Below are 57,671 nucleotides of genomic sequence, written 5' to 3' on the forward strand. Positions count from 1 at the left end.
TGAAAATTCTTTTTTACTGATGAGTGATTACTATATGAATCTTTTAACCTTGCTCACTTCCAATTATACAGTAGAATAAGCTTTTTACACTTTATTAAGCAGGAAAAATATTAAGTAGGGTAAATAAATCAAAGAAAGGTGGTTATATGTTCAAGCTCTCATTAAAATCGGAGTATTTACCGGAGAGTGATAATGAGGACTATTTAATAGAGGGTATATTGCAACGAGCCTATATAGATGAGAAGTTGGAGTATCAGGAGCCTAAATTGGAGAAGGATTATACGAATATTGTATCGAAGAGTAGGGGGATGTAGATGTATCGGAGTACAAAGAGTATTTTAAGAAGCTTCGTAAGAAAAGAGATAGGAAGACTTAATTAAAAAAAGAGTTAGAAATGACTATTTGTAAAAATCCCTATAACCTTTAAAGATTATAGGGATTTAAGTTTGTTGTGAAATATTTTGTTCTTCTATTTTTTGTAACGCAGTTTTCCAGTTTCTATTCCAATAGCCGTTTTAGCTAAAACAGTAAATATAAGCGCTCCTAAAGCCCAAATACCTAAGGTTACTCCAATCTCTATTCCAGTTGGTGTGTATTCAGCTATCTTTCCATATGGACCTGGTATAAATCCAGGAACAATTAAACCAAATCCTTTTTCAATCCATATTGTTATAAATAATATAAAACAAGCAAAATATAAAACTTTTAAGTTGTTACGGAGCTTATGAAATGTTAAGATAACTGTAGCTAATACATTTAAAGAAATAGCTGTCCAAATCCAAGGTAATAAAGCTGTTTTTCCATCTAAACCAAAAAATAGATAATAAGCACTTTCACTATGATGCGTAGGAGCATAGAACTCTTTAAACAACTCAGAGACTAGCATAATAATGTTTATTTGAGCAGCAACAGTAACTACCATAGCTATTTTTTTGATGGTTTTATCTTCAATTTTAAAAGCTGTAAAGGTTCTAATAATAGCTAATACTAAAATGATTAAAGCAGGACCAGCAGCAAATGCAGATGCTAAAAATCGAGGCCCTAATAAAGCATTGTTCCAGAAAGGACGTGCTTGTAATCCTTGGTATAAAAAAGCGGTTACTAAGTGAATTCCTACAGCCCAAAAGACAGATAATAGAGCACCTGGAACGTAAATACTTTTCTTAGATTCTTTTCCTTGATAGTGTCTAAACAATATATAAAAAGGTATACTAATGTTTAAGAATAAGTAGCCATTTAATACAATAACATCCCAAGTTAACATTGAGTTAGGGAAGTTAAAAACACCTATACCTGGTATCATGTGCCATAAAACAGATGGTCCTCCCATATCTGCAATCACAAAAGCTAAACACATGATAAGAGCAGCTACGGCAAGTCCTTCTCCTATTAATACGGCTTGTTTAAAATCAATATCTTTTAGTACATATGTTGGCATTACCAACATAACAGCGGCTGCGGCTACCCCTACTAAAAAGGTAAAATTAGATATATATAATCCCCAGCTGACTCTATCTGTCATACCAGTAACACTTAGTCCATGTTCTAATTGAATAGAATAGCAATACATTCCTATTAATATAATTAAGGTTAAGAAAGCCATCCATAGGTGGTATTTTTTAGAGCCTTTAGTGATGATATCTAAACTATCTTTAACTAAGCTCCCAAAAACTTTAAGTTGTTTCATTGTGTTTATTTTAGTCCATGAAATACCAAAACTTTGGTTCGGTACCTAAATCTTCTTTTAATCTGAATACTTTTTTATTTTCTAACACCCAACGAATGGTGCTATTAGGATCTAATAGGTTTCCAAAAATACGTGCACCTGTAGGGCAAGCCTCTACACAAGCTGGATTTTTACCTGCTCTGGAGCGTTGTACACAGAAAGTACATTTTTCCATTACTCCTTTTTTACGCATTCGGTTTCCTAAGTAATGTTGGTTATGGTTTATCTCTTCTTCTGGAACTTCTGGTTTACTCCAATTGAATCTACGACCATCGTATGGACATGCAGCCATACAATAGCGACAACCTACACACCAATCGTAATCAACAACTACTAATCCGTCTTTTTCTCTCCAAGTAGCTTGTACAGGACATACTTCTACACACGGTGGGTTATCACAGTGAAAACATTGAGTTCCCATATAAAAGTGACCTTCAGCAGGAACTTCATGGTAATAATTATCATCAGCTTCATTAAAGTTAAAACCTTTACCGTCTTTCATTTCATGAATTCTTATGTATTGCATTTGTGAATTTCTGTCTTGATTATTTTCTTTTACACAAGCACTCACACAGTCCATATACCCTTGACATTTAGAGATGTTAAAAGCATAACCAAATAGCACATCTTCTTCAGCATTTTTAGAAGACATGTTTATAGTTTTTCCAGTACGTAATTGATACGAACGGACTAAACGGTTTACGGTTGCTTCTTTTTCTTCATCGGTCATGAGTTTATAGTTTCCTTTAAACTGCTCTTCCCAATCAATCTGTGCTTTTTCTTTAGATTCGTCACTTGAAGTAATACTTGTACAAGAAGACATTGCTCCAGCTCCAATAAGTAAACTTGCTGTTAGTTTTTTAAAGGCAGACCTACGATCCATTTTTACATCAAATACTTGATCAAAACCATCTTTATATTTTTCTTCGCCAATTGATGCATCTACAGCAGCTTCAAAAAACTCATTTTCGGATAATTCATTCTTAGGTTTATGAGAGTCACACCTACCAGAAGTTTTGCCACATCCACAAGAACTGGATGTTTGTTTATGCTTACTGTTTAAATTGAGTTTAAACCACTTTTTATTGTTGTTATTCATGCCTGATTATTTTCGTTCTTTAACTTTTTGGGTATTAAATCGTGCTGGCCACTTAGTATGAAAACTAGGAGAATGTGGGTTGTGACAATTAACACATGTCATCGAAGCTCTTGGTGAAGCCCAACTTTTAATACGTTTACCATGTGCACCTCCTGTCCAATCTTTATACTGTTTTTGGTGGCATTGACTACATAATTTATAGCTCATGTTAAAATCTATAGAATTATTAGTTAAGCTTCTTAAATTATCAGGATTTTCACCATCATGACAGGTTGTACAATTCATAGTATTCTCATCAGCATGATTTATTTTGATATTCCAATGTGCTTTTTTTTTGTCATCACTTTGCATTTGATGTAGTGGTTTGTTATGACATTCGGTACAGGCATAGGATTTTATTTCTCCTTTTCTTTCAGGAATTAAAAAAGTTTGACCATTTTCGGTAACTTCAATAGTTTTTATCCCTTCAATATATTTTTCTGAAGAAATTGAAATACCATGGTAGTTTTTACTTTCTGCTTCTATTTTATCTGTTATACTATGATATTCATTTTCTTTATGTTTACAAGAAACAATTAAAAGAGAGATAAAAAAGAAGTAACTTATTAGTTTTATATGCTGATTGTAGTTCATTAGTTTTCAAATTTTCTGATAAAAGTTCCAATATCTTCCGTTACTTTATTATTAGGAACATGGCACTGACGACAGTTTACTCGCTCTGGATGTGTAACTCTAATTTCTTTTGGAGCACTTGGTCCGGCATGACATGCTAAACAATTTTCACGTAATTGTAATTGATGAGGAATTACAGGAGGGCTTCCTGCCAAAGCATTGTTAGTTCCTACTGTTGGAATAGTACCTCTTTTAAAATTAGTGCCTTTAAACAATGTTTGGGTTTTTTGAGGTACATGACATTGGCGGCAGTTTACCATTTCTGGATGTGGTGTTACTGGAGCAAAAGCTTCAAACTTATCTACATAACCACCATTTTCATGACACTTTAAGCAAGTGTTTTCTCCCATACTACGTTCACTAGAAACTTCATGAGGAATGCTAGGTGGGGCACCGTGAAAAGCTCTATTATCGTAATACGTTTTCATACTTCTTTGATGATTTTCGTCTACGGGCATGTTAGCATAATCTAATGCAAACTCTGAACGTTGAAAAACACCAGTTTCTGATGGAATAATAGGTATAGGCCTGTCGTTTTCTATTGGTATATAGGCTTCTTCTTGACCCTGGTAGTAGCTATAATTCCATATAGTAATGAAAGCTATAAATAGAATGATAAAAAGAGATATGATTCCTAAACGTTTTCTCATAATTTTAAGCTTTATCTACTTTAGCGGCACACTTTTTATAATCTGGCTCTTTAGAAATAGGACAGAAAGAATCTAATGTAATGTTGTTAATTAACATGTTTTCATCAAAGAATGGAACAAATACTTGCATTGGAGCAGGTACTCCTCTTTGATTTACAGATGCTGGTAAAACTATTTCACCTCTACGTGTTGTTAATTTTACGTTATCACCATTTTTTATTTGCATTCGTTTAGCGTCATCTGGGTTTAACTCTACATACGAATGAGGCATAGCTTTGTGTAATACAGGAATACGTCTGGTCATAGAACCTGTATGCCAATGTTCAATCACACGACCTGTATTTAACCAGAATGGGTATTCTGCATCTGGTTCTTCAGCAGCTGGTTCATAAGGACGTTGCCAAATAACTGCTTTTCCGTCTGGTTTTCCATAGAAATGAAAATCTTCTCCATTACTACAGGCTGGATCGTATTTAGAATTAAAACGCCATTGAGTAGACTTTCCATCAACATAAGGCCATTGCATTCCAGGGGTTTCTTTAAGCACTTCTAATGGAGCCATATTATGCTTTTTATTATCGTGATGCTTACGATATTCAGCATAAATTTCTTCAATATGGGTTTCTTCATCGTAGTAAAACTGTTTTTCGTACCCTAAGCGTTTTGCTACTTCTACTAATTGCCAAGTATCACTCATAGCTTCACCAGGTGGTTGTACCATTTGCTCAAAATATTGAGTTCTACGCTCAGAGTTTCCATACATACCTTCACGTTCAACCCACATAGCAGAAGGTAAGATTACATCAGCAATATCAGTAGTTGGTGTAGGGTAGATGTCTGAAACGACAATGAAGCGTCCTTCTTTTTTAGCACCATCTCTATAACGCTTTAATTTAGGCATGGTTACCATAGGGTTTGTTACTTGGATCCACATGAAACGAATATCACCTCTATCTAATGCTCTAAACATTTCAACGGTATGATACGTTGGCTTAGGATCGATGTTTTCTACAGGAACATCCCATATTTTAGCAGCAAATTCACGGTGTTCTTTATTCATTACCACACCATGAGGTAACTTATGTGTTAAGGTTCCTACCTCTCTTACAGTACCACAAGCTGATGGTTGCCCTGTTAATGAGAATGGGCTATTACCAGGAGTAGAAATTTTTCCTGTTAATAAATGGATGTTATAAATTAAGTTATTCATCCAAGTACCTCTACTGTGCTGGTTTGGTCCCATACACCAAAGCGACATCACTTTTTTATTTGGGTCACCATAATATGCAGCCATATATTTAATGTCTTTAGCAGACACTCCTGATATTTTTTCTACTTTTTCAGGTGTGTAGTCTTCTAAAAACTTTCTGTATTCTTCAAAACTGATTTTTTCTGGTTTATCTTTAAACTTATAGTTGTCTTCTAAACCGTACCCCATATTGGTTAATCCCTTACTGAAGTTGCAATGTTTTTCAACAAAAGATTTATTAACCCAACCATTTTTTATTATTTCATAACATATTGCATTGGCAACTGCTAAATCGGTTTGAGGTAAAAACAGAATAGATTTATCAGCCGCCATACTTGTACGAGTGGTACGTGTAGCAAAGTCGATAATTTTTACACCTCTCTTTAATCGTTGATCTAGTAATCTAGAAAATAAAACAGGATGCATTTCTGCCATATTATTTCCCCAAAGAATAAACACATCAGCATGGTCAATATCTTCGTAACAGCCCATAGGTTCGTCAATTCCAAAAGAAGTTAAGAAACCAGTTACAGCACTAGCCATACATAAACGAGCATTGGCTTCAACATTATTAGTACCGATACAGCCTTTAAAAAGTTTAGAGGCTACATATCCATCAGGAATAGTCCATTGTCCTGAACCATAAATAGAAACAGCATCTTTACCATAATCTTTAATGGTTTCCTTCATTTTAGAGGCGATTAAGTCTAAGGCTTCTTTCATTGAAGTTTCCACATACCTTCCATTTTTCTTAACTAAAGGTTTTGTTAAGCGGTCTTTACCGTACATAGCCATTACCGAATGGTATCCTTTAACACAACATAAACCTTTATTTACAGGCGATTTCGGGTCTCCTTTTACAGCAACTGCTTTTCCGTTTTCAACACCAACCATTACCCCGCATCCAACACCACAAAATCGGCAAGGAGCCTTTTTCCAATCTAAATTTCCTCCTTTAGGTAATTGTTTCTCTTGTTCTCCAGCAAACATAATTCCTGGAAACATGGTAGCAGCAGCTGTCATTGCAGATAATACCGCCATCTTTTTTATAAAACTTCTTCTATTTGTTGTTGAAGTATACATAGGGCTAATTGTTTTTAGGTGTATTGAATCCAGAAACCATTGCAAGTAATTTTAAACTACTAATAGCTTCTAATTTTTGTTTTAAAATATCTTCTTCTGCTTTAGTTTCTGTTTCTGTTACTAAAACCAAAACATCTTTGTTTTCTGCAGGAAGAACATCACATTCTTTTAAAGTAGAAAGTGCTTTAATAAGCTCTTCTTTTTTACCATCATGAGGATGGGCTAAATAACTTTTTATAGGCATAAAAAATAGCTGTTTATTGTCCTTAACAAATTAATAAATATACAGATAGGAAAAACATGATATTTATCATAATGTGTAGTTATTCAGTACGTTATGTTTTTTAGGGAATAACGAATAGGCTTGAAAGTGAAGTGATTAAAGACTTTTTTGTCTTTTTTATAATAAAACAAAAATATAATTTATAATTATTTTAAATAATTTACTGTTTATGATTAGCCTCATAATCTAAAAATGAGTTTGCCTTTAATTTTGTGATCTAGTTGAAGTAAAGCTTATGACTTATAAAATTAAAAGTAGAATATGGATAGAAGTAGATGATGCTACTTTTTTAGGAGAGGGAAGAATAAGGTTATTGAAGTCTATTAAGGAAACTAAATCATTATCAAAATCAGCAAGAGAATTGGGAATGTCTTATAAAAAAGCATGGAACTTAATTGACTCAGTAAATAAAAAATCAATGAAACCAGTTGTCGTAAAAATATCAGGAGGTTCTGGAGGTGGTGGAACTACATTAACAGAGTATGGTTTTAAACTTATAGAAATGTATGAGAATATTAATACCAACTGTTGGAAGTATTTAGATAAACAGCTAAAAAAATACTCATTAGACTAATTTAAATAGCAAAAAATAAGAAGTAGAAAGCATGACTAATATCATATTTTAAATTTTGCTGTCCAACTACTTTCGCAACCAGAATTATTTATAAATATGACATTAAAAGATAAAATTACGCGTTTAAAGTCAGAAAAAAATGCGGTTATATTAGCTCACTATTACCAAGAAACTGAAATACAAGATGTGGCTGACTACGTAGGTGATAGTTTAGGTTTGTCACAAAAAGCAGCGGAAACAGATGCAGATTTAATTGTGTTTGCAGGAGTACATTTTATGGCTGAAACAGCTAAGATTTTGAACCCTACAAAAACTGTTGTTTTACCTGATTTAGAAGCAGGTTGTTCTTTAGCAGAATCATGCCCGTCTAAGGAGTTTGAAAAATTTATAAAAGAACACCCAGATCATAAGGTAGTGACTTATGTAAACTGTAGTGCAGAAGTTAAAGCGTTAACTGATATTGTTTGTACTTCTTCTAATGCACTCAAAATAGTAGAATCTATACCTAAAAGTACTCCAATTATTTTTGCTCCTGATAGAAATTTAGGAAAATATATTATAAAACAAACTGGTAGAGATATGCTCCTATGGGATGGTAGTTGTGTAGTTCACGAAGCTTTTTCTATAGATAAACTGATAGAGTTACATAAAAAATATCCTGACTATAAAATAATTGCACATCCTGAATCTGAAGAGCATATTTTAAAAACAGCTACGTATGTTGGTTCAACCGCAGGAATGATTAATTATGTTAAAGATCATTCTAATCAAAAGTTTATTGTGGCAACAGAGGTTGGAATTTTACATAAAATGCAAGAGGAAGTTCCAAATACAGAGTTAATTCCTGCCCCAGCTAAAGAAGATAATACATGTGCATGTAGTGAATGTGCTTATATGAAAGTAAATACTATGCAAAAGTTATATGATTGCTTATTGCATGAAAATCCAAAAATAGAAGTACCAAAAAGAATTAGAGAAAAAGCATTGGTTCCAATTCAACGTATGTTAGAACTTTCAAAATAGATGATAATAACCGATTATTTAGTAATAGGATCAGGGGTTGCAGGACTTACTTTTGCGGTTAAGATAGCAGAAAAGTTTCCTAATAAAGCAGTAACTATTATAACTAAAGGAAGCGAAGATGAGTCTAATACTAAGTACGCTCAAGGAGGAGTAGCAGTTGTTTTGGATAAGGAGAAAGATTCTTTTCAAAAACATATTCAAGATACATTAATAGCGGGTGATGGTTTGTGTGATAGAGGCATTGTTGAAATGGTAGTGAATGAAGGACCAAAACGGTTTAAAGAACTCATTACTTGGGGAGCTAATTTTGATATAAACACAGAAGGTAGTTTTGATTTAGGTAAAGAGGGAGGGCATTCAGAGTATCGGGTGGTACATCATAAAGATATAACAGGATATGAGATTGAAAGAGCTTTGTTACAACGTATTCACCAGTTAAAAAACACTAAACTTTTACCACATCATTTTTCTATCGATTTAATTACAGAGCATCAATTAAAGTCAAAAGAAAGGGAGCAAACAAGGTGTTATGGTGCCTATGTGCTAAATGAAAAAACAGAGAAAGTTCTTACAATAAAAGCGAATAATACAATACTAGCTTCTGGAGGAATTGGTAATGTTTACGGACATACTACAAATCCTATAATTGCTACTGGAGATGGTGTAGCAATGGCATACAGAGCAAAAGCGGTTATAAAAGATATGGAGTTTGTTCAATTTCATCCAACAGTATTGTATAACAAAGAAGGAGGTTCTTCTTTTTTAATTTCAGAGGCAGTGAGAGGGTTTGGAGCTTATTTAAGAGATAAAAAAGGAAATCGTTTTATGCTAAATTACGACGTTAGAGTAGAATTAGCATCGCGAGATATCGTTTCCCAATCTATAGACAAAGAACTAAAGGAGTCAGGAGACCCTTGTGTGTTTTTAGATTGTACACATCTAGATATGATAGCCTTTCAAAAGCATTTTCCTACCATTTATCAAAAATGTAAAAGTTTAGGTATTGATGTGGCTAAAGATTGGATTCCAGTAGTACCTGCTTCTCACTATTTATGTGGGGGAATTGTAGTTGATAAAGAAGGAAAAACAACTATTCAAAATTTATTTTGTTGCGGAGAAACTTCAAGAACAGGATTACATGGAGCCAATAGGCTAGCTTCTAATTCTTTGTTAGAAGCATTGGTGTATGCTCACAATATTTTTAAGTATTTATCAAAAAACAACTTTACTTCCTCATATGTAGAAATACCAGAATGGAATGCTGATGGTGTACTTTTAAATGGAGAAGAATTAGTAATTAATCTATATTTAAAAGAATTACAAACTTTAATGAGAGATTATGTAGGAATTGTTAGAAGTAATACACGATTAACAATAGCTAAAACAAAGCTTGAAATAATTTATAATAAAGTTGAAAACTTATATAAAATAGCAAAAGTTACAACTGCTCTTTGTGAGTTAAGAAATATGATTAATGTAGCGCATTTAATTATTAATCAATCTATAGAAAGAAAAGAAAACAAAGGAGGCTTTTTTAACATTGACAATACCATTAAAGAGGTTCATAAATTAGTCTAATCCCATGACTTTTATCATTAATTAAACAGTACTTTCTTGTGACATTTGTAGTTATAAAAAATGAATAAAATGTCAGATAATTTAAAGATTGTTACAGCTGAAGAAGCAGTAGCTATTGTAAAATCAAATAATAAAATATTTTTCCAAGGAGCAGCAATGACTCCTAATTTATTAATAGATACTTTGTGTGAACGTTATCAAGAGGTAACCAATGTAGAAATAATCCAAATTCATACCCATGGTAAAGCTAAGTATTTAGAAGAACCTTATAGTAAATCATTTAAATTGATAAGTTGCTTTGTAGGTGATAACGTTAGGAAAGGAGTGAATATGAATAACGGAGACTACATTCCTATTTTTTTAAGTGAAATACATTGGTTATTCCGTCGAAATATTTATCCATTAGATGTAGCATTTATCCAAGTTTCTCCACCTGATAAACACGGGTATTGTTCTTTAGGAACTTCAGTAGATATTACATTACCAGCTATACAAACAGCTAAAACGGTTATAGCTCAGGTAAACCCGAATGTTCCTAGAACACATGGAGATGGTATTATCCATATAAGTAATATTGATTATGCAGTAAAAGTTGACTCACCAATTCATACTTCTATAACAGGAACACCTTCAGAAATAGAAACAAGAATAGGAGAAAATGTAGCAGGGTTAATTGAAGATGGAGCAACACTACAAATGGGAATAGGGAACATTCCTAACGCAGTATTACATAACTTAACAAATCATCAACGTTTAGGTATTCATACAGAGATGTTTTCTGACGGTGTATTACCATTAATAGAGAAGGGTGTAATTACTGGGGAAGAAAAAGAAATTAAAACAGGAAAAATTGTTACTTGTTTTGCTGTAGGCTCTCAAAAACTATATGATTTTATAGATGACAATCCTTTGGTACACTTTAAAGAAGCTGGATATACAAACGATACCTCTATTATAAAATTAAATCCAAAAGTTACCGCAATTAATAGTGCTATTGAAATAGATTTAACAGGACAAGTTTGTGCAGATACAATTGGAAAATATCAATATTCAGGAGTTGGAGGACAAATGGATTTTATTAGAGGAGCATCCTTATCAAAAGGAGGAAAAGCAATTATAGCAATGCCTTCAATAACAGCAAAAGGAGTTTCTAAAATTACACCATTTTTAAAAGAAGGAGCAGGGGTTACAACTACAAGAGCCCATGTACATTATGTAGCAACAGAATATGGAGTTGGTAATTTGTTTGGAAAGAGTTTAAAAGAACGAGCAAAAGCATTAATTTCTATAGCTCACCCTAATTTTAGAGAAGAATTAGAAAGAGAAGCTTTTAATAGATTTACCAAGTTATAAATAAAAAAGGAGCAGTAAATAAACTGCTCCTTTTTTATTAAGATATTTTCTTTTCTAAAAGAATTGCCTTCGGATGCAAAATATTATTTTCGAGATGTATATGTTTATGTAAATCTTGTTCAAACTCTTCTAGCTTAGCATATAAAGCTCTAAAAGTATTACAGGCTCCTTCTGGAGGAGTATAATTATTAGACAGCCTAGATATTTCTTTAAAAATATTTCCAGCACTTTCATGTTCATGTTCCATCATTTGTATTGGATTGTTTACAGTCCCAAAAGGAGGTGTTGTGTTTTTTCTTCCTTCTTTTTCAGCTTGTACTAATTGTTTTATAAAAGGAAATAATACCTGTTCTTCTTTTTGCATGTGTGATAGTAACTCATTAGCAACCTCATGAAATAACTGATTTATTTCAACTACTTCAATATAATGGTGCCCATGAACTTTAGCTACTTTGTTAACATATTGAGAAATGATAGGTAGGCTTTCTCTTACGTAGGTATGATGTACATTTTCAATATAAATCATTAAAAAATCTAACTCCCATTTATCATAATCTTCAATAACATCTTTTATTACATCAACCTCTGCTAATTCTTTTTCAAGAGTTGCTTGATCTACATTGTTTTTTGCGCAAGCTTTTTCAACAGATATACCTCCACCACAGCAAAAATCAATTCCGTATTTCTTAAAAATATGTGCTGTTTTTATATTTTCAGTCACATAGTCAGCTACTGTTTTTTTACTTGATACTACCATAATTTCTAGTTTTTAGATGTGAATAAAGTTGGTTTAATAGTTACCATAACCCAAGCCCAATTATTTGTGTTACTATCTGAATTTCCTTTTAAAACCTCCATTCCTTCAGAAGGAAATAAGTGAGAATAGCCAGCTTTAAAACCAATATCTTTCGTAAACTTATATCCGTATACAATATCTACTTCAGTACCTAGTTGGTTAGAAACTGAGTTATTAATATCTGCAGCAGCAGAAAAATTATGAACAAAAGCTGTTAAACCAGATTTTGAGTTTAATTTAAAATTAGCTTTTGCATAGAGGTCTAATAAACCAACACTGTTTATATGATTTCCTACGTAGAAATAATCCATAAAACCATTAAACTTATGATTGGTTCCATAAAAAGGAGTAAAAGCATTGTTTTCATCAGCAGGAGTATTGTAATCATTACCACTTTGTAATTCAACTCCTAAACCAATCTTTGCTTTTTCTGAAGCTTTAAACATGGCCTCTAAACCAAGTAAATAAGCATTTAAATCTCTATCTAAAACATCATTACCAAATTGATAATATAAGTTAGCAGCAATAGTAAACTTATTTTTCTTTGCAGTTAAGTGTGTTCCTATAGTTTGACTATACTTAAGCCCGTTAGGAGATTGCATACCGTTGTTTAAGAACAAGAAACTACCAGAAAAGTCACTCCAATCTTTATGTAACCACGCATATTGCATAGCTTTATACGTATTTGGTGTAGTTAAATTTGTTCCTGTTAGGTTTTCTTTTGATTGATTAAATGCCAGACCAACATCAAACTTAAAACTATCTTTTTTATACTTCAGCATTGCCATATCATGGCTACGAGCTTGTTGTGCCCAACCAACATTACCAAAAATTCTACTATCGTCATAAATAACCTCTTGTCGTCCTAGTTTTACAGAAAAGTTTGGGTCTAAAAGTATTTCCCCCCAAGCTTGGTGTACACTCAAACCACTATTATCAGCAGTATTTAATTGAGGAACATCTCCCCAAACTCTAACATCTTGAAAACTAACATAAAAATTTAATTTTTCAGTTTTATAGGTAGTGTTCAATCGAGTTCTTTGAGAAACAAAAAGAGCAGGATTGGCATTATCAGGAAATAAAGTTTTAAATCCATGCCTATATTCAGCACGCGGACGTAGTTCTGCATCAATTGTTAATTGAGCAAATGTTGTAGTGGTAGCAAAAAAGAGCAATGCTATTATAATTTTTGATGTTTTCATAATTTTTTAATTAACATTAGCCCAAATTTCTAGATAAATGCTAGGATAAAACATGATAAAAATCAGGTAGAACTAAAAAAGATGAAAATATCTTTTATAGATAATGAAAATTAAAATGAGTATAGTTAATAATGAATCGTAGCTTTGTAAGTAACAAAGAAAAGAAACTACTAATAAGTTAAATAAAACGAAAGAGCAGGATGAACGACAAAATTTTAACTTGGAAAGATGTAATTAATTTTGCAGTTAATGGTAATCCAACACCTGATAAAAGAGTGGAAAAAACAGCAGCAGAATGGCAAGAACTTTTAACCCCAGAACAGTTTAGAGTTACTAGGCAAAAGGGAACAGAAAGACCAAATTCAGGAGCATTGTGTAGTGTGTATGATGAGGGAAAATATAAGTGTGTATGTTGTGGTACACCTTTGTTCGATTCAACGATTAAATTTAGTTCAGGTACTGGTTGGCCTAGTTTTACGCAGCCTATAAAAGAAAATGCTATTAAGTATGAAAAAGACACTACTTTTGGAATGGTACGAGTAGAAGTTATGTGTAATACATGTGATGCGCATTTGGGACATGTTTTTCCTGACGGACCAGAACCTAGCGGATTACGTTATTGCATTAACTCGGCTTCAATGATTTTAGATACAGAATAAAGAAAGGAGAGAAATGACAAATAATAAGTTAGAAGTAATAACCGTTGGTGGCGGTTGCTTTTGGTGTGTAGAAGCTGTTTTAAATCAAATAAAAGGAGTAGAAGAAGTAGTATCTGGTTACATGGGCGGTACTGTACCAGGAACACCAACCTATAGAGAAATTTGTTCAGGTTTAACAGGACATGCAGAAGTAGTACAAGCAACGTTTAACCCAGATATTATAAGTTATGAAGAGTTATTGGTAATGTTCATGACAAGTCACGATCCAACAACGTTAAACAGGCAAGGAGCTGATGTAGGAACTCAATACCGTTCTGTAATTTTTTATCATACACAAGAACAACAACAAATTGCTAAAAAAGTAGTAGAAAAGCTGGCACCTTATTATGAAGATGAAATTGTAACAGAAATAAGCCAAGCATCCATATTTCATAAAGCAGATGAGAGTCATCAAGATTTTTATGAAAAGAATAAAGATCAAATGTATTGTGTAGTTGTTATTTCGCCTAAACTGGCAAAATTGAAAAAACTGTACGCAAGCAAACTAAAAGAACAATAGAACGTGTTGAAATTCAATATACAAAATACCTTTACTCAAGAATTACCTGCTGACCCAATTCAAGAAAATACTCGAAGACAGGTTACAAAAGCTTGTTTTTCGTATGTAACACCTAAAAAAACGTCCAATCCAAAAATAATTCATGTTTCAGATGACATGGCTAAAGAATTAGGGCTTTCAGAAACAGGAATAGCTTCAGATGAATTCAAGAACATTTTTACAGGGAATGATGTATATAAAAATACACAACCGTATGCCATGTGCTACGGCGGACATCAATTTGGGCATTGGGCAGGACAATTAGGAGACGGTAGAGCGATTAATTTGTTTGAAGCAGTTCATGATAACAAAAAATGGGCATTACAGTTAAAAGGAGCAGGAGAGACACCATATTCGAGAAATGCAGATGGATTAGCAGTGTTACGTTCCTCTATTCGTGAGTATTTGTGTAGCGAAGCTATGTATCATTTAGGAGTACCTACAACAAGAGCATTATCATTGGCACTATCAGGAGATCAAGTTCTAAGAGATGTACTATATGACGGAAACGCTGCGTATGAAAAAGGAGCAATTGTCTGTAGAACAGCCGAGTCTTTTTTACGTTTTGGTAGTTACCAAATATTTCCTGCCAGAGGAGATGTAAAAACATTAAAAACACTAGTTGATTATACCATTAAACATCATTATTCTCATTTAGGTAAACTTTCAAAAGAAACATATGTTTCCTTTTTTAAAGAGGTGGCAGAGCGTAGTTTAGAAATGGTAATTCATTGGCAACGTGTTGGTTTTGTTCATGGAGTAATGAATACTGATAACATGTCTATTTTAGGTTTAACAATAGATTATGGACCTTACGGATGGTTAGAAGGTTACGATCACGGATGGACGCCAAATACAACTGATAATACCCATAAACGTTATCGATATGGTGCGCAACCAGAGGTGGTTTTATGGAATTTATATCAGTTGGCAAATGCTCTATATCCTTTAATTGAAGAAGCTGAACCTTTAGAGGCTGTTCTAGAAAACTATCAAGAAAAATTTCCTGAAAAGTATATGCAAATGATGCGAGAAAAATTAGGACTTTTTTCTTCAAAAGAATTAGATGGAATATTAGTTTCAAATCTTGAAGAAGTACTTCAAAAAACAGAAACAGACATGACTATTTTTTTCCGATTGTTGTCAAGCATTTCAAAAGATGATACCATAGAGGAGGCACTCAAAAAAACAGAAAAAGCATTTTATATGTCTTCAGAAGTTGTAGGCGAAATAAAAAAATCGTGGAAAAACTGGTTTCAAAATTATATAGATAGATTACAAAATGAAACTGTTTCAGATGAAGAAAGAAAAACAAAAATGAATGCTGTAAACCCTAAATATGTACTCAGAAATTATATGGCGCAATTAGCCATTGATGATGCAAATAAAAATGATTTTGTATTGTTAAATGAGTTATATTTACTGCTCAAAAATCCTTACGATGAGCAGCCAAAATATGAAAAATGGTTTGCAAAACGACCTGAATGGGCTCGAAATAAAGTAGGATGTTCTATGTTATCTTGTAGTTCTTAAGATAAAAACAAGTGCTATATTTTAGTTTAAATAAAACTATTTAAAATGCTGGTTGTTAGTGTTTTAATATTTTGTTTTGAAAATAATTCAAAACATTTTTTTAAATAAAAATCAAAATAAATTTGGAAAATCCATTTTTATAATTGAATATTTGTGCTCGTAAAAGTTCAAACACTTATTGACGATGTTATCAAGAAAGGTGGAGGGATTAGACCCTATGAAACCTTAGCAACCCTTTGTGCAAACAAAGAAGGTGCTAAATTCTACCAGAGCGTAAAAACTCGTGGATAGATAACCCAAAGAAGTTTCTTTATTTCTACAAGAATCTTCTTATAATTTCTTAATAACATTTTTCTAGTAAGCAACATCTAAAAGTAGATGTGTTTTGGCTTTTGGTTTAATTTTTTATTAACTCAAAAAACAAGAAAAATGAGTACACAAAAATTCGCAACAAATGCGTTGCACGCAGGACATGATGTAACACAAAATGGAGGAACAAGAGCAGTTCCTATTTATCAAACTACTTCGTATGTTTTTAATGATTCAGAACATGCAGCAAACCTGTTTTCATTAAAAGAATTAGGATTTATTTACACCCGATTAAACAATCCAACCAATCAAATTTTACAAGATCGTTTAGCAGCTTTAGAAGGCGGTATTGGGGCTGTAGTGTTTGCTTCGGGTACGGCAGCTATTTCAACAGGGTTGTTAACCTTACTAAAAGCAGGAGATCATATTGTAGCTTCGAGTAGTTTGTATGGAGGAACTTACAATTTGCTGAATGTTACCTTACCGAGATTAGGCATTACCACTACGTTTGTTGATGCATCAAACCCAGATAGTTTTGCAGAAGCTGTACAAGAAAATACAAGAGCTTTCTTTGTAGAGTCTTTAGGAAATCCGAAGTTAGATGTTTTAGACTTACAAGCGATATCAGCACATGCAAAAAAGGCTGAAGTTCCTTTTATTGTGGATAATACAGTGGCAACTCCTGCTTTATTAAACCCAATAGAACACGGAGCAAATATTGTAATTCACTCGTTAACAAAATATATTGGAGGACAAGGAAACTCGTTAGGAGGAGCTATTATTGATGCTGGAACTTTTAACTGGGCAAATGGTAAGTTCCCAGAGTTTACAGAACCTTCAGCAGGATATCACGGATTAGTATATCACGAAGCCTTAGGAGCTGCATCATACACATTTAAGTTAATTTTAGAGGGCTTACGTGACTTTGGAGGTGCCTTGAGTCCTACCAATGCTTTTAATATCATTCAAGGATTAGAAACCTTAGAAGTAAGAATTCAAAAACACAGTGAAAATGCCTTGTCTATTGCTAAATGGTTGCAAGAACAAGAAGAAGTTGCTTGGGTAAACTATCCAGGATTAGAAGGTAATAAATACAAAACTTTAGCCGATAAATACTTACCAAAAGGGCAAAGCGGATTGGTAACTTTTGGTGTAAAAGGAGGTTATGAAGCCGCTAAAACCATTGCAGACAATACTAAACTCTTTTCATTACTAGCAAATATTGGAGATACCAAATCTTTAATCATACATCCAGCAAGTACAACACATCAACAATTGAGTGATGAAGCACAAGAAAGCACGGGAGTAACGAAAGATTTAATCCGTTTGTCGGTTGGTTTGGAAAATATAGAAGATTTAAAAACCGATTTACAAGAAGCATTTGCCAAAATATCTAAAGAAGTATTGGCATAAACCAATAACATTTAGAAAATACCTCAAAAATAAGTCGGTAATGAAAAGTGATTTACAACACATCAATATTCTTAGTTATACCACAATAAGCGGTACACAATTCGATACTATTCCATTGAGTTATCAAACCTTCGGAAAAGCATTGGGTACCGCTCCTGTGGTGCTAATTAATCATGCGTTAACAGGCAATAGTAATGTTTCAGGAAATGATGGCTGGTGGCAAGATGTAGTAGGAGAAAACAAGGTTATTGATATCAATGAATATGCTATTTTATGCTTTAACATTCCAGGAAATGGCTATGATAATTTCTTAATAGATGATTACAAAAGTTTTGTAGCACGTGATATTGCAAACATTTTTCAACAAGGTCTACAGCAACTTAATATTACCCAATTATATGCGTTGATAGGAGGTTCTTTAGGAGGAGGAATAGCATGGGAAATGGCAGTGTTGAATCCGCAAATAACAAAACACTTAATTCCGATTGCAACTGACTGGAAATCTACTGATTGGCTAATAGCCAACTGTCAAATACAAGAACAGTTTTTAACCAATTCTAGCAATCCGGTACACGATGCGCGTATGCATGCTATGTTGTGTTATAGAACACCTGAGTCATTTAAAAAACGTTTTCAACGCTCAAAAAATGAAGAATTACAGATTTTTAATGTAGAAAGCTGGTTGTTACATCACGGAAAAAAATTACAAGAGCGCTATCAGTTAGCGTCGTATAAATTGATGAATCAGTTATTAAAAACCATCGATGTTACCAAAGGAAGGGAAGGGTTAGATGTGTTAGAAACCATTGAAGCAGATATTCATATCGTTGGAGTTGATTCTGACTTGTTTTTTACCGCGGAAGAAAACAGAGAAACACACAAACAACTGGCATCTGCCCATGCGAATGTAACCTATAATGAAATTAATTCAGATCATGGGCATGATGCTTTCTTAATAGAATACAAACAATTAGAAAAAATTATTGAACCTATATTCAATCAAAAATCAACAAATAAGAGAATGAAAATTTTAAAGTTTGGCGGAAAATCATTGTCGAATGAAGGCATACCAAATGTAGTATCAATCATAGAGCAAAAAATAAATGAAGGAGAAAATATAGCTGTAGTAGTCTCAGCAAGAGGAAATGCTACAGATGAGTTGGAAGAATTATTAGAAAGAGCAGCTAAAAGTGAAGCTTTTAAAGAGCAACTAGAAGCTTTTAAATACGAACAAACAAAATTAACACCTTTAGTAGATTTTTCTACTGAATTCAATAGGCTAGAAAAACTATTTGAAGGAGTTAGTTTGTTAGGAGACTACAGTCAAAAAATAAAAGACGAAGTGTTGGCACAAGGCGAGTTATTGTCTATAAAAACCGTAACCGATTTGTTACAGCAAAAAGGTATCAATGCCAATGCTACCGATGCTAGAAATTTGTTGAAAACAGATGAAAGCTTAGGGAATGGACAATCAATAATTGAAGTTTCGAAAGAAAATGTAAAAAATCATTTCAAGCAACATAACGGAACAACAGTAAACATTGTAGCAGGGTTTATAGCATCTAATTTAAAGAATGAAACTACAACATTAGGAAGAAACGGAAGTAATTACACAGCATCATTATTAGCCAATTATTTAGATGCGGAAGAGTTACAAAACTACACACATGTTGATGGTATTTTTACCGCAAATCCTGATTTGGTAGCTGATGCTAAAAAGATAGAAGAGTTATCTTTCTCTGAAGCTAATGAGTTAGCCAATTTCGGAGCTACTATTTTGCATGCAAAAACCATTATTCCCTTATTAGAAAAGAATATTAACCTTCGCATATTAAATACGTTTAACCCAAATGATAAAGGAACGTTGATTACGGCAAAATCAACCTCCAAAGGGATCAAATCCTTATCAGTATTAGACAAGGTTGCTTTAATAAACTTCGAAGGAAGAGGCTTGTTGGGAAAAGTAGGAGTGGATGCACGTATTTTTAAAGCTCTGAGTAATCACGGAATTAGCGTGAGCATTATTTCGCAAGGATCTTCAGAACGAGGGATTGGTTTAGTGGTAGATAAAAGTAATGCAGTAGCAGCGGTAAAAGCTTTGGAACAAGAGTTTGAAAATGATTTACAAACAAAAGATGTCAATCAAATTTCCATTCAAGAAGAAGTAGCGGTAATCTCAATTATAGGACAAGATTTAAGTGAATTCCACCATCCATACAATGCTTTAATTAAGAATCAAATAGTTCCTTTATTATTCAACAATACAATTACAGGTAAAAATGTGAGTTTGGTGGTAAAAAAGGAACAATTACATAAGGCGTTAAATGTAATTCATGGTCAAGTATTTGGAGTTGCTAAAAAGATAAACATTGCTGTTTTTGGTAAAGGTTTAGTAGGAGGAACACTGATAGAACAGATACTAGAAAGTTCGAAATCAATCTTAGAGAGACGTAAAATTCAATTAAATATTTTTGCCATTGCTAACTCTAAGAAAGTGTTGTTAACCAAAAATGGAGTAGCAACTAATTGGTCGGATGAACTTGAGAATGCAGCAGATAACCAGCATACAGTTGATACAGTAATCGATTATGCTAAAGAACATCATTTAGAAAACCTAATTGCGGTAGACAATACAGCAAGCGTAGACTTTATAGAAAATTACATTCCGTTAGTCAATGCAGGGTTCGATTTGGTTTCATCTAACAAAATAGCCAATACAGTTTCGTTCGATTTTTATAAAAAACTACGTAAAACCTTAGAGGAAAACAATAAAAGTTACTTGTACGAAACCAATGTAGGTGCAGGGTTACCGTTGATAGATACGATTAAACTATTACACGATTCAGGCGAAAATATCACGAGAATTAGAGGGGTGTTTTCAGGTTCGTTAAGTTACTTGTTCAATAAATTTTCTTCGGAAGAAGTGCCGTTTTCAAACGTATTACAAGAAGCAATTGACAGCGGATTTACAGAACCAGACCCTCGTGAGGATTTGTGTGGAAATGATGTAGCTAGAAAACTATTGATTTTAGCTCGTGAGCTAGATTTAGAAAATGAATTTGAAGATATTCAGATAGAGAACTTAATACCAGAAGCGTTTAGAGAAGTATCTTCAGAAGAATTTTTATCTAACCTAGATCAATTAAATCCAACGTTTCAACAGCAGAAAGAAGCTCAAAAAGAGAAACACGTGCTTCGATATATTGGAGATTTACATGGAGACTTACAACAAACAAAAGGAGAGTTGGATGTAAAGTTAGTCTCTGTACCAGAGAGTTCTCCTTTAGGAAGCTTAAAAGGTTCTGATGCAATTTTTGAAATTTATACAGAATCATATGGAGCACAACCTATCGTAATTCAAGGAGCAGGGGCAGGATCTAAAGTAACTGCTAGAGGCGTATTTGGAGACATCTTACGATTAGCAAAGAATAATAACTAGAAAAGAGAACAAAGAAAATAGAGCAGAGAAAAAAAGATACAAGAACTGAGACCCAAAAATCTTGATTCCTTTATCTGATAGCGAAGCGATCAAACATCTAAAAAAATAACATGAGCAAAAATTTTGAAACTCAAGCCATACGAACACAAACAGAACGTTCACAATTTTCAGAGCATTCTACACCTTTGTATCTAACATCCAGCTTTGTATTTGAGGATGCCGAAGATATGAGAGCTTCGTTTGCCGAGGAAAAAGAGAGAAATTTATATAGTCGATTTTCAAACCCAAATACCACAGAGTTTGTCGATAAAATAGTGGCTATGGAAGGTGCTGAAGCAGGATATGCGTTTGCAACAGGTATGGCAGCTGTGTTTTCAACTTTTGGTGCGTTATTAAATGCAGGAGATCATATTGTATCATGTCGCTCTGTTTTTGGTTCAACACATAGTTTGTTTACTAAATATTTACCGAAGTGGAATATAGAAACAAGTTATTTTAAAATTACCGAGGTAGATACTATTGAAAGTTTAATTCAACCAAATACCAAAATTTTATATGCTGAGACACCTACCAATCCGGCAGTAGATATTTTAGATTTGGAATTGTTAGGAAGTATTGCCAAAAAGCACAATTTATTATTAGTGATAGACAATTGCTTCGCAACGCCGTATTTACAAAATCCCATAAAGTTCGGAGCCGATTTGGTGATTCACTCAGCTACAAAACTCATAGATGGTCAAGGTCGTGTTTTAGGAGGCGTAACCGTAGGAAAAGAGGACTTAGTTAGAGAAATCTATTTATTTTCAAGAAATACAGGTCCAGCAATGTCTCCATTCAATGCTTGGGTATTGTCTAAGAGTTTAGAAACGTTGTCGATTAGAGTAGAGAAACATTGTGAAAACGCTTTGAAAGTAGCGCAGTTTTTAGAAGAACATCCAAAGGTGAAATTGGTGAAGTATCCATTTTTAAAATCGCATCCACAGTATGAAATAGCTAAAAAACAAATGCGACTAGGAGGAAATATTGTTGCTTTTGAAATCCAAGGAGGTATAGAAGCAGGACGTAAATTCTTGAATAGTATTCAACTATGCTCATTATCAGCAAATTTAGGAGACACAAGAACTATTGTAACGCATCCAGCATCTACAACACATAGTAAGTTAAGTGAAGAAGATCGATTAGAGGTAGGAATTACTGACGGTTTAGTACGATGTTCGGTGGGATTAGAAAACGTAGAGGATGTAATTTATGATTTAAATCAAGCATTAAATAATTAAGAAGTAAAGCATATATTTGTAATATGCTTTCTAAGAAAACAAAATACGGAATTAAAGCGCTTACTTTTATTGCTAGGCAAGAAAAGGGCACTATGGTACAAATAGCTACCATTTCAGAAAAGGAAAATATTTCGCACAAGTTTTTAGAAAGCATATTACTTACCTTACGAAAATCAGGAATTTTAGGAGCTAAAAAAGGAAAAGGTGGAGGCTATTATTTGTTAAAGCCAGCTAGCGAAATTAGAATGACTGATGTTATAAGAACACTAGAAGGACCTATTGCTATGGTACCATGTGTTAGTTTGAATTATTATGAAAAATGTGATGACTGTCCAGATGAAGAAGCTTGCTCAGTACATAAACTTATGATTCAAGTAAGAGATAATACGCTACAAGTACTTCGTAATAACACACTAGCAGATTTAGTGTAGTATTAACAAATTGTAAAATTCAAATATTTTTTTGATTTCTCCTTGGAGAATTAAAAAGCATCTGTATATTTGTCGACTTAAAACCTAGTATTCCTATAGGGTAATGGTATTTTAAAAATGATTGTAGAACAAGTAGTAGAAAATAAAGCAAATTATAAAGAAGATAAGCTTTCTGAAAAACCAATAAGAAGCATTATAAAATCAATAAGTTGGAGAGTTGTTGGTACCATAGATACAATATTAATATCATGGGTAATTACAGGACAAGTAAAGACAGCTTTTTCAATTGGAGCTGTAGAGTTAGTAACAAAAATGCTATTGTATTTTTTTCACGAAAGAGTCTGGAACAGTATTAAATGGGGCAAAAAATGAGTATAGAAACAATGAATTTAGAAGCAGTAAACGCAGAGTTAAAAAACAAATCTCCAAAAGAGATTATTGTTTGGGCATTACTACAAGCAAATAAAGCCGTAGTAACTACAAACTTTCGTCCCTATGAAGGAGCTATTTTAAACGCAGTAGCATCAGTAAAAAACAGTATAGATGTTATTTGGTGTGATACAGGATATAATACTCCACAAACTTATAAACATGCCGAAGAGTTAATTGAAAAACTACAGTTAAACATTCAGTTGTATGTACCTAAACAAACAGTAGCACACAGAAACATCACTTTAGGTTTACCAACAATAGATGATCCAAAACATGCTGTTTTTACTGAACAAGTAAAATTAGAACCTTTTAAAAGAGCAATGAATGAACACAAACCAGATGTTTGGTTTACGAATTTAAGAAAAGGACAAACTGCTTTTAGAGATAGTATTGATATTGTTTCAAGAAGTAAAGACGGAGTATTAAAAGTAAGTCCATTTTACCATTGGTCAGATGAGGAGTTAGATACTTATTTAGAAGAAAACCAGTTACCAAACGAGTTTAAGTACTTCGATCCCACAAAAGTAGAAAGTAACAGAGAATGTGGTTTACATATTTAAAGAACATGATTATGAATACAGAAACTATACAAGTAGGAGCTTTAGAAAGCGAAGCCATATACATATTAAGAGAAGTAGTCGCGCAATTTGAAAAACCGGTGTTATTGTTTTCGGGGGGCAAAGATAGCATAACACTGGTGCGACTTGCTCAAAAAGCATTTTACCCAGCAAAGATTCCATTCCCTTTATTACATATTGATACAGGGCATAATTTTCCTGAAACGATTGAATTTAGAGACCGTTTGGTAAAAGAATTAGGAGTTGAGTTAATTGTACGTGAAGTACAAGACAATATTGATGCTGGTAAAGTAAAAGAAGAAACAGGAAAATACGCAAGCCGAAACATGTTACAAACCGAAACGTTATTAGATGCCATAGAAGAATTTGGTTTCGACGCATGTATCGGTGGAGCGCGTAGAGATGAAGAGAAGGCAAGAGCTAAAGAGCGAATTTTCTCAGTACGAGATGATTTTGGGCAATGGGATGAAAAAAATCAGCGTCCAGAGTTGTTTGATATGTTGAATGGAAGAATCGATCTAGGTCAAAATGTACGTGTTTTCCCAATTTCTAACTGGACAGAATTAGATGTATGGTCGTATATACAACAAGAACAAATTGAAATACCATCTATATATTTTGCACATAAAAGAGCCACCTTTATTAGAGATGGATTGATTTGGTCTGCCAACGATGAGGTGGTGTATAGAGAAGAAGAAGAAGAAGTACGTGAACGTATGGTACGATTTAGAACCGTTGGAGACATGAGCTGTACGGCAGCGGTTTTATCAGATGCAATAGATATAGATACTGTAGTAGATGAAATTAGAGAATCAACCATTTCAGAAAGAGGAGCAAGGATTGATGATAAACGATCTGAAGCAGCGATGGAGAAACGTAAACAACAAGGATATTTTTAAAAAAGGATGTTAGCTATTAGTCTTTGGCTGTTAGCATTATAAAACTTAATAATATAAACTAAGCAAAAGTAGCTAATAGCTAAAAACCAAAAGCTAATAGCCTATTGCCAACAACATAAAAAATGAACGTAGTAAAAATAGCAACAGCAGGAAGTGTAGATGACGGAAAGAGCACACTAATAGGGCGAATTTTATACGATACAAAATCATTAACCCAAGATAAATTAGAAGCGATAGAAGAAAAAAGTAAACAACGTGGGTTTGATTACTTAGACTTTTCTTTAGCCACTGACGGATTAGTAGCAGAACGCGAACAAGGAATTACTATTGATGTAGCTCACATATATTTTTCAACACCTAAAACCAGTTTTATTATAGCTGATACTCCAGGTCATATAGAGTATACTAGGAACATGGTTACAGGAGCTTCAAACTCTCAAGCTTCTATCATTTTAGTAGATGCAAGAAATGGGGTAGTAGAGCAAACCTATCGTCATTTCTTTATCAATAATTTATTAAGAGTAAAAGATGTAATAGTAGCTGTAAACAAAATGGATTTGGTAGACTTTTCAGAAGAAAAATTCAATCAGATTAAAGGTGAGATAGAATATCTAGCTAAGAAGAGCGACTATCAAAATCAAAATATCACATTCATACCTCTTTCAGCTTTAAAAGGAGATAATGTTGTGAAGTCTTCAGAAAACACCCCTTGGTATAAAGGAGAAACTTTATTGAATCACCTTGAAAACTTGGGGTCTGAAGATACGCAAGAAGTATCAAAAGCACGTTTTCCAGTACAAACTGTTATTCGCCCAAAAACAGATGAATACCATGACTTTAGAGGGTATGCAGGAAAACTGTACGGAGGCGATTTAGTGGTAGGAGATAGCGTAACGGTATTACCATCAGCAACAAAATCTACCATAAAAAGTATTCAGTTTTTTGATAAAGAATATGCAAGAGCAAAAAGAGGAAGCTCTGTAAACATAACCTTAGAAGACGATGTAAATGTAAGTAGAGGAGATATGTTGGTAAAAACAGGAGAAGAACCTTCTGTGGTAAAACAGTTAGAAGCTACCATTTGTTGGATGGATAAAACGCCATTACAAGCTTCTCAGAAATATTACATCAAACATGGAGTAAACGATGTGCAAGCAAAAATAACAGCACTAACATCTTTAATTCGTACCGATTTTTCTGGAAAAGAAGAAACTCCATCTCAATTATCACTAAACGAAATTGGAGAAGTGAGTTTAAAAGTAAGCAAACCATTGTTTGTTGATTCATATGAGGAAAATAAAGCAAACGGAGCGTTTATAATCATCAATCCAAAAACCAATACTACATCAGGAGTTGGTTTTATCAAGTAAATAATAAAAAGTTATGGCAATAATCATTACAGATGAGTGCATTAACTGCGGAGCTTGCGAACCTGAATGCCCAAATACAGCCATTTATGAAGGAGCAAGTGACTGGAAGTATAACGAAGGAACCTCACTACAAGGAAATGTAACCTTATTAGATGGAACTTCGGTAAATGCAGAAGAGGATAATGAACCAGTATCAGACGAATACTATTTTATAGTACCCGATAAATGTACTGAGTGTAAAGGATTCCATGAAGAACCACAATGTGCAGCAGTATGCCCGGTAGATTGTTGTGTACCAGATGATGCACACGTAGAAACCGAAGAACAATTGTTAGCAAAACAAGAGTTTTTACATAACTAATATCAACGCCTTTATAAGCAAACAACTAGTAAAACAGATGCAAAGTTTTAGATCAGAAATAGAAAACCCTTTAGTAGAAAAAGATATCCTAGAGTTAGAGCGTAAAATACGTTTGTTTAACGAAGGAAAAATAGATGAAGAACGTTTTAGAAGTTTACGTTTAGCCAGAGGAATTTACGGTCAACGCCAATTTGGAGTACAAATGATTCGTATTAAGTTACCGTATGGTAAAGTTACAAGTGAACAATTACACAGAATAGCAGATGTTTCCGATGAATATTCAAGAGGGCGCTTACATATTACCACACGTCAAGATATTCAAATTCACCATGTAAGTTTAGACAGAACACCTGAGTTATGGGCACAGTTAGAGAAAGATGATATTACGTTGCGTGAAGCATGTGGTAATGCTGTACGAAATGTTACGGCTTCAGAAACTGCGGGAATCGATCCGAAAGAACCATTTGATGTAACACCGTATGCACACGCTACTTTCCAATTCTTCTTACGTAATCCCATCTGTCAAGAAATGGGAAGGAAGTTCAAGATGTCTTTTTCTGCAACAGAAGAGGATACCGCATTGAGTTTTATTCATGATTTAGGATTTATTGCTAAAACAAAAATAGTAGAAGGTAAAGAAGTAAAAGGATTCAAGGCATTATTAGCTGGAGGATTAGGTTCACAACCACGTCATGCAGATGTAATTTATGAATTTTTAGAAGCAGATTTATTGATACCAACTATCGAAGGTGTTTTACGTGTGTTCGATCGTTATGGAGAACGTGCTAAAAGAGCAAAAGCCCGCCTAAAATTCTTGGTAAAAGATTTAGGAGTAGATGCTTTTCTAGAATTAGTAGCTGAAGAAAGAGCAGCATTAGCGTATAAAACGTATCCGATAGATACTACCGATTTTGAGCAAGATATAGTTTTTGAAACGAGCGAAGTTCCCTCTGTAGTTATAGAAGATAAAGAAGCGTATCAAAACTGGAAAACAACGAATGTTTTTAAGCAAAAACAAGATGGATTATACGCGATAGGTATCAAAGTACATTTAGGAGACTTTTATACCGATAAAGCACGGTTGTTAGCTGATTTAATCAAGAAATATGGAGCAAATGAGTTACGCTTTACACTACGTCAAAATATTTTGATTCGTCACGTAAGAGAAGAGTTTTTACCATTTTTCTATACAGAATTACATAAGTTAGGTTTTGCAGAGGCAGGATATAACAGTTTGAATGACATTACTGCATGTCCTGGAACCGATACATGTAATTTAGGTATTGCCAGCAGTACAGGAATAGCGGCTGAGTTAGAGCGTGTGTTAAAAGCAGAATATCCGCAGTATGTAAATAATAAAGACATTACCATTAAAATTAGTGGATGTATGAATGCTTGTGGACAACACAACATGGCACATATTGGTTTTCAAGGAATGTCTATAAAAGTAGGAAAGTTGTTAGCACCAGCCTTACAAGTATTAGTTGGAGGAGGAGTTTTAGGACAAGGAAATGGACGTTTTGCTGATAAGTTGATAAAAATACCAAGTAAAAGAGGACCAGAATCTTTACGAATCTTATTAAACGACTTCGAAAGCCATAAACAAGCAGATGAAGACTTCTTAAACTATTACGATAGACAAGGAAAAACATATTTCTATGAGCTATTAAAAGAATTATCAGACACCACCAATTTAACAGAAGACGACTTTATTGATTGGGGACACGATAAAAATTATGTAAAAGCGATAGGAGTAGGAGAATGTGCTGGAGTGGTAATCGACCTAGTAGCAACCTTACTGTTTGAAAGTGAAGAAAAGTTAGAAAATGCAACGCATGCATTAAACAGTAAACAATGGTCAGATAGTATTTACCACGCTTATGCGGCTATGGTTAACACTGCCAAATCCTTGTTAACAGCAGAAGGAGCAAAAACGAATACACAAGCAGGAATCATTACCAATTTTGATGAACTGTTTGTAGCAACAAATAAAATAGAATTATCAAGTTCATTTGCAGAGTTGATTTATCAAATCAATAAAAATGAACCTACGGAAGCTTTTGCAAAAAAGTATTTAGAAGAAGCATCATCATTTTACAAAACAATTGATGCCTACAGAAAAGTAGCCGTAGAAAGTTAAAAAAGGAGAGTCCAATGAAAAATCAACCGAAATTAACCGTAGTAGGTGCAGGACCAGGAGATGCTGATTTAATCACCTTAAAAGCTATCAAAGTATTAGAACAAGCCGATGTGGTATTGTATGATGCGTTGGTAAATAACGAATTGTTAGAATATGTAAACCCGAGTGCAGAAGTAATCTTTGTAGGAAAGCGCAGAGGATGTTACCGATATCAACAAGAACAAATTAATGAGTTGATTGTTGCAAGAGGATTTTCTCACGGACATGTAGTACGTTTAAAAGGAGGTGACCCTTTTATTTTTGGTAGAGGATCAGAAGAAATGGAATACGCAGCTAAACACGGGTTAGAAGTTGCTGTAGTACCGGGAATTTCATCTTCATTAGCAGTACCAGCATATCAGAATATTCCGTTAACAAAAAGAGGAAGCTCAGAAAGTTTTTGGGTAATAACAGGAACTACAAAACAGCACCAATTGTCAAACGATGTTGCTTTAGCAGCAAAATCAAGTGCAACGGTTGTTATTTTAATGGGTATGGGGAAACTCTCAGAAATCATTCATCTTTTTAAAGAAGAAGGAAAGAATGAATTACCGGTAGCAATTATTCAAAATGGAACAACTCCTGAAGAAAAAATAGGAATTGGTACTGTAGATACGATAGAAGAAGTAGTGGCTAAAAACAACTTGAGTAACCCTGCTATTATTGTGTTAGGAGAGGTGGTAAATCACAGGCAGCAATTGCTTCAAGTGCAACAAGAAGCCGTTTTAAAAGAAGTGGTATAAAGAAGTTTTAGTAATGGTAAAACAAAGAATTCAAAGAAGCATTAGAATAACAAAATATATTCTTTATAAAGAAACCTTACTTGATTTTAAAGAAAGCTTTTGGTCATTTATCGGTGCTTTTTTTGGTATAGGTATAATTGCTTTTATTCAATCATTCTACTTACCAGATATTGAAAATATTTTTTTAATAGGCTCTTTTGGAGCATCTTGTGTTTTAATTTATGGAGCAATTCAAAGCCCTTTAGCACAACCTAGAAACTTAATAGGAGGTCATGTAATATCTGCTATAATAGGAGTAACTATATACAACTTAGTACCAAGTGTTGTATGGATTTCTGCACCACTAGCTGTTTCATTTTCTATCATAGCAATGCAGTATACAAAAACACTTCACCCACCAGGAGGAGCTACGGCATTAATAGCAGTTATTGGAACTGAAAAAATTAAATCATTAGGATATATGTATGTTTTATCTCCTGTATTAACAGGAACTTTAATTCTTTTTGTAGTAGCTCTTTTATTTAATAATATGACAAAAAGCAGGTGTTATCCTACCAATAGGAAGTATACAAGATTCTTTAAAAAGAAAATAGAGAACTATTAAAAAGGTGGGCAACAATATTAAATAAATTTAAAATGAGTATTAATGAATGAAGAAAGAAATAACCTGTACCCAATCTTTTTAAAAACTAAAGAATTAGAGGTATTAATTGTTGGAGGTGGATTTGTTGCTGAGGAAAAATTACGATTTTTATTAAAATCAAGTCCTGATGCTATCGTAACCATAGTCGCTCCATTCTTTAGAGAAGAAACCGTTGAAGTAGCTAAACAAGGTAAGGTGAATATGATAACGGATAGCTACAATGATACCTATTTACAAGGAAAACATTTAGTGATTGCAACAACAAATGTTCCTGAAGTAAATATACAAGTATATAAAGACTGTAGAAGTCAAAATAAGTTAGTGAATGTAGCAGACAATCCACCGTATTGTGATTTTTACATGGGTGGAATTGTAACTAAAGGAAATGTAAAAGTAGCCATTTCAACCAATGGTAAGTCACCAACAACCGCTAAGAGATTACGTCAGTTTTTTGAGGAAGTAATCCCAGAAGATATTAATCAATTAGTACAAAACTTAAATAGTTACAGAAAAACCATAAAAGGAAACTTTGAACAAAAAGTAGAAACATTAAATAAGCTAACAGAGAGTTTAGTAAAGTAACGTCATTGCGAACAAAGTGAAGCAATCTGTTAGTCGATAAACAGATTACTTCGTCTTCCAACTTGTTGGAATTCTCGTAATGACAAAATAAAGAGAACATGATACAAACAGATATATTAATTATAGGAGCAGGTCCTACAGGGTTATTTACCGTTTTTGAAGCAGGGTTATTAAAACTACGTTGTCATTTAATTGATGCCTTACCACAACCAGGAGGGCAGTGTTCAGAAATTTATCCGAAGAAACCTATTTACGATATTCCAGCATATCCAGAAATTTTAGCAGGAGATTTAACAAAGAACTTGATGGAACAAATCAAGCAGTTTGAACCTGGATTTACTTTAGGGGAACGTGCTGACACCATCGAAAAACAAGACGACGGAACGTTTATCGTAACCACCAATAAAGGAACCAAACATCAAGCACCTGTGGTAGCTATTGCAGGAGGATTGGGAAGTTTTGAACCTCGTAAACCACCGATTCCAAATATTGCTGATTTTGAAGACAAAGGAGTAGAGTACATGATTAAAGAACCAGAACTGTATCGTGATAAAGATGTAGTAATTGCTGGGGGTGGAGATTCTGCTTTAGATTGGTCTATTTTCTTAACAGATGTAGCAAAATCGGTAACCTTAATTCACCGAAGAAATGAATTTAGAGGAGCGTTAGACTCTGTAGAAAAAGTTCAAGAGTTAAAGAATTTAGGAAAGATAAACTTAATTACACCTGCTGAGGTAAAAGCAGTATTAGGAGAAAATCATGTAAAAGGTGTTGTAGTAGAAGAAAAAGGGAAAGAACCTTACATGATAGATACTGATCATTTTATCCCATTATTTGGATTAGCGCCAAAGTTAGGTCCTATTGCCAACTGGGGATTAGAAATTGAGAAGAACGCTATAAAAGTAAACAATGCCTTAGATTACCAAACGAATGTAGAAGGTATCTATGCCATTGGAGATGTAAATACTTATCCAGGGAAACTAAAATTGATTTTGTGTGGATTCCATGAAGCAACACTAATGTGTCAAAGTGCTTACCAACGTATCCATCCAGATAAAAAATATGTGATGAAGTATACCACTGTTGGCGGTGTAGACGGTTTCGACGGAACAAGAAAAGAAGCACCAAAAGCGGTAGTAAAAGCAATTCAATAATTGGGGATTAGGATGAAAGTAGTTAGGAACTGAGCGGATAAGTTTGTTGTAATTACAAGTTTTAAGTAAAAACTCCTTCACCAACAAAACTAAAATAGCCACCTAACTACTGATTCCTTTAAGAAATTGTTACAAATGGATAATCAAGACATCAATATAAAAATAACAGACCGTGAAGGTGTAATGCATGAGGTAGTTGCTCCGACAGATATGGCAATGAACTTAATGGAAGTAGTTCGATCATACGAATTAGCTCTTGAAGGAACTATTGGAATCTGTGGAGGAATGGCCATGTGTGCCTCTTGTCAATGTTATGTGAAATCGAATCATGAATTGCCAGAAATGAACGATGATGAAGACGCGATGCTAGCAGAAGCATTTCATGTAGAAGAAAATAGCCGATTAGGATGCCAGATTCAAATGACTCCCGAATTAGAAGGACTTGAAGTTGAGCTAGCTCCTGAAAGTTAGTTATTTTTGTAAAAAATTAGTAAATGCAATTCAAACAATACGATTTATCATTAAAAGATGATGTAGAAAACTTTACAAAACAATTATTTTACGCATTGTTTAATGATGTATGTCAAGAAAAAGCAAACCATTTAAAAGAGAAGTTTATAAAAATTTTAAATGGCTTGGCTATTAAAAATGCTTCAGAAGCATGGGCTGTATACCAACAAACATTTTGTGGAATACGAGAAAAGTTAGATTTAGATGCCAAGGCATTTGAAAAAACTGATCCTGCCTGTAAAAGCTTAGGAGAAGTGTATTTAGCCTATCCGGGTTTTCATGCGATTGCTGTGTATCGATTGAGTCATGAATTGTATAAAATGGAAATTCCTATTTTACCAAGAATGATGAGTGAATACGCGCATGGGTTAACAGGAACAGACATCCATCCAGGAGCAGCAATTGGCGATTCGTTTTTTATAGATCATGCAACAGGAATTGTTATTGGAGAAACCACCATTATTAAAGAAAACGTAAAAATATACCAAGGAGTTACTTTAGGAGGAATTCAAGTTAAAAAAGAATTAGCATCCACAAAAAGACATCCAACAATTGAAAATAATGTAACCATTTATGCCAACGCAACTATCTTAGGAGGCGATGTAGTAATAGGAAGAGATAGCGTAATAGGTGCAAATGTTTGCGTAACCACCTCTGTACCCGAAGGATCTATTGTAACCTATGAGTCAGAAAATAAAATAACCACTAGAAAATCCTATGTTAAATGATGTAGGTACCAAATTAACCATGAAAACTAAAACAATTATAGATAGTATAGGGAATACGCCACTAATAGAAGTTTCAAACATTCTTCAAAAAGAAGGCGTAAAACTATTATTAAAACTAGAAGGAAATAACCCTGGCGGAAGCGTAAAAGATAGAGCAGCGTTTAATATGATTGCTGAAGCTATTAAAAGGAAAAATATTCGTCAAGGAGATTATTTAGTAGAAGCAACTAGTGGAAACACAGGAATTGCGTTAGCACTCATGGCAAAAGTATTAGGAGTAAATATGGTATTGGTTATGCCAGAAAACTCTACAGAAGAACGTGTAAAAACCATGCGTGCTTACGGAGCTGAGGTGATTTTAACGGATGCAGAAAAAGGTATTGAAGGTTCTAGAGATGTAGCCTTAGAACTACGCTATAAAAAAGGCTATTTTATGCTAAATCAGTTTGAAAACACTGATAACTGGAAAGCACATTATAAAACTACAGGTCCAGAAATTTGGAATGACACTGAAGGGGAAGTAACTCATTTTGTATCGGCGATGGGAACTACAGGTACTATAATGGGAGTGTCTACTTATTTAAAAGAACAAAACCCAGAGGTACAAATTGTAGGGGCACAGCCTAAAGATGGAGCTAGAATACCAGGAATTCGTAAGTGGTCGCCAGAATACCAACCAAAATTCTTTAACAAAAGTAAGGTAGATCAAGTGGTAGAGCTAGATGAAAACGATGCTAAAAACATGACCAGAAAGCTAGCACAAGAAGAAGGTGTTTTTGCAGGAATGAGTAGTGGAGGAGCGGTACATGCAGCCTTAGAAATAGCCAAAACGATTGACAAAGGAGTGATTGTAGCTATTATTTGTGATAGAGGCGATCGTTATTTATCTTCAGATTTATTTCAATAGATTGTCTTTACGTATTTTATAATATAGAAACTCCCGCTTAAGCGGGAGTTTCTATATTATAATCTTATTAGAAAACCGTTTTTATTTAAGCATATATTCTTTTTTAAATATATACAAACTTTCGGGTTAGGGTTTGTTAGCTACATTTTATAAACGGTGTTGTAGCCCATTATTTCCATTTTCCTTTTCCTCTTCCTTTGTTTTTTCCTTTTCCTTTGTTTTTTCGTTTAGACTTATTCTTTTTGGAATTAGCATTATTCTTTAATTGGTGGAACTCCGCAGAACCAGGTTTTATTCCTGCTTGCTTTGCTATGTATCCCCAACCTTTATTTTTATGTGTTCTATAAATGGTAATCATATCATCTATCGATCTTCTTGACAATTTAGATATCTCTAGAGCCAAATAAATTTCTCCTGCCTTCATACCTAAACTTCCTCCCATGTATTTAATTTTTCCTTCAGAAACATTATAGGAAATGCTCAAACGAGTCTTAAAAGCTCCAAAGTTTAGATTAGCATCGGTGTTAATGATATTCAAATCAGAATCTAATTGAGTATTTCCTGTGTTAAAGGAAATTTGAGCAGAGGCTGAATAAGTAAAAATTGATAGGAGGATAATAAATAAGTTTTTCATGTTTTGGGGTTTAATTAAACAAATCACTTGTGACAAAAAAACATACCACTGTTTACATCTAGAACAACTGTAATACACCTTATTATAAAAGAACAAAAACTTCTTTTATCCGTGTGTTTAGATATAACAAATGGAATATTTTCGTAATACGTTGGCGAATGTAAAACAAAATAAAAAACCGTACAAAAATGTATGGTTATACTATTGATAAAGACGTAATCGTAGTAGTTATTTTTCGATAGAGACAATTGCTGTCTATCTTCAGATTGGTTTCAATAAATTGTCTTTATTTATTTAAATCAACAATTATCTATTAAAAACTAGTTAGCGTTAATTTAGTTTTATATCAGTAATTGGCTCTTTATTCTATTATATATGCTGAGTTATAAACTTTATTAATTTCGAATTTTAAATTTAATACCTACTTTATTCAATTCCATTTCTATTTTTTCCCAGAAATTAGGTTTTATTGAATCCATATAATAAGTATGATCCTTAAGGTTACTTTTTGAATTAATTACAATGCCATACCAGCCTCCTTCAGCTGTTCTTTTTAGAATTCTAGAAACAGATTTAATATCATCTATTTGATATGTCTTTTGAATCCAGAAAAAACATAAATTTTTAATAATAATTTCTTTTGGGGTTATAATAAGATAATAAAGGATTATGGTGAGATAACATAGCAGAAAAACTCAAAAAAAGTATAAAATAGAAAGAAACAATATACCAGTTTTTTAAATACATTTTAGTTTGCAAAATCATAGCAAAAAAAGAAAACCAAGAAATAAATATTAATATCACTCCTACAGAGAAGAAGGTGTACTTTTTGAAACTAATAATTTTACTTTTTCTCATCCAGTATTAAATTGTTACGTTTTTTAGAAACTACTCTCTTTTTCCAGAATGAAACATAATTCACTAGCATTACACTTTCCCATATCTTTGTGAACAGTGCTAATAAGAGTAATGTTTGGTGTTAAGAGGTTTATAAATAGTATTATAGGTGTGTTTTGTTATGGCTAGTTTTTAATCAAAAGCATCACATCTTCTAAACATGATAAACTGTTTGTGCCCTAAAAATTCACCTTTATCTTTCCAGGTTTTTGCGTAATTTTCTAAGAGAAAATATCCTTCCTCCCAAACTTCATTATTTAACAAGCATTCACCAGAAATTGTTCCATCTGGTTGACGAGAAATATAGAGTTTCAACCAGTTTAATTTTTTGTCAGAAAGCTTGTTTTTCAATTGACTTTCTACAATTGAATATAAATTTATTTCAGTGTCAGTTTCAATCCATTTTCCTTGAAATGAATTTTCGCTCATTTTTGGATGCCAAAGTATTTCTCTACCTGCCGAGTTTGATTTGAAATCAAATTCTTCTAAATGACTATCTGTAAAGCTATCTATAATAGGAAGAAATATGTTAGATAAATAATTTTCTATAGCAGATTTAACTTTTTGCTCAGCAGTATTTCCTAATCCTACTATACTAGATTCAATTCCATTAGGAAAATACTCTTTGTTAATAGTTATTACTAATAAAGGTAACAAAGAAGGATGAAAATCTCCAGGCATAATTGCTGTTGCTATTTCAATCTCCGAATTAACTATTATAGCAGCATATTGAGTTGAAAACTCTACTGAATTTCCTTTTTCTTCAATGCTTTTTTTTAACTCATGTAATAGATAAGTATTTATATCTATCTGTTTTTCTATCTTTTTTGGTTTTAAAAAGTCAAATATTCCCATTCAGCTTCTTTTTTAGTTGGTTTTCAAATTGCCTATAACTTGTTTATATACGCATAAAATACGTCGTTATACAACCAAAAAGGAGGTATAAGAGCATTTTTATTGTTTTTTATTCTGTTGCTATATTCCTTGTATAGGAAATCAAAAAAAGGAAATGGTAGCAATTTTTATTTTTCTTGTTTCAAGCACCCAATATAAAACAAAATAAAAAACCGTACAAAAAATGTACGGTTATACTATGATATTTCATGTATGGTAATTACTTATACTCTATAAAAAGGCTCTCTATAGGTTTTCTCACTTTGTAAGTGTGTTGAGAGCTATCTTCTTCAGAGCGATAACCAACAGGAGCAACTACAGCAGCATTTAAACCTAACTTATTCAAGTCCAATATTTTGTTATAAGCTTCGGCGTCAAAACCCTCCATAGGACAAGCATCTATTTTAAGTTCAGAGCAAGCATTAAGCAAATTGCCCAAAGCAATGTAAACTTGGTTAGAAGTCCATTTGTTCTTTTATTATACTGTCTTCTATAATCAAAACGGTATATAGTTGAAGACCATAAGAAGAAGGAGCTAATTGAATAGCTCTTTTTAAAAGTTCTATCTGTTGTGCTGAAACTTTTTTAGAAGCATCAAATTTTTTAGTAGCGTATCGCCACTCAAGGTTGTCTATTAAAGTCATACTATTATTGTTTAAGAAAACAGCAAAATTAAAAGGGGAGTAGTTACAATGCCTTTACATATGTTGATTCAGCAATTTTTTACATTTTTTCTTTCCCAAAGGAGTTTGGATAGAAAATCCAAGTAAACGAAACCGTCAGCGAGCTTCGCTGGTCTTTCCTCAAGGCAACGAAACCATCAGCGAGCTTCGCTGAGCTTTCCTCAAGGAAACGAAACCGTCAGCGAGCTTCGCTGAGCTTTCCTCAAGGCAACGGAACCGTCAGCGAGCTTCGCTGGTCTTTCCTCAAGGCAACGGAACTATCAGCGCGTCACGCTGAGCTTTCCCTAAGAAGGAATAAAGCTGGTTTTGAATGTAAACAAACAATTTTCTATTAAAAAGGCAAAAATCAACGTTGAAACTTTTAGTAAGAAACTCTTTATTAAATATTTAGTAACTTTAATGTAGGTTACTAAAAATGATTACATGAGAACTCTATATACCTTAATTGGAATAGCATATCTTCTGTTCGTAGTGGTGACGTCGTACATGATTCTAGTCGAGCCACTCATAAACGCATGTAAAAAAAGGAAGAAAGAAAAATAATATGTTATTACAAGTATTTTTCTTTCATAGCAATTGCATCAAAAGGGTAACCGTAGCAACAAATAAAACAAAAGAACTATTATCTAGGTATTTAGCATAAGGCTTTAAATTAGCAGAGAATGTGTTTGTATTCTAACACCACTTTTAATAGTTGTTAAAAGAATGGTAAATGATTTAACAATGAATACAAAAGTCTTAGTTAGATGAACCTTTGGCATACATATTGAAAAGCTCTAGGAAAATTATTTTATTATGAGAACAATTTCAGGGCAAATCACCAAATTATTTTTAATAACATTCTTAACGATTACTACTATGACTGTAGGGCAAACCTCTTTTAAAAAAGTAGATGTATCAATATATCCTAAACCAGAAAAAGGGTTTAAACAAATGGTTATAGAAGTTCCTCATTCAGCTAATGATAGTAACAAAAAAATAGAATTTGTTATTGGAAAATGGATGGAAGTAGATACTTGTAATAAGCACGGTCTTGTAGGAAGTATAGAGAAAAAAGATCTTAAAGGGTGGGGGTATTCGTATTATGATTTCAAAACTGATGGCGGAGTTATATCTACTCGAATGGCTTGTTTTGAAAGTAGCATAGTAAGAAAATTTATTTCTAGCCAGCCACAAACAGTAAGGTATAATGGGAAATTACCAATTGTTATTTATGTTCCAGAAGGTTACGAAGTTCAATTTAAGATATTTGAAGCAGAGGATGATGTGTATCATGCTAGTGAGGTAAAACAAAAATAAACTTAAAAGCGCTGTGATTTATTATAGCTTTATATAAGAAAAGCAGCAAATACTATTTGCTGCTTTTCTTATTTGTTATAACAAGTATTACTTTTCTTCTTTAATAGGTACCGCATCAAAAGGATCTACCATTGCGATAAATAAAACACAAGGACCATTATTTAAACATTTAGCTCTATGTGGTTTTTTTGCAGGACCATAAGCATAAGATCCCGCTTTTAATACGGTAGCTTTTTCTCCTTGGTATTGTACTTCTAAATCTCCTGAAATTAAAATCATTCGTTCAGGTGATTTATGTGTATGATATATAACTTCTGTATTAGGTTCTATTCTAAAGAAAAAATCTAAATTAGGTTTAGATATATCACCATGAAGTATTGTAAAAGAACAATTAGGAAAGAAATCAGGAGCAGGAAGCCATTTCAAACTCTTATTATTAACAGTTGTAGCAATAGAAGTTTCAGTATTTGAAACACCATTACTTTGAGCATTTAATCCGATAGCTAAAAAAGCTAGGATAAGGGTTAACAGATTTAGTTTGTTTGTTTTCATCTTGTTGATTTTTAGTTACTTAATATAATTAAAAATATTTAAGATTTCAAGTAACATTAACTTGTTTGTTATCTTCTTCCGAAAATAATAACTAAATCAGAATAATAATAAACGAAAATGTAGAAGTATAATTATTAGCTAGTTTAGCTAAGAATTAAGTTGTTAGTTACTCTTTTGGCATTGGAATTTTATTTCTGAAATCAAAAGCTATTTCTGAAGCACCGTTTTTTTGTAGATAATCTAATTTATCAACAGCTTCTTGTATAGTAGGGTATTCACCTTCTGGTACCCACCACATCGCGGTGTACACCTTTCCGTAGGAATGAAACCATTCTTTTCTTCTTTTCAAGAAATCTGTATGAAAAGTCTTGTACACAAAATCACCCAAAGTCTCAATAGATTCCCAAACAGAAACATTAATAATTACCTGTTCGTCATTATAAGGATTGAAACTTGTAGCGTCATTATTCTCGTCTTTTAGCCTCCAAACAAAACCGTCACTGTTTTCAGCCAAATTGTTAACTCGGTCTAAATTATCTACAAACTCTTTCATAATAGGATCTTCAATATTTACTCCTTTCATTCGAGCTACATTGATTTCTGCTATATGGTACTTTTTCATAGGTGTGTTTTTTTAATGTTATTTTATTTTTCCTTCTTTTTTAAGATTTAAAACCATTAAAGCTAATGCTTCCGCTTGATTTTTTCCCCAAGAAATCAAATTATTATATTTTCCGTCTTTGGTTAAACTAAAGGCTACCATTTTTCCTGCGCATCTACAAATAGCCATATATGGTGTTCTAGTAATCATAGTTTTTTGAACAGTTACTTCAGCATAATTATATTCTTCAACATCTTTTTTTGTAAGCCTATCATAACCTGTCATATGAGCGATATAAGTATTAGTGTCTATTTCAATCATTTCAGGAATCATATCGTGCAGTTCCTGTGCAAGGAATGCAGAACATAATTTCTTCTCTTTTTTAGAGGAAATATCAATATAAATTTCTCCTTTATTGTCAAAATATGAGAATATACTATTTTGATTTATACCACTATCTTTTAATTTTTGAGCAAGTTTTATATCGATTGTTAATTTACTAATTTCATTTTCTTTTTTTTCTTTTGCTTTATTTGGTTCAAAAACAATCATTCCGCCTTTGTGACCACAGTTTTCTATATGAGCAGCGATTGACTGTTGTTTTGAGTTCTTAGAAGTGTATTTAATTACGTGATTAAATAAATCACCTGAAATAATAGGTTCATTATTATTTTCTAAAAATTCACAAATTGCTCTTGAAAACGGACTTCCAACTCCAGGTTGCCCATCAGATACTTTTTCCTCTCTTCCAGATGTTAAAATCCATCTAGAATCCAAATTCTTAATTTTATCAAAGCTTGAATTATTGTTTCCAGACCTTGTTTGAGTTAAAAAAGTTCCAGAAAAACAAGAGTCAGATACAAGTAGTAAATGTTTTACTTTTATTCCTTCTATTATATCTATTACAGTTGAATTAGGAATATAGTCGCTAATACTATTAGAAGCATCAGATGGAATCCAAAACCCTTTATTGGTTATTGAATGTTTTTCTCCGTGACCTGCAAAATAAATAATTAAAGTATCTTCTACATTTACAAGACTTGTGATTAAATTAAGTCCTTCTATTATATTTTTCCTTGTTGCTATTTTGTCTGTAATTGGTTCGTTTAAAATTTCGTAATTATACTTTTCAATTAGAACTTTTGAGAATCTTTGAGCGTCAAGTTTAGCATTATTCAGATTAGGAAATAAGTTACTGTTATATTCATCAATAGCTATTGTGTAAATGTAATTGTTCATTTTTTCTAATTGGATACAACGTATTTGTATAACTGTTATTACAGGATTAAAGTTACATATTTCGTTTAAGAACTAACGTTAGCAATTCCGAGTGGATTCGGACGTAGTCGAATCCGCCGTAATTGCGGTTATACATTGCTGTGCATAGTGTTTTTATTTTTCAGTTAATGGATTTCCATAAGCTCCTTTTTCCGAAATTGCTTTTGAGTAGGACATTTTATTTAGCGTATCCATTTTTAAAAATTCGGTTTCGTTTATTGAAATTCGGATGAGATTATTTTCCCATACTATTTTTAGATTCTCATTTTTAATTCCGCTCTGAATAGAAAATTCATTCGCAAAGTTTTTCCTCAAAGGTGGTTGAAAATCCTTTGCAATAAATTCTTTCACATTTTCAACAGATTCAACTAGAGTTCCACGAGAACATAAAAATCCTTCGAATTCGATTTGATTGTTAGAATCAAGAACATATGCCCAAACTGAATGTTGGTCACTATCAATTATTAAATTCCGATTTTCAGTTTCGTTATATTCAGTCAGATAAATTTCAGTTTCCAATTTAGCTTGATTTTCGTTTTTCGGACATTATGCACTACTCGTTATAAAAGAATAAAAACTACTTTTATCCAGAGTATTGAAGGTGATTAACGGAAGTTTCAGCAATTTTATTCTTCTCATTTTTAAGCATCCAATATAAAACAAAATTATGTTGTTACCTAGTAGCAAAAGTGGTCTTTTTACTTTTATCTATTTTTAGTTTTGGTAACTAAAAAATAATACTATAACTTTGCCCCGTTCATTAACGTATTGATGTTATCAAGAAAGGTGGAGGGAATAGACCCTTTGAAACCTTAGCAACCCTTTGTGCAAACAAAGAAGGTGCTACATTCTACTGCTTCGGCAGAGAGATAACGAAAAGAATTTTACTTCCTCTTTTCCTGATAACATTACACTAAATATCAGGAATGTCAAACATTTATCAAGAAATACAAAAACGAATCCTCGTGCTCGATGGTGCTATGGGAACCATGCTTCAGGAATATAAGTTTACTGAAGAAGATTTTCGCGGAGAACGTTTTAAAGATTACCCAACACCGTTACAAGGAAACAACGATTTGTTGTCAATCACACAACCAGAAGCTGTAAAAGAAGTTCATAGAAAATACTTTGCTGCAGGAGCAGACATTGTAGAAACCAACACTTTTTCAGGAACTACTATTGCCATGGCAGATTACCAAATGGAAGATTTGGTATATGAGTTAAATTATGAATCTGCCAAAATAGCCAAAGAAGTAGCTGAAGAGTTCACTGCCAAAGAACCACACAAACCTCGATTTGTAGCAGGCTCTATAGGGCCTACCAACCGTACGGCAAGCATGTCTCCAGATGTAAATGATCCAGGATACAGAGCCGTAACCTTTGACGAGTTACGCACTGCTTATAAACAACAAGTAGAAGCTTTAATTGATGGGGGATCAGATATTTTGTTAGTAGAAACTGTGTTTGATACCTTAAATGCTAAAGCCGCTTTATTTGCTATTGAAGAGGTAAAAGCTGAACGAAACATAGAAATTCCTATCATGGTTTCTGGTACGATTACTGATGCTTCAGGAAGAACATTATCAGGACAAACAGCTGAGGCTTTTCTAATTTCTATTTCTCATATTCCGCTACTATCTGTAGGGTTTAATTGCGCTTTAGGAGCCAATTTATTACAACCTCATTTAGAGGCGATAGCCTCTAAAACGGACTTTGCTATTTCTGCTCATCCAAATGCAGGATTACCCAATGCCTTTGGAGAATATGACGAAACTCCAGAAGAAACAGCGGAGCAAATAGAAGAATATTTAAAGAAAAACTTAATTAACATTATAGGAGGGTGCTGTGGTACCACACCTAAACATATTTCAGCGATTGCAGCGGTAGCCGCTAAGTATAAACCACGTAAAGCTGAATTTGTTGCAACAGTACAAAATAGTTAATAGATGATTGAGAAAAGACGATATATGAAGTTATCTGGTTTAGAACCGTTAATTATTACACCCGAAAGTAATTTTATCAATGTAGGTGAACGTACAAACGTAGCAGGATCGCGTAAATTTCTTCGATTGATAAAAGAAGAAAAGTTCGATGAAGCCTTGGCAATTGCGCGTCATCAAGTAGATGGAGGAGCGCAAATCATCGATATTAATATGGATGATGGTTTAATTGAAGGGAAAGAAGCGATGGTACGTTTCTTAAACTTAATAGCTTCTGAACCTGATATTGCCAGAGTTCCTATTATGATTGACAGTTCTAAATGGGAAATCATTGAAGCTGGATTGCGAGTAGTACAAGGAAAATCGGTTGTAAATTCCATTTCTTTAAAAGAAGGAGAAGAAAAGTTTATTTGGGAAGCTACGCAGATTAAACGATATGGAGCCGCAGTAATTATCATGGCTTTTGATGAAGTAGGACAAGCAGATACTTACGAGCGAAGAATTGAAATTGCAGAGCGTTCGTATAACATATTAACTGACATTGTCGGTTTTCCGCCAGAAGATATCATTTTCGATTTAAATATTTTCCCAGTGGGAACTGGAATGGAAGAGCATCGAAAAAACGCACTAGATTTTATTGAAGCTACCCGATGGGTGCGCGAAAATTTACCGCATGTTAGTGTGAGTGGAGGAGTAAGTAATGTATCATTTTCATTTAGAGGAAATAATGTCGTTCGTGAAGCGATGCATTCGGTATTCTTATACTATGCCATTAAAGCAGGAATGAATATGGGAATTGTGAATCCGACAATGTTAGAAGTCTACGATGATATTCCGAAGGATTTATTAGAACATATTGAAGATGTTGTTTTAGATAGAAGAGATGATGCAACTGAACGCTTATTAGAGTTTGCAGAAACGGTAAAAGGAACTAAAAAAGAAAGTAGTGAGCAGGTTTTAGAATGGAGAAGTTTACCGTTGCAAGACCGTATAACACACTCTTTAGTAAAAGGAATAGATGCTTTTATTGAAGAAGATGCAGAAGAAGCACGCTTAAGTGTAGCGAAACCATTACATGTAATTGAAGGACATTTAATGACGGGGATGAATGTAGTAGGAGACTTGTTTGGTGCAGGGAAAATGTTTTTACCACAAGTAGTAAAATCTGCCCGAGTAATGAAAAAAGCAGTTGCTTACTTAAACCCGTTTATTGAAGCTGAAAAAAGCGAGGAACAGCAAGCTATTGGAAAAATATTGATGGCGACCGTAAAAGGAGATGTACACGATATTGGTAAAAACATTGTATCAGTAGTATTAGGCTGTAACAATTATGAGATTGTTGATTTAGGTGTGATGGTTCCACCAGAAAAAATCATAGAAACCGCTAAAAAAGAGAAGGTAGATGCTATTGGTTTAAGCGGATTGATAACGCCTTCGTTGGATGAAATGGTGTATTTAGCCAAAGAAATGGAACGTCAAAATTTAGAAATTCCATTATTGATTGGTGGGGCAACTACCTCAAAAGCACATACGGCTGTAAAAATAGACACACAGTATAAAAATGCAGTAGTACACGTTAATGATGCTTCAAGAGCGGTAACCGTAGTAGGAGATTTGTTGAACCAAGAAACCTCTAATGAATACGTAGCCAAATTGAAGAAAGATTACGAAGAATTTCGTGATAAGTTCTTAAAACGAGGAAAACAAAAGCATTACATACCTATTGCAGAAGCAAGAGAGCGAAAATTTAAAATAGATTGGGATACTACGAATATTACCAAGCCTAGAGAACTAGGAATACAAAAACTAGAACAAGTAAGTTTAAAAGATTTGGTACCGTATTTTGATTGGAGTCCGTTTTTCCGTTCGTGGGATTTACACGGAAAGTTTCCTGATATTTTAGAAGATGAAGTAGTAGGGGTAGAGGCAACTAATTTGTTTGCAGATGCTCAAAAAATGTTACAACAAATTATAGAAAAGCAAGCATTAAAGCCCAAAGCTATTTTTGGTTTGTTTGAGGCAAACTCTATTAACGATGATGATATTTCAGTTCAAAAGAAAGGAAAAGAAGTCACCATATTTAGAACCTTACGTCAGCAATTAAAAAAGCGTGAAGGTAAACCAAGTTTTGCCTTAGCTGATTTTATTGCGCCTAAGGAAACAGATAGATCGGATTATATAGGGGCTTTCTGTACAGCCATTTTTGGTGCTGATGAATTAGCGCTACAATACAAAGAAAATCACGACGATTACAATGCAATTATGGCACAAGCTATTGCCGATCGTTTTGCTGAAGCTTTTGCTGAATATTTGCATCACAGAGTAAGAACAAAACATTGGGGTTATGCTTCCGAAGAAAATTTAACGAATGATGAATTAATAAAAGAGGATTATAAAGGAATTCGTCCTGCTCCCGGATACCCTGCATGTCCAGATCATTTAGAAAAAGAAACGATTTGGGAACTTTTACAAGTTGAAGAAAATATAGGGGTTAGCTTAACAGAAAGTTTAGCCATGTGGCCAGCAGCAGCAGTTTCAGGATATTATTTTGCCAATGAAGAAGCTAAATATTTCGGTTTGGGTAAAATAACAGACGACCAAGTAAGAGATTTTGCAGAGCGGAAAAACATTCCCTTAGAAAAAGCCAGAAAATGGTTACACCCAAACATATCAGACAATTAAGAATAATTTAAAAATAAACAAACAAAAGAGCGTATTTAATTAACAATAAGTTTTAAGTTAGGTAAACTAAAAGCTAGAAAACAGTAGTAATATTGCCATATAAAAAATCAATAAAATTAGACAAATGAAAAAGTATAATTTAGAGATTCGATTTGCAATACAGCTACTGGTAATGGCAGCAATATCGTTGATTGCAGCTTCATTGGTATAGTTAAATACGCCTTTATAAGATACACTTATGAAGGTAATAGAACATTTAGAAAAAGCTAACGGAACATCGTTGTTTTCGTTTGAAATACTTCCACCGTTAAAGGGAGACACAATAGAGTCAATATTTAAAAATATTGACCCATTAATGGAGTTTAATCCCCCGTTTATAGACGTAACCTATCATCGTGAAGAATACGTGTATAAAGAGTTAGGAGACGGACTCTTAAAAAAACAAGTAGTAAAAAAACGTCCGGGTACTGTCGGTATTTGTGCGGCTATTCAAAATAAATATCAGGTAGATGCTATTCCGCATATTTTATGTGGAGGGTTTACTAAAGAAGACACTGAAAACTTCTTAATAGACCTCGATTTTTTAGGAATTGATAACGTAGTTGCATTACGTGGTGATGCAGTAAAAAGCGAAACTTATTTTAAACCTGAAAATGATGGGCACGCGTATGCAAGTGAGTTAGTTACGCAAATAGAAAACTTAAATAAAGGAAGGTATTTGGATGATGACTTACAAAACTCATCAAAAACCGATTTTTGTATTGGTGTAGCAGGGTATCCTGAAAAGCACATGGAAGCACCAAGTTTAGATTCTGATATTCACTTTTTAAAAAAGAAGATAAAAAATGGAGCAAACTATGTGGTAACACAAATGTTTTTCGATAATCAAAAGTATTTTGAGTTTGTAGAAAAATGTAGAGAAGAAGGTATAACCGTTCCAATTATTCCGGGTTTAAAACCTATTTCAACCAAAAAACAGTTGAATTTAATTCCACACCGTTTTAAGGTAGATTTACCTGATGCATTGGTAAAAGAGGTTGTGAATTGTAAGAGTAACGCAGAGGTACGACAAGTAGGAGTAGAGTGGTGTATTGCTCAAAGTAAAGAGTTACAACAGAAAGGTGTACCTATTTTACATTATTATTCAATGGGAAGATCAACTAATATTCAAAAAATTGCAGAAGCAGTTTTCTAAGATAAATCGTCATTTCGAACCGAAGGAGAAACCGTAAGGTTTAGCGAAGCTAAATCTCATTAAAGTTAATTACAAACATTCTTAAGATTTCTCACACTTCGTTTCACTCGGTTCTAAATGACGTTAACAAGAGTTTTTTTGTTACTATATTATCTATGTCATTCCGAACGGTAGAGAGGAATCTCAAATAATAGAGTAAGAAATTTTTTTAATGTTGTTATGATGTGGTTATGTCTTTTATGTGACAAAATTGAAAGTAATATATTTACGTGTTAAATAAAGAAAAGATGAAATTACCATTATACCAAATAGATGCTTTTACAGATAAAGTATTTGGAGGAAATCCAGCATGTGTTGTTCCGTTACAAGATTGGCTTCCTGATGAAGTTCTTTTAAAAATAGCAAAAGAAAATGCGGTGGCAGAAACAGCATTTTTTGTTGATAAAGGAGAGAAAATACATTTAAGGTGGTTTACTCCAGAAATTGAAATGGATTTATGCGGGCATGCAACACTTGCTACAGCTCATTGTTTACATTCAATTTTAAATTATCCTCATAACGAAATAGTATTTGAAACATTAAGTGGTGATTTAATTATTACGATTGAAAAGGACTTTTATTCGATGGATTTGCCATCTCGAATGCCTGTTGCTTCTGAGTTACCTGAAGTCATTCAGAAGTCTTTAAATATACAACCTAAAGAGGTTTTAAAATCTAGAGATTATGTATTAGTATATGATTCTGAAGAGGAAATAAAAAATATAAAAGTAGATAGACAGACCTTTGATCAAATAAATTTAGATCCAGGAGGGGTAGTAGTTACAGCTGTAGGAAATAATTCCGATTTTGTATCAAGATATTTTACACCACAATCCTCTATTTTAGAAGACCCTGTTACTGGTTCTTCTCATTGTTCATTGGTGCCATTTTGGAGCTCTCGATTGGATAAAGATAATCTTGATGCAATACAAGTTTCTGAAAGAGTAGGAGTGTTAAAGTGCCAAAATAAAAAGGATAGGGTCATAATTAGCGGTAAAGCTAAAACGTATTCAGAAGGAAACTTATGGATAGAATAACGAGTGTTTAAAGAATTGTCATTTCGAACCTAGTGAAACGAAGAGTGAGAAATCTTATGAAAGCCTGTTATTAGTTTTAATGAGATTTCTCCCTTCGGTCGAAATGACGAACAGTCATTGTGGGGAGAATATGATGAAGTAATCTGTTTATTTAGAATTCAAAATATAAAGATTGCTTCACTCTGTTCGCAATGACGTACTTATCTTCTTATAAGTAATTATTAATTGCTCTTAGCCTTTATAAAATCAGAAATTAAATAACTAATATATTTTCCTACTTGTCCGTTAGCAACGTCATCTTTAACAACTGCTGGAGCACCCTCACAAATGTGTAAATAAGAAGCATTTTGTAGCTTACCAAAATAATGTGTGAATCTACGTGCTTGTTGTGGTGTAAATCCGCTAGGTGTCATGGCACTACTAGGAAAGTGTTGCACACAATCCAAGTCAATCTCAATTCCGAAAGGAGTATTTTCTATAAAACTTTCAGCGCGTTGCAACTCACCTTCAAAAGAAGTGGACTGATATACTTCTAACTCTTCAAAAGTGTTGTATTCTAAGTTTAAACTATCGTGAATCATCTCAAAAATATACTGAGGCGTGTAGTTTTCATGTAATCCAAACATAAAGTAATTCTTAATAAAACCTTCTAGCAATGCATACGAGAATCCGTTACCACTATGGCGCTCTTCCAAACGACGTAAATCGGTATGCGCATCTAGGTTAATTACATTTACAGGTTGTTCCTTTCCTTCAGAAAGTCCTTTAATATTTCCGTAAGCGTTGTTATGACCTCCACCAATAATAATTGGTGTTTTACCACTTTTAACAATGACTTTGATAAGGTTAGAAAGTTCTTTATCAATTGCTTTTACTAATAAATCACCTTTCTCTCTGTCGTTAACGTCAAAGCTATATACATCGTCTAAACAATCTAAATATCCTAAAACTAGGATGTTATTTCCGTCGATAAACTGATTCTGCTGTGTATTTAAGAATGCTTTTAAAGCGGGAACAAAAGCAGTATGTGCACCACCATTTCCACCATTCATGCGAACTCCAATATCTTCAGGGACTCCTAAAATAACAAAAGAAGCAGTTGAGTTTTTAAGTTCCTCTTGTAGCTCTTTTTTAGAGTTGATAACTGCAACGCACTCACCTAATTTTGTCTCACCTTCACGTGGGGTTACAAACTCTTGTATGTCTTTTTCGTTGAATATTGTTAGCATATTGTATTGTCTTTTTAGAAAACGTCATTTCGAACTGAAGTGTAACGAAAGGAGAAATCTCAAGAATGTTCGTAACTCACCTTAATGATATTCTTCGTTATCATTCGGAATGACAGGGTATAATTTACATTTCTTTTCCGTTGATGAATACTGAATCTATTAAGTTACTTCCGAAGGAATACGGTAAAAATCCATACGAAGGAATTTCTTTAGTTAGGATTAAGTTTGCTTTTTTCCCTTTGGTAATGCTTCCAACCTCATCAGATAAATTCATTGCATACGCTCCGTTAATTGTAGCTGCATTAATAGCTTCTTCTGGTGTCATTTTCATTTTAATACAAGCTGTTGCTACTACAAAGTTCATGTTTCCTGATGGAGTAGATCCTGGATTGTAATCGGTAGCTAAGGCTAAAGGTAACTCTGCATTTATAATATCACGTGCAGGTGTGTACGGAATACTTAAAAAATACGAGCAAGATGGTAAGGCAACAGGCATGGTTTGCGTTCCTTTCAATGCTTCAATATCTTCTGTATTCATAACTTCTAAATGGTCTACAGATAAGGCATTGTGTTTTACACTTACCTGAACACCTCCAATAGTTGTAAACTGATTTACGTGTACTTTCGGTATTAACCCGTATTGTTGAGCGGCGGTTAAAATTCTGTCGGTATCTTCTACCGAGAAATATCCTGTTTCACAGAAAGCATCTATAAAATCAGCAAGGTTTTCTTCGGCAACTTTAGGTAGCATTTCATCAATAATTAAATTGATGTATCCTTCTTTATTGTTTTTATATTCAGTAGGAAAGGCATGTGCTCCTAAAAAGGTAGCTTTTACAGGAATGTTATAATTCTCGCGTAGCTTTTTAATAACACGCAACATTTTTAATTCAGCGTCTACGGTTAAACCATATCCTGATTTTATTTCAACTGCTCCAGTACCTAATGCAATAACTTCTTCTAATCGTTTTGCAGATTGTTGGTATAGCTCTTCTTCTGACGTTTCTTGTAACTTCTTTGCAGAGTTTACGATACCACCACCACGATTGGCAATTTCTTCATAACTCAATCCATTAATTCTATCTACAAACTCTTGCTCACGATTACCTGCATATACAATATGCGTATGCGAATCACACCAAGTAGGTAACATCATTTTACCAGTACAATCCACAGTTTTATCAGCAGAAGTAGGGGCTTTTTTCATGCTTCCATAGTCAGTAATAATACCTTTTTCAACCAATAAAAAAGCGTTTTTTATGGTAGGTAAAATGTTCATCGAAGCTCCTGATACTTTTTTAGTACTTGTTTCTCTAATTTGGATTAATTCTTTGATGTTTATGAATAAAGTTGTCATGTTGAATGCTTAAATTTGTTAGACAAACTTACGGTAAAAACTACAATTTATGATACATTTTTTAGGAGTGATTTGTGTTTTAATACTCTTTTCTATTTCGTTAATTCACGTTTATTGGGCTTTTGGTGGAACTTTATGGGTAGATGCTGTAATACCTACTAAAACAGCAAATGAAAAAGCGATGAATCCACCTAAAGCACTAACTTTTGTAGTAGCTATAGTAATAGGTGCTTTTGCGGTTGTGTATGCAGAAAAAATACAGCTATTTACGCTGAATTCAATGCCTATATGGTTGCAAGACTATGGACTTTACGTTGTGGCTAGTATTTTTATAATTAGGGCTATAGGTGATTTTAAGTATGTAGGCTTTTTTAAGAAAACCAAGACAACAGAGTTTGCCGTAAACGATACTAAGTATTTTTCTCCACTATGTTTATTTTTAGGAGTAGTTGGATTACTAATAGCGTTTTAACGTAAATCATTAAGACAATATAATAAACCTGCTTAACAGTTAATTTTTAAGTGTTGAGCAGGTTTCTTTTAGTTGTTCCATTACTATTTTTTCTCTTTCTGATAATTCAATTAATATTTCAGAAGCATAATTAATATATTTAATATCTTTTGTTTCTCCTATTTCGTTAAATAAATCTGCAACGTTTGTCCATAATTTAGCAATAGTACTGTATTCTTCGCTAGATTTGATTAAAATTTTAGAATTAAGAAGCTCTCCACTTTCTTTAAGAAAATTACTATACATTTTTCTAAATAATGAACCTCCCGTACCTCCATTTTCCATAAGAGATGCAGAAGTTTGAAAATCTCTTTTTATATCCTTACTTGATTCAAACCATTTTTTAATTTCGGTACTTGTTTTAAGTATTCCTTTGTAGCCTATATTTTTAATAGGTGGATTTAAAAAATCAGTAGCATTATTGTAAATAGCAGGTTTAATTACGTTTTTTAAATCAGGTATTTCTCCTTTTTTTAAAATAATGTAAGAAAGGTTTCTGGATGACATAGGACCTTTTTCATTTCTTGCTAACTCTAAGTTTTTTAGTGTAGTTTTAGCATCTCTACCTTGTTGGTTAGTATCATTTAAATATGCTAATTGGTCATCATAACCATAGATTGAAGCATAATGACCTGCAAAATGAATTTTTGTAGTAAAATAATCTAAATGATAACAATCTAATTTTAAGCCTACTGCTTTTCCTTGTGCTATATATTGCTGAACATTTTTCCACGCTTTTTTTATAGAGGAAGTTTCTTTGACCTCTAAATCTAAGTTCAGATTTCTACAAATATTTTCAGTCAAAACATCTGGTTTAACTCTACCACCTATAAAGGGGAAGTCCATAATTTTCATATTCCAAAAAATATACCCTAAACCTTCTCCGAGTCCAAACAACATGGGTTCTGAAAGGTTAATATCAAGTTGATATAATAAACTTCCTGTAGTGGTGGTTTCGCAATGTTGACCGTTAAATGGCTTGAAATCTTTTATTATCATAATCTTTTTTATTGTGATAACACAAAGCTATTAGTAGTTTGTGACAACCCTATGTCAACTATAAATTAAAAAAGCAGTATGAGTTAAGACTCATACCGCTTTTTTTAGATATTAATGTGCAGTGGTTTTTTTATTTCAAGTTCTCTTTAAAGAATACTTCAAGCTTAGCAAACGGAATTACATCTATTTTATCATATAAATCAGTGTGAACTGCGTTAGGAATAATCATTAACTCCTTGGGTTCTGCAGCAGCCTTAATAGCATCTTCACTAAAATACTTAGAATGTGCATTTTCTCCTGCAATTACTAAAATTGGTCTTGGAGAAATTTCCTCGATGTATGTCATAATTGGCATGTTCATCAATGAAATTGGAGTCGTCATCGTCCATGATCCATTTGAGTTTATAGAACGTGGATGAAAACCTCTTTCAGTCTTGTAATAACTAACATATCCTTGAACAAATTCAGGTTCTTCTCCTGTTAATTGATTTGCTGAAGGAAGTCCTGCTGGACTATATGCAGGTTCACCATTTTCAGCATCAGCCCAACGTTGTTGACTCAACTGTTCTAACATCTGTGTACGTTGCTCTGGGTTAACACTGTCGAAGTAGCCTTTTGCTGTTACGCGAGACATATCGTACATACTTGCCACTGCCACAGCTTTAACACGTTTGTCTACAGCAGCTGCATTCAAAGCAAAACCTCCGAATCCACAAATTCCCATAATTCCAACACGGTTTCGATCAACATAGGATAAAGTCCCAAGAAAATCAATTGTTGCACTTAAGTCTTCTGTAAATATTTCAGGTGATGCAACATTTCTTGGTTTTCCTCCACTTTCACCTGTAAATGAAGGATCGAATGCTACCACAACAAATCCACGTTGGGCAAGTTGATTAGCATACAATCCAGATGATTGTTCTTTTACAGCACCATAAGGTCCGCTGGTAGCTAAAGCAGGTAATTTTTTGTTTCTTTTATTTTTAGGAGAGTATAAATCACCAGTTAATGTTATTCCATATCGGTTTTTAAAAGTGACCTTTTCTCGTGTTACGTTTTCACTTAATTCAAACGTATAATGTTCTGTTTCTTGATACATGTTTTCTGTTTTTTTAATAGTATTATTCTGACCGTTTGAGTAGCTCACAAATAAAAGTGTAGCTATTGCTAGTATTAACGTTCTCATTATTTCTCTTTTAAATACTCTTTATCTGTAACAGCTTCTTTCCAGTCTACAATTCCTTTTTCAACATTTGGTACAATGTAGAGCTGTTGCAAGCCAACATCAGGACTAGCACCATGCCAGTGATTTACATTTGGAGGACATTTTACTACATCTCCTTTTTTAATAGTCTCAATCGGTCCTCCTTCAATTTGATGATAACCTACACCATCTGTTATAATTAGAATTTGACCTGCTGGATGACTATGCCAATTGCTTCTAGCACCAGGTTCAAAATAGACATTACCTACTGCTATGGTAAATACAGAGTCGGGAGCTACTAGTCCATAGTTAAAGGCATTTCCTGTAAATAATTCATTTGATCCTTTCTCGCCTTTAGGAAAGATAGCGTCTAGTTTATTTTTGCTTTTTTCCATGATTTCTATATTTTTTTGTTTTCTGATTGACATCCTAAAAGAAGAATAAAGCTTCCTAAGAAGAGTGTCAGTACTTTTATTTTTGCTGTGTTATACATTTCAATTTTTCTTAATTGGTTAACCATGGTACAAATTTACGATGTTGATTTACTCTATTTGTTACATTTAATTCGTAGATTGTGTCATATATTACACATGTAGCAATGAGTGTAGAGAAAAACAGTAAAAATGAAGAAGCAGAAAGTCTTATTGTTTGAAGGATCAGGAGGAGTTCAGTTTCCTGAGAATTTTTTAGAAACCTACCATACGCATATCTATTGTCATAGTGGTGAAATCTCTTTTATATTTAAAGGGAGACAGCTTAAAGCATCAGCAGGTGAATTTGTATTCTGGTATGCTCATAGTGTAGTATCTCATATATCATTTACAAAGAACTTCACGGCAACTGTTCTTTTGGTAGATGAAGAGTTTTTAAATAGTAACTTGCCTGATATCAGCTGGAGTATAGATGTGCTTATTCATACACGTGATCATCCAGTATTACATTTTAACGAGCAAAAGAATAAACAGAAAGTTTTGAGTAATTTTCAGTTGCTGTATGATAAGCTTCAGGAAAAGGATCATACCTTTTATACTGAGCTAACAAAAACACAAATGCACCTTTTTACGCTGGAAATGTGGCATGTATTTGCTGCGGAATTTGACCGAAACAAACGAACACCGCAAAGCGGAAGCATCTATGACCGTTTTATTCATTTGGTACAGGATTATTGCATGACCGAGCGTGAGGTTAAGTTCTATGCGGATAAGCTATTTATTACTCCCAAACACTTGAATTTTGTTTGTAAACAGAATACAGGTATTACTGCTTCTGAGTGGATACAACGTTTTGTAAAAGAACGATTGATTGTTCTTTTAGAGAATCAAAACTTAAGTATTGCTGAGTTAGCAGATATGATGGAATTCTCAAGTAGATCATTCTTTACTAGGTATGTTAAAAAGTTACTTGGACTAACTCCCTCGGAGTACAGAAGTAGGTTGGAGTAGTTTACTGGGTTTTTGGCGAGGTTTTGTGTATGATTTCGTTTCGTGTTTAAGTACTAAAATAACAAATAAGTCACAGATAAAAGTCTGCTAGTACTTTCAGAAGTAAGCTATAACTAATAATGAATTATACATGTTGTTAGGCAAGGTTTTTTAACGTATTGCTTCCTTTATTGTTTTAATAAGTTCGTCTTTATCTTGTTGATTTCCATTTTTCAAATCAGAAACTAATTGTTGTAATACACTTGGACTTGACTTTTGATAAATCTTTGTTTTTTGTTCGGCTGTACTTAGTCTAAACAACTCACAAAAAGTAATTGTCTCACTTCCTTTAGTCGATTTAGCTACAAAAACACAGTCATTAATTATTTCAATGTGATTTGAGTAATCATCGTAATGAGCGTGAATTATAATAATATTTTTTCCATTTGTAGGATAATTTATTATACTATTTTTTAAAACAGGTTTTGTACTTTTTTTTGTATTACAACCTGGACAACTTAAAGCAAGATTTCTAGTCTCAAATGTAAATTTTTCATACTCTGATTTTGGTATTATATGTTCAATATCTACTTGCTTAATGTCAAAACCTAATTGATATTTACAATAACAGCAAGTATTATTTTGTTGTGGTCTCAAATGAGCAATTATATTAGTCTTAATTGAATCAAATACAGTTTTATTCCAATCCGAATGAGTATTGAAATTATCAGCAATTATTTTCTTTTCTGCTGTTGTAAGCTTGTATGGTGCTAGAATCTTATTACTCATTAGAATTAGCATCAAATATGGCTTTAATAACAGATTTTATAGGGTCATTTTCAAGAATTGATGGATAGAACTCCTTTAACCTTTGTTGTATTTTTTTTAACTCATTATTAGATCTATTTTCATTTGCTAATAAGAAAAGTGCCTTAGAAACACTATCGTATAAATCAAAGTTTCTTGTTGATGGCATTTCAAAAACATTTTTTAATATATCTTCTGAAGACCATCCATATGTGGATTTCGAAATTATTTTTGATTCAATATGTCCCCTCCTATCTTTTAAGGTAATAACACATGAATTATTAGGGTTTAAGTCGGTGGCTAGAAATGGTGAGTGGGATGCAATAATAATATGGCAACCTTTTACATTTTTTAAAATCTTATTAAGTAGGTCTATGTATTTAGATTGCCATAAAGGATGAAGACTTATTTCTGGTTCATCAATTAAAATTAGAGAATTATCTTTTAGTAAGGGAATAAGCGACAATAATGTTGATAAAATATTGGCTTCTCCCGAACTTGCATCTCTAAAGTTAAAAGGCTTTCCTCCTTTCTTAAAAACTTGTATTTCAAATGTTCTAATAAGACCAATCCTTCTTAAAATATTGATTAGGTCATATTCATATACATTTTCACTATATAAGGAATTGTCTCGATAAATTCTGCCAATATTTTTTTCGGAAAAATTTATTGTTAACTCATTTTCTTTTTGGTGATAATATAATTTGTCCAGTAAAAAATCACATAGATCATTAGCTCTTGCCTTAACAATATCGATTATATTTTCGCTTCTATAATTGAATTTGTTTGAGTTTCTTTCCTTTATAAATCTGATTAAGGTTTCGGGACTGATATCATTCCTTTTTTCAAAGTAAGAAGTGTTTAAGCGATAGTTCAATTTAATAATTGGCTCATAATGCAAATAATCAAAAATATGCCTGAAATTTCTAGAGACATCAAATTCGGAGTAACTTTCAAAAACTATCTCCAAAGCGCGGTTCATCAATGCTTTATTAGAAAAGCTATTAACTTTATTTCTTGTCCCTAAATAATTGTATTTAAAATCTCTGTGATAAAATTCAAGTATTGAGTGTCTTGAAGGTCTAAAACTTTGATCAATAGGGAACTTATCTGAGATGCTATTTGTGACAGCTATTATTTTTGAAGGAATAGAGTTGTATACAAAACGTGAATCTCTAAACAAGTTCGATTGATTTTCTTCTTGTTTTAGTTTATTGAAAAACCTAGCGATTTCACTTAAGATTCGGCTTTTCCCAGTTCCATTATTTCCGATAATTAGAGAAAAATAATTATCATAAGAAGAATCAGAATCATTGATTAACCTTACTTTGTCAGTGATGATAGATTTATTTTCTAATCCAAGGCTATATAATCTAAATCCACTCATATTTTCTTGTACTTTTCAAATGTTGCCTAACTTATTTTCTACGTAATAAAAATTACTGTCATACTCTCTTAACGGTAGGATAAGCGGAACTCTTAGCAATTTTTACTCTCTCAAATATATAAAAAATAAATACAAGAGGGAGTACAGCTTTTATCAGGAAGCTCACAAGCCTAATAGGAGTAACTTCAAACAATAAAAAAGCTAAAAATAGGTGCGTGTGTAGAAAAATGTTTGTTAGCATAGTATGCCGTATTCTTTTAAAGGTATTGTACATCAGTTAGTTATTTGTTTTTTCTTTTATACATATAAAACATGTATTCGTGATTGATTATCAGTCGTTTACTACCTTTTTTTTAAAACATACTTATTAATTTCTCAACTTTATAATAGCAAATGATATGAAATAAAAACAATAAGTGCAGTAGGGGACTTTAAAAAACTGCATTCGTACTCAGGTAAAGCCTATGTTTGTTAGATATATAATGTATTTGATTAGGGTTTTAATCTGCTGTCGAAAACAATTTAGTAAACATTAAATACAATATATTATGAAAAATTCTCAATTCCCCTACGGCATTAACGCTTGGATCTTTTTAAATGAAGATGAACCACCAAAGACAAACTACAAAAGTCCTGATAGTTGTTTTCAATCGCTTATTAAACACAAAGTATACGATAGTGTAACATCACTTGGAATAGCCTTTTTTGAGGTAGTTCCAGCCACCAAAGGATCAACCATTAAAATGGGAGACTCATCACATCCGGGTGGGCTTACGAATCAAGATTATTTAAACTATGTACTTAAGGATGCTCGCCAAGTGAATCCGAATATTAAGTTTTTAGCAACGATGGTCTATTCGGGAGATAACACATTGGCGTCTATTTTTTCTCCTGGTGGAAATGAACAAGAAGAAGCAACCAATTTTGCTAATAATCTGGTAGCTTATTTAAAAGAGAATGGAATGAATGGATTAGACATTGACTGGGAAGGT

53 protein-coding genes, 1 pseudogene and 2 riboswitches (1 of these 56 running past the window's edge) are annotated in these 57,671 nt (G+C 33.2%); of the genes and pseudogenes, 32 read left to right on the forward strand and 22 right to left on the reverse strand.

All coding sequences use genetic code 11. The features are described 5' to 3' along the window. Nucleotides 1-469 precede the first annotated feature (469 nt). The 6 genes from dsrP to LCI24_RS16080 are packed head-to-tail and all read right to left on the reverse strand — an operon-like array spanning nucleotide 470 to nucleotide 6,723. Nucleotides 470-1,687, reverse strand: a complete 1,218-nt coding sequence (gene dsrP, locus LCI24_RS16055) for a sulfate reduction electron transfer complex DsrMKJOP subunit DsrP (RefSeq protein ID WP_274641287.1) — start codon at nucleotides 1,685-1,687, stop codon at nucleotides 470-472. Between the two features lie 10 nt (nucleotides 1,688-1,697). Further along, a complete protein-coding gene (locus LCI24_RS16060; protein ID WP_274641288.1) occupies nucleotides 1,698-2,825 on the reverse strand; it encodes a 4Fe-4S dicluster domain-containing protein in 1,128 nt (375 codons plus the stop codon). A gap of 6 nt (nucleotides 2,826-2,831) precedes the next feature. Continuing rightward, nucleotides 2,832-3,458, reverse strand: a complete 627-nt coding sequence (locus LCI24_RS16065) for a cytochrome c3 family protein (protein WP_274641289.1) — start codon at nucleotides 3,456-3,458, stop codon at nucleotides 2,832-2,834. After that, the gene (locus LCI24_RS16070; RefSeq protein WP_274641290.1) at nucleotides 3,458-4,147 is read right to left on the reverse strand and encodes a nitrate reductase cytochrome c-type subunit; all 690 of its coding nucleotides are present in this window, start codon (nucleotides 4,145-4,147) and stop codon (nucleotides 3,458-3,460) included. The genes LCI24_RS16065 and LCI24_RS16070 overlap by 1 nt, the downstream gene beginning before the upstream one ends. A gap of 4 nt (nucleotides 4,148-4,151) precedes the next feature. Then, entirely contained in the window at nucleotides 4,152-6,479 is a 2,328-nt protein-coding gene (locus LCI24_RS16075) for a molybdopterin-dependent oxidoreductase (RefSeq protein WP_274641291.1), read from the reverse strand. 4 nt (nucleotides 6,480-6,483) lie between these two features. Next, entirely contained in the window at nucleotides 6,484-6,723 is a 240-nt protein-coding gene (locus tag LCI24_RS16080; protein ID WP_274641292.1) for a hypothetical protein, read from the reverse strand. A gap of 274 nt (nucleotides 6,724-6,997) precedes the next feature. Here LCI24_RS16080 and LCI24_RS16085 point away from each other — a divergent pair, with 274 nt between their 5' ends. The 4 genes from LCI24_RS16085 to LCI24_RS16100 all read left to right on the forward strand — a co-directional run bounded on the left by LCI24_RS16085 (nucleotide 6,998) and on the right by LCI24_RS16100 (nucleotide 11,290). Beyond that, the gene (locus LCI24_RS16085) at nucleotides 6,998-7,336 is read left to right on the forward strand and encodes a winged helix-turn-helix domain-containing protein (RefSeq protein ID WP_274641293.1); all 339 of its coding nucleotides are present in this window, start codon (nucleotides 6,998-7,000) and stop codon (nucleotides 7,334-7,336) included. Nucleotides 7,337-7,381: 45 nt separating this feature from the next. Further along, the gene (gene nadA, locus LCI24_RS16090) at nucleotides 7,382-8,359 is read left to right on the forward strand and encodes a quinolinate synthase NadA (protein WP_274641334.1); all 978 of its coding nucleotides are present in this window, start codon (nucleotides 7,382-7,384) and stop codon (nucleotides 8,357-8,359) included. Next, nucleotides 8,360-9,937 carry an L-aspartate oxidase gene (nadB, locus tag LCI24_RS16095; RefSeq protein WP_274641294.1) on the forward strand — a complete coding sequence of 526 codons (1,578 nt, stop codon included), beginning with the start codon at nucleotides 8,360-8,362 and terminating at the stop codon, nucleotides 9,935-9,937. It begins immediately after the preceding gene. A gap of 69 nt (nucleotides 9,938-10,006) precedes the next feature. Further along, nucleotides 10,007-11,290, forward strand: a complete 1,284-nt coding sequence (locus LCI24_RS16100) for an acetyl-CoA hydrolase/transferase family protein (protein WP_274641295.1) — start codon at nucleotides 10,007-10,009, stop codon at nucleotides 11,288-11,290. Between the two features lie 37 nt (nucleotides 11,291-11,327). Here LCI24_RS16100 and ric read toward each other — a convergent pair whose 3' ends face one another. Together ric and LCI24_RS16110 are read right to left on the reverse strand one after the other, a co-directional pair. Continuing rightward, nucleotides 11,328-12,047, reverse strand: a complete 720-nt coding sequence (gene ric / locus LCI24_RS16105) for an iron-sulfur cluster repair di-iron protein (RefSeq protein ID WP_274641296.1) — start codon at nucleotides 12,045-12,047, stop codon at nucleotides 11,328-11,330. Between the two features lie 5 nt (nucleotides 12,048-12,052). Next, a complete protein-coding gene (locus LCI24_RS16110; RefSeq protein ID WP_274641297.1) occupies nucleotides 12,053-13,288 on the reverse strand; it encodes an alginate export family protein in 1,236 nt (411 codons plus the stop codon). A gap of 212 nt (nucleotides 13,289-13,500) precedes the next feature. Here LCI24_RS16110 and msrB point away from each other — a divergent pair, with 212 nt between their 5' ends. From msrB to cysM, 20 genes are all read left to right on the forward strand, one after another. Beyond that, nucleotides 13,501-13,947 carry a peptide-methionine (R)-S-oxide reductase MsrB gene (msrB, locus tag LCI24_RS16115; RefSeq protein ID WP_274641335.1) on the forward strand — a complete coding sequence of 149 codons (447 nt, stop codon included), beginning with the start codon at nucleotides 13,501-13,503 and terminating at the stop codon, nucleotides 13,945-13,947. A gap of 13 nt (nucleotides 13,948-13,960) precedes the next feature. Next, nucleotides 13,961-14,506, forward strand: coding sequence for a peptide-methionine (S)-S-oxide reductase MsrA (gene msrA, locus LCI24_RS16120; RefSeq protein WP_274641298.1), 546 nt, complete (start codon nucleotides 13,961-13,963; stop codon nucleotides 14,504-14,506). Nucleotides 14,507-14,512: 6 nt separating this feature from the next. After that, nucleotides 14,513-16,078 (forward strand): protein adenylyltransferase SelO, encoded by a 1,566-nt coding sequence (locus LCI24_RS16125; protein WP_274641299.1) that lies wholly within the window; start codon nucleotides 14,513-14,515, stop codon nucleotides 16,076-16,078. A 184-nt stretch (nucleotides 16,079-16,262) separates the two neighbouring features. Then, nucleotides 16,263-16,376: riboswitch (SAM riboswitch) on the forward strand. Between the two features lie 131 nt (nucleotides 16,377-16,507). Beyond that, on the forward strand, nucleotides 16,508-17,800 hold the full coding sequence (locus LCI24_RS16130; RefSeq protein WP_124589058.1) for an O-acetylhomoserine aminocarboxypropyltransferase/cysteine synthase family protein: 1,293 nt from the start codon (nucleotides 16,508-16,510) through the stop codon (nucleotides 17,798-17,800). A gap of 40 nt (nucleotides 17,801-17,840) precedes the next feature. After that, on the forward strand, nucleotides 17,841-21,239 hold the full coding sequence (gene thrA, locus LCI24_RS16135; RefSeq protein WP_274641300.1) for a bifunctional aspartate kinase/homoserine dehydrogenase I: 3,399 nt from the start codon (nucleotides 17,841-17,843) through the stop codon (nucleotides 21,237-21,239). Nucleotides 21,240-21,349: 110 nt separating this feature from the next. After that, nucleotides 21,350-22,516, forward strand: coding sequence for an O-succinylhomoserine sulfhydrylase (locus LCI24_RS16140; protein ID WP_274641301.1), 1,167 nt, complete (start codon nucleotides 21,350-21,352; stop codon nucleotides 22,514-22,516). Nucleotides 22,517-22,539: 23 nt separating this feature from the next. Then, nucleotides 22,540-22,947 (forward strand): RrF2 family transcriptional regulator, encoded by a 408-nt coding sequence (locus LCI24_RS16145; protein WP_028891802.1) that lies wholly within the window; start codon nucleotides 22,540-22,542, stop codon nucleotides 22,945-22,947. Nucleotides 22,948-23,064: 117 nt separating this feature from the next. Continuing rightward, nucleotides 23,065-23,319, forward strand: a complete 255-nt coding sequence (locus tag LCI24_RS16150; protein WP_028891803.1) for a DUF2061 domain-containing protein — start codon at nucleotides 23,065-23,067, stop codon at nucleotides 23,317-23,319. An 11-nt stretch (nucleotides 23,320-23,330) separates the two neighbouring features. Further along, nucleotides 23,331-23,939 carry a phosphoadenosine phosphosulfate reductase domain-containing protein gene (locus tag LCI24_RS16155; protein ID WP_274641336.1) on the forward strand — a complete coding sequence of 203 codons (609 nt, stop codon included), beginning with the start codon at nucleotides 23,331-23,333 and terminating at the stop codon, nucleotides 23,937-23,939. Between the two features lie 11 nt (nucleotides 23,940-23,950). After that, nucleotides 23,951-24,856 (forward strand): sulfate adenylyltransferase subunit CysD, encoded by a 906-nt coding sequence (gene cysD / locus LCI24_RS16160; protein WP_274641302.1) that lies wholly within the window; start codon nucleotides 23,951-23,953, stop codon nucleotides 24,854-24,856. 122 nt (nucleotides 24,857-24,978) lie between these two features. Then, nucleotides 24,979-26,226: a sulfate adenylyltransferase subunit 1 gene (locus LCI24_RS16165; RefSeq protein WP_274641303.1), complete on the forward strand. Its 1,248-nt coding sequence runs from the start codon at nucleotides 24,979-24,981 to the stop codon at nucleotides 26,224-26,226. A 13-nt stretch (nucleotides 26,227-26,239) separates the two neighbouring features. Further along, nucleotides 26,240-26,587, forward strand: a complete 348-nt coding sequence (locus LCI24_RS16170; protein ID WP_274641304.1) for a 4Fe-4S dicluster domain-containing protein — start codon at nucleotides 26,240-26,242, stop codon at nucleotides 26,585-26,587. A gap of 37 nt (nucleotides 26,588-26,624) precedes the next feature. After that, complete coding sequence (locus LCI24_RS16175) at nucleotides 26,625-28,727, forward strand: HEPN domain-containing protein (protein WP_274641305.1); 2,103 nt, start codon at nucleotides 26,625-26,627, stop codon at nucleotides 28,725-28,727. A gap of 14 nt (nucleotides 28,728-28,741) precedes the next feature. Next, the gene (gene cobA / locus LCI24_RS16180) at nucleotides 28,742-29,509 is read left to right on the forward strand and encodes a uroporphyrinogen-III C-methyltransferase (protein ID WP_274641306.1); all 768 of its coding nucleotides are present in this window, start codon (nucleotides 28,742-28,744) and stop codon (nucleotides 29,507-29,509) included. A gap of 13 nt (nucleotides 29,510-29,522) precedes the next feature. Then, complete coding sequence (locus tag LCI24_RS16185; protein WP_274641307.1) at nucleotides 29,523-30,113, forward strand: HPP family protein; 591 nt, start codon at nucleotides 29,523-29,525, stop codon at nucleotides 30,111-30,113. A gap of 42 nt (nucleotides 30,114-30,155) precedes the next feature. Next, on the forward strand, nucleotides 30,156-30,734 hold the full coding sequence (locus LCI24_RS16190) for a precorrin-2 dehydrogenase/sirohydrochlorin ferrochelatase family protein (protein WP_274641308.1): 579 nt from the start codon (nucleotides 30,156-30,158) through the stop codon (nucleotides 30,732-30,734). A gap of 98 nt (nucleotides 30,735-30,832) precedes the next feature. Continuing rightward, entirely contained in the window at nucleotides 30,833-31,888 is a 1,056-nt protein-coding gene (locus tag LCI24_RS16195; RefSeq protein WP_274641309.1) for an NAD(P)/FAD-dependent oxidoreductase, read from the forward strand. Between the two features lie 135 nt (nucleotides 31,889-32,023). Beyond that, entirely contained in the window at nucleotides 32,024-32,359 is a 336-nt protein-coding gene (locus LCI24_RS16200) for a 2Fe-2S iron-sulfur cluster-binding protein (RefSeq protein ID WP_274641310.1), read from the forward strand. Nucleotides 32,360-32,382: 23 nt separating this feature from the next. Then, nucleotides 32,383-33,126, forward strand: coding sequence for a serine O-acetyltransferase EpsC (gene epsC / locus LCI24_RS16205; RefSeq protein WP_273694171.1), 744 nt, complete (start codon nucleotides 32,383-32,385; stop codon nucleotides 33,124-33,126). 19 nt (nucleotides 33,127-33,145) lie between these two features. Next, nucleotides 33,146-34,033 (forward strand): cysteine synthase CysM, encoded by an 888-nt coding sequence (cysM, locus tag LCI24_RS16210; RefSeq protein ID WP_099214595.1) that lies wholly within the window; start codon nucleotides 33,146-33,148, stop codon nucleotides 34,031-34,033. A 169-nt stretch (nucleotides 34,034-34,202) separates the two neighbouring features. Here the strand turns inward: cysM and LCI24_RS16215 are convergent, their stop codons facing one another. The 3 genes and pseudogenes from LCI24_RS16215 to LCI24_RS16225 all read right to left on the reverse strand — a co-directional run bounded on the left by LCI24_RS16215 (nucleotide 34,203) and on the right by LCI24_RS16225 (nucleotide 37,102). Beyond that, nucleotides 34,203-34,667, reverse strand: coding sequence for a hypothetical protein (locus tag LCI24_RS16215; protein WP_274641311.1), 465 nt, complete (start codon nucleotides 34,665-34,667; stop codon nucleotides 34,203-34,205). Nucleotides 34,668-35,696: 1,029 nt separating this feature from the next. Continuing rightward, entirely contained in the window at nucleotides 35,697-36,419 is a 723-nt protein-coding gene (locus LCI24_RS16220; protein WP_274641312.1) for a DUF6348 family protein, read from the reverse strand. 259 nt (nucleotides 36,420-36,678) lie between these two features. Beyond that, nucleotides 36,679-37,102 (reverse strand): annotated as a pseudogene (locus tag LCI24_RS16225) (NAD(P)H-dependent oxidoreductase). An 834-nt stretch (nucleotides 37,103-37,936) separates the two neighbouring features. Between LCI24_RS16225 and LCI24_RS16230 the strand changes: the two are divergent. After that, the gene (locus LCI24_RS16230) at nucleotides 37,937-38,440 is read left to right on the forward strand and encodes an ecotin (RefSeq protein ID WP_274641313.1); all 504 of its coding nucleotides are present in this window, start codon (nucleotides 37,937-37,939) and stop codon (nucleotides 38,438-38,440) included. A gap of 87 nt (nucleotides 38,441-38,527) precedes the next feature. Here the strand turns inward: LCI24_RS16230 and LCI24_RS16235 are convergent, their stop codons facing one another. The 4 genes from LCI24_RS16235 to LCI24_RS16250 all read right to left on the reverse strand — a co-directional run bounded on the left by LCI24_RS16235 (nucleotide 38,528) and on the right by LCI24_RS16250 (nucleotide 41,390). Then, on the reverse strand, nucleotides 38,528-38,992 hold the full coding sequence (locus tag LCI24_RS16235; RefSeq protein WP_274641314.1) for a cupin domain-containing protein: 465 nt from the start codon (nucleotides 38,990-38,992) through the stop codon (nucleotides 38,528-38,530). 166 nt (nucleotides 38,993-39,158) lie between these two features. Further along, a complete protein-coding gene (locus LCI24_RS16240) occupies nucleotides 39,159-39,614 on the reverse strand; it encodes a DUF3291 domain-containing protein (RefSeq protein WP_274641315.1) in 456 nt (151 codons plus the stop codon). A gap of 18 nt (nucleotides 39,615-39,632) precedes the next feature. Further along, on the reverse strand, nucleotides 39,633-40,832 hold the full coding sequence (locus LCI24_RS16245; RefSeq protein WP_274641316.1) for a caspase family protein: 1,200 nt from the start codon (nucleotides 40,830-40,832) through the stop codon (nucleotides 39,633-39,635). Between the two features lie 153 nt (nucleotides 40,833-40,985). Beyond that, a complete protein-coding gene (locus tag LCI24_RS16250; RefSeq protein WP_274641317.1) occupies nucleotides 40,986-41,390 on the reverse strand; it encodes a hypothetical protein in 405 nt (134 codons plus the stop codon). A gap of 252 nt (nucleotides 41,391-41,642) precedes the next feature. Further along, a riboswitch (SAM riboswitch) is annotated at nucleotides 41,643-41,747 on the forward strand. 50 nt (nucleotides 41,748-41,797) lie between these two features. Here LCI24_RS16250 and LCI24_RS16255 point away from each other — a divergent pair. From LCI24_RS16255 to LCI24_RS16270, 4 genes are all read left to right on the forward strand, one after another. After that, nucleotides 41,798-42,814, forward strand: a complete 1,017-nt coding sequence (locus LCI24_RS16255; RefSeq protein WP_274641318.1) for a homocysteine S-methyltransferase family protein — start codon at nucleotides 41,798-41,800, stop codon at nucleotides 42,812-42,814. 3 nt (nucleotides 42,815-42,817) lie between these two features. Further along, nucleotides 42,818-45,493 (forward strand): methionine synthase, encoded by a 2,676-nt coding sequence (gene metH, locus LCI24_RS16260; protein ID WP_274641319.1) that lies wholly within the window; start codon nucleotides 42,818-42,820, stop codon nucleotides 45,491-45,493. 238 nt (nucleotides 45,494-45,731) lie between these two features. Next, nucleotides 45,732-46,688, forward strand: coding sequence for a methylenetetrahydrofolate reductase [NAD(P)H] (gene metF / locus LCI24_RS16265; protein WP_274641320.1), 957 nt, complete (start codon nucleotides 45,732-45,734; stop codon nucleotides 46,686-46,688). A 287-nt stretch (nucleotides 46,689-46,975) separates the two neighbouring features. Continuing rightward, nucleotides 46,976-47,764: a PhzF family phenazine biosynthesis protein gene (locus LCI24_RS16270; RefSeq protein WP_274641321.1), complete on the forward strand. Its 789-nt coding sequence runs from the start codon at nucleotides 46,976-46,978 to the stop codon at nucleotides 47,762-47,764. 221 nt (nucleotides 47,765-47,985) lie between these two features. Here LCI24_RS16270 and LCI24_RS16275 read toward each other — a convergent pair whose 3' ends face one another. Continuing rightward, complete coding sequence (locus LCI24_RS16275; RefSeq protein ID WP_274641322.1) at nucleotides 47,986-48,993, reverse strand: formimidoylglutamase; 1,008 nt, start codon at nucleotides 48,991-48,993, stop codon at nucleotides 47,986-47,988. Nucleotides 48,994-49,117: 124 nt separating this feature from the next. After that, complete coding sequence (gene hutI / locus LCI24_RS16280) at nucleotides 49,118-50,350, reverse strand: imidazolonepropionase (RefSeq protein ID WP_274641323.1); 1,233 nt, start codon at nucleotides 50,348-50,350, stop codon at nucleotides 49,118-49,120. A 49-nt stretch (nucleotides 50,351-50,399) separates the two neighbouring features. Here hutI and LCI24_RS16285 point away from each other — a divergent pair, with 49 nt between their 5' ends. Continuing rightward, nucleotides 50,400-50,822, forward strand: coding sequence for a DUF3995 domain-containing protein (locus LCI24_RS16285; RefSeq protein WP_274641324.1), 423 nt, complete (start codon nucleotides 50,400-50,402; stop codon nucleotides 50,820-50,822). Nucleotides 50,823-50,861: 39 nt separating this feature from the next. Here LCI24_RS16285 and LCI24_RS16290 read toward each other — a convergent pair whose 3' ends face one another. From LCI24_RS16290 to LCI24_RS16300, 3 genes are all read right to left on the reverse strand, one after another. Beyond that, nucleotides 50,862-51,860, reverse strand: coding sequence for a BtrH N-terminal domain-containing protein (locus LCI24_RS16290; RefSeq protein ID WP_274641325.1), 999 nt, complete (start codon nucleotides 51,858-51,860; stop codon nucleotides 50,862-50,864). A 130-nt stretch (nucleotides 51,861-51,990) separates the two neighbouring features. Continuing rightward, nucleotides 51,991-53,046: an alpha/beta hydrolase gene (locus tag LCI24_RS16295; RefSeq protein ID WP_274641326.1), complete on the reverse strand. Its 1,056-nt coding sequence runs from the start codon at nucleotides 53,044-53,046 to the stop codon at nucleotides 51,991-51,993. Beyond that, nucleotides 53,046-53,459: a cupin domain-containing protein gene (locus tag LCI24_RS16300; RefSeq protein WP_274641327.1), complete on the reverse strand. Its 414-nt coding sequence runs from the start codon at nucleotides 53,457-53,459 to the stop codon at nucleotides 53,046-53,048. Before LCI24_RS16300 ends, LCI24_RS16295 begins: the two co-directional genes overlap by 1 nt. A 228-nt stretch (nucleotides 53,460-53,687) precedes the next feature. Between LCI24_RS16300 and LCI24_RS16305 the strand changes: the two genes are divergently transcribed. After that, a complete protein-coding gene (locus LCI24_RS16305) occupies nucleotides 53,688-54,506 on the forward strand; it encodes a helix-turn-helix domain-containing protein (protein ID WP_274641328.1) in 819 nt (272 codons plus the stop codon). 150 nt (nucleotides 54,507-54,656) lie between these two features. Here LCI24_RS16305 and LCI24_RS16310 read toward each other — a convergent pair whose 3' ends face one another. Beyond that, nucleotides 54,657-55,274, reverse strand: coding sequence for an HNH endonuclease (locus tag LCI24_RS16310; protein ID WP_274641329.1), 618 nt, complete (start codon nucleotides 55,272-55,274; stop codon nucleotides 54,657-54,659). After that, nucleotides 55,267-56,679 (reverse strand): ATP-binding protein, encoded by a 1,413-nt coding sequence (locus tag LCI24_RS16315; protein ID WP_274641330.1) that lies wholly within the window; start codon nucleotides 56,677-56,679, stop codon nucleotides 55,267-55,269. The genes LCI24_RS16310 and LCI24_RS16315 overlap by 8 nt, the downstream gene beginning before the upstream one ends. Nucleotides 56,680-57,227: 548 nt before the next feature. On the opposite strand from LCI24_RS16315, the gene LCI24_RS16320 reads away from it, so the two are divergent. Then, a protein-coding gene (locus LCI24_RS16320) for a glycosyl hydrolase family 18 protein (protein ID WP_274641331.1) crosses the window boundary here: on the forward strand, nucleotides 57,228-57,671 show its start. It continues 963 nt past the right edge of the window; the window shows 444 of its 1,407 coding nt (coding positions 1-444); it begins with the start codon at nucleotides 57,228-57,230; its stop codon lies beyond the right edge, outside the window.

Origin of the sequence: Tenacibaculum larymnensis, from assembly GCF_028829235.1 — a bacterium.
Lineage (GTDB): Bacteria > Bacteroidota > Bacteroidia > Flavobacteriales > Flavobacteriaceae > Polaribacter > Polaribacter larymnensis.

Excerpts from the sequence above, each read along its gene's own strand:
- metF (WP_274641320.1), top strand. The coding sequence starts at position 45,732 with ATGAAGGTAATAGAACATTTAGAAAAAGCTAACGGAACATCGTTGTTT.
- epsC (WP_273694171.1), top strand. The coding sequence starts at position 32,383 with ATGCAATTCAAACAATACGATTTATCATTAAAAGATGATGTAGAAAAC.
- LCI24_RS16175 (WP_274641305.1), top strand. The coding sequence starts at position 26,625 with ATGCAAAGTTTTAGATCAGAAATAGAAAACCCTTTAGTAGAAAAAGAT.
- LCI24_RS16130 (WP_124589058.1), top strand. The coding sequence starts at position 16,508 with ATGAGTACACAAAAATTCGCAACAAATGCGTTGCACGCAGGACATGAT.
- dsrP (WP_274641287.1), bottom strand. The coding sequence starts at position 1,687 with ATGAAACAACTTAAAGTTTTTGGGAGCTTAGTTAAAGATAGTTTAGAT.
- LCI24_RS16285 (WP_274641324.1), top strand. The coding sequence starts at position 50,400 with ATGATACATTTTTTAGGAGTGATTTGTGTTTTAATACTCTTTTCTATT.
- LCI24_RS16255 (WP_274641318.1), top strand. The coding sequence starts at position 41,798 with ATGTCAAACATTTATCAAGAAATACAAAAACGAATCCTCGTGCTCGAT.
- cysM (WP_099214595.1), top strand. The coding sequence starts at position 33,146 with ATGAAAACTAAAACAATTATAGATAGTATAGGGAATACGCCACTAATA.
- LCI24_RS16290 (WP_274641325.1), bottom strand. The coding sequence starts at position 51,860 with ATGATAATAAAAGATTTCAAGCCATTTAACGGTCAACATTGCGAAACC.
- ric (WP_274641296.1), bottom strand. The coding sequence starts at position 12,047 with ATGGTAGTATCAAGTAAAAAAACAGTAGCTGACTATGTGACTGAAAAT.
- LCI24_RS16190 (WP_274641308.1), top strand. The coding sequence starts at position 30,156 with ATGAATGAAGAAAGAAATAACCTGTACCCAATCTTTTTAAAAACTAAA.
- cysD (WP_274641302.1), top strand. The coding sequence starts at position 23,951 with ATGAATACAGAAACTATACAAGTAGGAGCTTTAGAAAGCGAAGCCATA.
- nadB (WP_274641294.1), top strand. The coding sequence starts at position 8,360 with ATGATAATAACCGATTATTTAGTAATAGGATCAGGGGTTGCAGGACTT.
- LCI24_RS16200 (WP_274641310.1), top strand. The coding sequence starts at position 32,024 with ATGGATAATCAAGACATCAATATAAAAATAACAGACCGTGAAGGTGTA.
- LCI24_RS16305 (WP_274641328.1), top strand. The coding sequence starts at position 53,688 with ATGAAGAAGCAGAAAGTCTTATTGTTTGAAGGATCAGGAGGAGTTCAG.
- msrA (WP_274641298.1), top strand. The coding sequence starts at position 13,961 with ATGACAAATAATAAGTTAGAAGTAATAACCGTTGGTGGCGGTTGCTTT.
- LCI24_RS16110 (WP_274641297.1), bottom strand. The coding sequence starts at position 13,288 with ATGAAAACATCAAAAATTATAATAGCATTGCTCTTTTTTGCTACCACT.
- LCI24_RS16080 (WP_274641292.1), bottom strand. The coding sequence starts at position 6,723 with ATGCCTATAAAAAGTTATTTAGCCCATCCTCATGATGGTAAAAAAGAA.
- LCI24_RS16240 (WP_274641315.1), bottom strand. The coding sequence starts at position 39,614 with ATGAAAAAGTACCATATAGCAGAAATCAATGTAGCTCGAATGAAAGGA.
- LCI24_RS16315 (WP_274641330.1), bottom strand. The coding sequence starts at position 56,679 with ATGAGTGGATTTAGATTATATAGCCTTGGATTAGAAAATAAATCTATC.
- LCI24_RS16300 (WP_274641327.1), bottom strand. The coding sequence starts at position 53,459 with ATGGAAAAAAGCAAAAATAAACTAGACGCTATCTTTCCTAAAGGCGAG.
- LCI24_RS16075 (WP_274641291.1), bottom strand. The coding sequence starts at position 6,479 with ATGTATACTTCAACAACAAATAGAAGAAGTTTTATAAAAAAGATGGCG.
- LCI24_RS16060 (WP_274641288.1), bottom strand. The coding sequence starts at position 2,825 with ATGAATAACAACAATAAAAAGTGGTTTAAACTCAATTTAAACAGTAAG.
- LCI24_RS16150 (WP_028891803.1), top strand. The coding sequence starts at position 23,065 with ATGATTGTAGAACAAGTAGTAGAAAATAAAGCAAATTATAAAGAAGAT.
- thrA (WP_274641300.1), top strand. The coding sequence starts at position 17,841 with ATGAAAAGTGATTTACAACACATCAATATTCTTAGTTATACCACAATA.
- LCI24_RS16310 (WP_274641329.1), bottom strand. The coding sequence starts at position 55,274 with ATGAGTAATAAGATTCTAGCACCATACAAGCTTACAACAGCAGAAAAG.
- LCI24_RS16275 (WP_274641322.1), bottom strand. The coding sequence starts at position 48,993 with ATGCTAACAATATTCAACGAAAAAGACATACAAGAGTTTGTAACCCCA.
- LCI24_RS16220 (WP_274641312.1), bottom strand. The coding sequence starts at position 36,419 with ATGGGAATATTTGACTTTTTAAAACCAAAAAAGATAGAAAAACAGATA.
- LCI24_RS16155 (WP_274641336.1), top strand. The coding sequence starts at position 23,331 with ATGAATTTAGAAGCAGTAAACGCAGAGTTAAAAAACAAATCTCCAAAA.
- LCI24_RS16245 (WP_274641316.1), bottom strand. The coding sequence starts at position 40,832 with ATGAACAATTACATTTACACAATAGCTATTGATGAATATAACAGTAAC.
- LCI24_RS16270 (WP_274641321.1), top strand. The coding sequence starts at position 46,976 with ATGAAATTACCATTATACCAAATAGATGCTTTTACAGATAAAGTATTT.
- LCI24_RS16145 (WP_028891802.1), top strand. The coding sequence starts at position 22,540 with ATGCTTTCTAAGAAAACAAAATACGGAATTAAAGCGCTTACTTTTATT.
- LCI24_RS16165 (WP_274641303.1), top strand. The coding sequence starts at position 24,979 with ATGAACGTAGTAAAAATAGCAACAGCAGGAAGTGTAGATGACGGAAAG.
- hutI (WP_274641323.1), bottom strand. The coding sequence starts at position 50,350 with ATGACAACTTTATTCATAAACATCAAAGAATTAATCCAAATTAGAGAA.
- LCI24_RS16295 (WP_274641326.1), bottom strand. The coding sequence starts at position 53,046 with ATGAGAACGTTAATACTAGCAATAGCTACACTTTTATTTGTGAGCTAC.
- LCI24_RS16170 (WP_274641304.1), top strand. The coding sequence starts at position 26,240 with ATGGCAATAATCATTACAGATGAGTGCATTAACTGCGGAGCTTGCGAA.
- LCI24_RS16195 (WP_274641309.1), top strand. The coding sequence starts at position 30,833 with ATGATACAAACAGATATATTAATTATAGGAGCAGGTCCTACAGGGTTA.
- LCI24_RS16100 (WP_274641295.1), top strand. The coding sequence starts at position 10,007 with ATGTCAGATAATTTAAAGATTGTTACAGCTGAAGAAGCAGTAGCTATT.
- LCI24_RS16185 (WP_274641307.1), top strand. The coding sequence starts at position 29,523 with ATGGTAAAACAAAGAATTCAAAGAAGCATTAGAATAACAAAATATATT.
- LCI24_RS16235 (WP_274641314.1), bottom strand. The coding sequence starts at position 38,992 with ATGAAAACAAACAAACTAAATCTGTTAACCCTTATCCTAGCTTTTTTA.
- LCI24_RS16070 (WP_274641290.1), bottom strand. The coding sequence starts at position 4,147 with ATGAGAAAACGTTTAGGAATCATATCTCTTTTTATCATTCTATTTATA.
- cobA (WP_274641306.1), top strand. The coding sequence starts at position 28,742 with ATGAAAAATCAACCGAAATTAACCGTAGTAGGTGCAGGACCAGGAGAT.
- LCI24_RS16085 (WP_274641293.1), top strand. The coding sequence starts at position 6,998 with ATGACTTATAAAATTAAAAGTAGAATATGGATAGAAGTAGATGATGCT.
- LCI24_RS16065 (WP_274641289.1), bottom strand. The coding sequence starts at position 3,458 with ATGAACTACAATCAGCATATAAAACTAATAAGTTACTTCTTTTTTATC.
- metH (WP_274641319.1), top strand. The coding sequence starts at position 42,818 with ATGATTGAGAAAAGACGATATATGAAGTTATCTGGTTTAGAACCGTTA.
- LCI24_RS16215 (WP_274641311.1), bottom strand. The coding sequence starts at position 34,667 with ATGAAAAACTTATTTATTATCCTCCTATCAATTTTTACTTATTCAGCC.
- LCI24_RS16230 (WP_274641313.1), top strand. The coding sequence starts at position 37,937 with ATGAGAACAATTTCAGGGCAAATCACCAAATTATTTTTAATAACATTC.
- LCI24_RS16140 (WP_274641301.1), top strand. The coding sequence starts at position 21,350 with ATGAGCAAAAATTTTGAAACTCAAGCCATACGAACACAAACAGAACGT.